Origin of the sequence: Pseudomonas lopnurensis, from assembly GCF_015070855.1 — a bacterium.
In the GTDB taxonomy this organism is placed as follows: domain Bacteria; phylum Pseudomonadota; class Gammaproteobacteria; order Pseudomonadales; family Pseudomonadaceae; genus Stutzerimonas; species Stutzerimonas lopnurensis.
In genome coordinates this window covers 88,459-145,787 of record NZ_JADDIX010000024.1, presented here as the reverse complement: position 1 = coordinate 145,787, position 57,329 = coordinate 88,459, and the positions used below count along the sequence as shown (strand labels likewise).

At 66.0% G+C, this 57,329-nt stretch carries 48 protein-coding genes and 2 pseudogenes (1 of these 50 running past the window's edge); 34 read left to right on the top strand and 16 right to left on the bottom strand.

Translation table 11 applies throughout. The annotated features are described in order from the left end of the window. On the top strand, positions 1-5,506 hold the 3' portion of the coding sequence (locus IN820_RS05515) for a DUF5801 repeats-in-toxin domain-containing protein (RefSeq protein ID WP_207793503.1). The gene continues 2,528 nt to the left of window position 1, outside the view; the window shows 5,506 of its 8,034 coding nt (coding positions 2,529-8,034); the start codon falls outside the window, past its left edge; it ends in the stop codon at positions 5,504-5,506. 160 nt (positions 5,507-5,666) lie between these two features. Here IN820_RS05515 and IN820_RS05510 read toward each other — a convergent pair whose 3' ends face one another. From IN820_RS05510 to oscA, 6 genes are all read right to left on the bottom strand, one after another. Continuing rightward, entirely contained in the window at positions 5,667-6,659 is a 993-nt protein-coding gene (locus IN820_RS05510; protein ID WP_193680006.1) for a 2-hydroxyacid dehydrogenase, read from the bottom strand. A gap of 322 nt (positions 6,660-6,981) precedes the next feature. Next, positions 6,982-7,962: a sulfate/molybdate ABC transporter ATP-binding protein gene (locus IN820_RS05505; RefSeq protein ID WP_193680005.1), complete on the bottom strand. Its 981-nt coding sequence runs from the start codon at positions 7,960-7,962 to the stop codon at positions 6,982-6,984. A gap of 3 nt (positions 7,963-7,965) precedes the next feature. Further along, positions 7,966-8,835 carry a sulfate ABC transporter permease subunit CysW gene (gene cysW, locus IN820_RS05500; protein ID WP_193680004.1) on the bottom strand — a complete coding sequence of 290 codons (870 nt, stop codon included), beginning with the start codon at positions 8,833-8,835 and terminating at the stop codon, positions 7,966-7,968. 10 nt (positions 8,836-8,845) lie between these two features. Then, positions 8,846-9,664, bottom strand: a complete 819-nt coding sequence (gene cysT / locus IN820_RS05495) for a sulfate ABC transporter permease subunit CysT (protein ID WP_193680003.1) — start codon at positions 9,662-9,664, stop codon at positions 8,846-8,848. A 98-nt stretch (positions 9,665-9,762) separates the two neighbouring features. Next, on the bottom strand, positions 9,763-10,761 hold the full coding sequence (locus tag IN820_RS05490; protein WP_193680002.1) for a sulfate ABC transporter substrate-binding protein: 999 nt from the start codon (positions 10,759-10,761) through the stop codon (positions 9,763-9,765). 173 nt (positions 10,762-10,934) lie between these two features. Further along, complete coding sequence (gene oscA, locus IN820_RS05485; RefSeq protein ID WP_193680001.1) at positions 10,935-11,114, bottom strand: sulfur starvation response protein OscA; 180 nt, start codon at positions 11,112-11,114, stop codon at positions 10,935-10,937. Between the two features lie 260 nt (positions 11,115-11,374). Between oscA and IN820_RS05480 the strand changes: the two genes are divergently transcribed. Next, a complete protein-coding gene (locus tag IN820_RS05480) occupies positions 11,375-11,956 on the top strand; it encodes an alpha/beta hydrolase (protein WP_193680000.1) in 582 nt (193 codons plus the stop codon). A 750-nt stretch (positions 11,957-12,706) separates the two neighbouring features. After that, the gene (gene epsC, locus IN820_RS05475) at positions 12,707-13,684 is read left to right on the top strand and encodes a serine O-acetyltransferase EpsC (protein WP_193679999.1); all 978 of its coding nucleotides are present in this window, start codon (positions 12,707-12,709) and stop codon (positions 13,682-13,684) included. A 6-nt stretch (positions 13,685-13,690) separates the two neighbouring features. Here epsC and IN820_RS05470 read toward each other — a convergent pair whose 3' ends face one another. The 4 genes from IN820_RS05470 to IN820_RS05455 are packed head-to-tail and all read right to left on the bottom strand — an operon-like array spanning position 13,691 to position 17,494. Continuing rightward, the gene (locus IN820_RS05470; protein ID WP_193679998.1) at positions 13,691-14,458 is read right to left on the bottom strand and encodes a heme ABC transporter ATP-binding protein; all 768 of its coding nucleotides are present in this window, start codon (positions 14,456-14,458) and stop codon (positions 13,691-13,693) included. Continuing rightward, the gene (locus IN820_RS05465) at positions 14,458-15,492 is read right to left on the bottom strand and encodes a FecCD family ABC transporter permease (protein WP_193679997.1); all 1,035 of its coding nucleotides are present in this window, start codon (positions 15,490-15,492) and stop codon (positions 14,458-14,460) included. The genes IN820_RS05470 and IN820_RS05465 overlap by 1 nt, the downstream gene beginning before the upstream one ends. Beyond that, positions 15,489-16,424: a heme/hemin ABC transporter substrate-binding protein gene (locus tag IN820_RS05460; protein WP_193679996.1), complete on the bottom strand. Its 936-nt coding sequence runs from the start codon at positions 16,422-16,424 to the stop codon at positions 15,489-15,491. Before IN820_RS05460 ends, IN820_RS05465 begins: the two co-directional genes overlap by 4 nt. Before the next feature lie 2 nt (positions 16,425-16,426). Further along, positions 16,427-17,494, bottom strand: coding sequence for a hemin-degrading factor (locus tag IN820_RS05455; protein WP_193679995.1), 1,068 nt, complete (start codon positions 17,492-17,494; stop codon positions 16,427-16,429). Positions 17,495-17,859: 365 nt separating this feature from the next. Between IN820_RS05455 and IN820_RS05450 the strand changes: the two genes are divergently transcribed. Genes IN820_RS05450 through argE form a run of 4 tightly spaced genes read left to right on the top strand, consistent with a single transcriptional unit; the run spans position 17,860 to position 21,529 of the window. Then, on the top strand, positions 17,860-19,209 hold the full coding sequence (locus IN820_RS05450; protein WP_193679994.1) for a flavin-containing monooxygenase: 1,350 nt from the start codon (positions 17,860-17,862) through the stop codon (positions 19,207-19,209). Continuing rightward, the gene (locus IN820_RS05445) at positions 19,209-19,643 is read left to right on the top strand and encodes a RidA family protein (RefSeq protein WP_193679993.1); all 435 of its coding nucleotides are present in this window, start codon (positions 19,209-19,211) and stop codon (positions 19,641-19,643) included. Before IN820_RS05450 ends, IN820_RS05445 begins: the two co-directional genes overlap by 1 nt. Beyond that, positions 19,640-20,314: a DUF1028 domain-containing protein gene (locus IN820_RS05440; protein ID WP_193679992.1), complete on the top strand. Its 675-nt coding sequence runs from the start codon at positions 19,640-19,642 to the stop codon at positions 20,312-20,314. The genes IN820_RS05445 and IN820_RS05440 overlap by 4 nt, the downstream gene beginning before the upstream one ends. Before the next feature lie 57 nt (positions 20,315-20,371). Next, positions 20,372-21,529 carry an acetylornithine deacetylase gene (argE, locus tag IN820_RS05435; protein ID WP_193679991.1) on the top strand — a complete coding sequence of 386 codons (1,158 nt, stop codon included), beginning with the start codon at positions 20,372-20,374 and terminating at the stop codon, positions 21,527-21,529. A 96-nt stretch (positions 21,530-21,625) separates the two neighbouring features. Here the strand turns inward: argE and IN820_RS05430 are convergent, their stop codons facing one another. Then, positions 21,626-22,543, bottom strand: a complete 918-nt coding sequence (locus IN820_RS05430) for a LysR family transcriptional regulator (RefSeq protein WP_193680017.1) — start codon at positions 22,541-22,543, stop codon at positions 21,626-21,628. Between the two features lie 547 nt (positions 22,544-23,090). On the opposite strand from IN820_RS05430, the gene IN820_RS05425 reads away from it, so the two are divergent. The 24 genes and pseudogenes from IN820_RS05425 to IN820_RS05310 all read left to right on the top strand — a co-directional run bounded on the left by IN820_RS05425 (position 23,091) and on the right by IN820_RS05310 (position 50,651). Next, a complete protein-coding gene (locus IN820_RS05425) occupies positions 23,091-24,581 on the top strand; it encodes an aldehyde dehydrogenase (RefSeq protein ID WP_193679990.1) in 1,491 nt (496 codons plus the stop codon). Between the two features lie 31 nt (positions 24,582-24,612). Then, positions 24,613-25,986, top strand: a complete 1,374-nt coding sequence (locus tag IN820_RS05420) for an aspartate aminotransferase family protein (RefSeq protein ID WP_193679989.1) — start codon at positions 24,613-24,615, stop codon at positions 25,984-25,986. A 139-nt stretch (positions 25,987-26,125) separates the two neighbouring features. Beyond that, positions 26,126-27,112 (top strand): ABC transporter substrate-binding protein, encoded by a 987-nt coding sequence (locus IN820_RS05415; RefSeq protein WP_193679988.1) that lies wholly within the window; start codon positions 26,126-26,128, stop codon positions 27,110-27,112. A gap of 152 nt (positions 27,113-27,264) precedes the next feature. Further along, positions 27,265-28,068 carry an ABC transporter permease gene (locus IN820_RS05410; protein ID WP_193679987.1) on the top strand — a complete coding sequence of 268 codons (804 nt, stop codon included), beginning with the start codon at positions 27,265-27,267 and terminating at the stop codon, positions 28,066-28,068. Continuing rightward, positions 28,056-28,889 (top strand): ABC transporter ATP-binding protein, encoded by an 834-nt coding sequence (locus IN820_RS05405; protein WP_193679986.1) that lies wholly within the window; start codon positions 28,056-28,058, stop codon positions 28,887-28,889. The genes IN820_RS05410 and IN820_RS05405 overlap by 13 nt, the downstream gene beginning before the upstream one ends. A 1-nt stretch (position 28,890) precedes the next feature. After that, positions 28,891-30,522 carry a GMC family oxidoreductase gene (locus IN820_RS05400; RefSeq protein WP_193679985.1) on the top strand — a complete coding sequence of 544 codons (1,632 nt, stop codon included), beginning with the start codon at positions 28,891-28,893 and terminating at the stop codon, positions 30,520-30,522. Positions 30,523-30,746: 224 nt separating this feature from the next. After that, the gene (locus IN820_RS05395) at positions 30,747-32,000 is read left to right on the top strand and encodes an MFS transporter (protein ID WP_193679984.1); all 1,254 of its coding nucleotides are present in this window, start codon (positions 30,747-30,749) and stop codon (positions 31,998-32,000) included. Positions 32,001-32,188: 188 nt separating this feature from the next. Next, positions 32,189-32,827 carry a peroxiredoxin gene (locus IN820_RS05390; protein WP_193679983.1) on the top strand — a complete coding sequence of 213 codons (639 nt, stop codon included), beginning with the start codon at positions 32,189-32,191 and terminating at the stop codon, positions 32,825-32,827. Between the two features lie 21 nt (positions 32,828-32,848). After that, a pseudogene (gene ssuE, locus IN820_RS05385) lies at positions 32,849-33,441 on the top strand (NADPH-dependent FMN reductase). 177 nt (positions 33,442-33,618) lie between these two features. Beyond that, positions 33,619-34,602, top strand: coding sequence for a sulfonate ABC transporter substrate-binding protein (locus IN820_RS05380; protein ID WP_193679982.1), 984 nt, complete (start codon positions 33,619-33,621; stop codon positions 34,600-34,602). A gap of 34 nt (positions 34,603-34,636) precedes the next feature. Continuing rightward, positions 34,637-35,785 (top strand): FMNH2-dependent alkanesulfonate monooxygenase, encoded by a 1,149-nt coding sequence (gene ssuD / locus IN820_RS05375; RefSeq protein ID WP_193679981.1) that lies wholly within the window; start codon positions 34,637-34,639, stop codon positions 35,783-35,785. 383 nt (positions 35,786-36,168) lie between these two features. After that, positions 36,169-36,963: an aliphatic sulfonate ABC transporter permease SsuC gene (gene ssuC / locus IN820_RS05370; protein ID WP_042921319.1), complete on the top strand. Its 795-nt coding sequence runs from the start codon at positions 36,169-36,171 to the stop codon at positions 36,961-36,963. Then, complete coding sequence (gene ssuB, locus IN820_RS05365) at positions 36,960-37,760, top strand: aliphatic sulfonates ABC transporter ATP-binding protein (RefSeq protein ID WP_193679980.1); 801 nt, start codon at positions 36,960-36,962, stop codon at positions 37,758-37,760. Before ssuC ends, ssuB begins: the two co-directional genes overlap by 4 nt. Positions 37,761-37,866: 106 nt before the next feature. Continuing rightward, positions 37,867-38,082 carry a TOBE domain-containing protein gene (locus IN820_RS05360; protein WP_042921314.1) on the top strand — a complete coding sequence of 72 codons (216 nt, stop codon included), beginning with the start codon at positions 37,867-37,869 and terminating at the stop codon, positions 38,080-38,082. A 286-nt stretch (positions 38,083-38,368) separates the two neighbouring features. After that, positions 38,369-39,181 carry an IclR family transcriptional regulator gene (locus tag IN820_RS05355; RefSeq protein ID WP_193679979.1) on the top strand — a complete coding sequence of 271 codons (813 nt, stop codon included), beginning with the start codon at positions 38,369-38,371 and terminating at the stop codon, positions 39,179-39,181. Positions 39,182-39,376: 195 nt separating this feature from the next. Continuing rightward, positions 39,377-41,050: an ABC transporter substrate-binding protein gene (locus tag IN820_RS05350; protein WP_235989076.1), complete on the top strand. Its 1,674-nt coding sequence runs from the start codon at positions 39,377-39,379 to the stop codon at positions 41,048-41,050. Between the two features lie 75 nt (positions 41,051-41,125). Then, positions 41,126-42,079 carry an ABC transporter permease gene (locus IN820_RS05345; protein WP_042921310.1) on the top strand — a complete coding sequence of 318 codons (954 nt, stop codon included), beginning with the start codon at positions 41,126-41,128 and terminating at the stop codon, positions 42,077-42,079. Positions 42,080-42,081: 2 nt separating this feature from the next. Further along, entirely contained in the window at positions 42,082-42,972 is an 891-nt protein-coding gene (locus IN820_RS05340; RefSeq protein ID WP_042921309.1) for an ABC transporter permease, read from the top strand. Further along, positions 42,969-44,039: an ABC transporter ATP-binding protein gene (locus tag IN820_RS05335; protein ID WP_193679978.1), complete on the top strand. Its 1,071-nt coding sequence runs from the start codon at positions 42,969-42,971 to the stop codon at positions 44,037-44,039. Before IN820_RS05340 ends, IN820_RS05335 begins: the two co-directional genes overlap by 4 nt. Further along, the gene (locus IN820_RS05330; RefSeq protein ID WP_235989075.1) at positions 44,032-45,069 is read left to right on the top strand and encodes an ABC transporter ATP-binding protein; all 1,038 of its coding nucleotides are present in this window, start codon (positions 44,032-44,034) and stop codon (positions 45,067-45,069) included. The genes IN820_RS05335 and IN820_RS05330 overlap by 8 nt, the downstream gene beginning before the upstream one ends. A 63-nt stretch (positions 45,070-45,132) precedes the next feature. After that, positions 45,133-46,305 carry an amidase gene (locus IN820_RS05325; RefSeq protein WP_042921304.1) on the top strand — a complete coding sequence of 391 codons (1,173 nt, stop codon included), beginning with the start codon at positions 45,133-45,135 and terminating at the stop codon, positions 46,303-46,305. 39 nt (positions 46,306-46,344) lie between these two features. Further along, positions 46,345-47,583: a Zn-dependent hydrolase gene (locus IN820_RS05320; RefSeq protein ID WP_193679977.1), complete on the top strand. Its 1,239-nt coding sequence runs from the start codon at positions 46,345-46,347 to the stop codon at positions 47,581-47,583. 318 nt (positions 47,584-47,901) lie between these two features. Further along, on the top strand, positions 47,902-49,017 hold the full coding sequence (locus IN820_RS05315; RefSeq protein ID WP_193679976.1) for a helix-turn-helix transcriptional regulator: 1,116 nt from the start codon (positions 47,902-47,904) through the stop codon (positions 49,015-49,017). Positions 49,018-49,133: 116 nt separating this feature from the next. Then, on the top strand, positions 49,134-50,651 hold the full coding sequence (locus IN820_RS05310) for a hypothetical protein (protein WP_193679975.1): 1,518 nt from the start codon (positions 49,134-49,136) through the stop codon (positions 50,649-50,651). Positions 50,652-50,757: 106 nt separating this feature from the next. Here IN820_RS05310 and IN820_RS05305 read toward each other — a convergent pair whose 3' ends face one another. Further along, a complete protein-coding gene (locus tag IN820_RS05305) occupies positions 50,758-50,922 on the bottom strand; it encodes a hypothetical protein (RefSeq protein WP_023445435.1) in 165 nt (54 codons plus the stop codon). A 164-nt stretch (positions 50,923-51,086) separates the two neighbouring features. Here IN820_RS05305 and IN820_RS05300 point away from each other — a divergent pair, with 164 nt between their 5' ends. Genes IN820_RS05300 through IN820_RS05290 form a run of 3 tightly spaced genes read left to right on the top strand, consistent with a single transcriptional unit; the run spans position 51,087 to position 54,183 of the window. After that, the gene (locus IN820_RS05300) at positions 51,087-51,794 is read left to right on the top strand and encodes a tetratricopeptide repeat protein (protein WP_193679974.1); all 708 of its coding nucleotides are present in this window, start codon (positions 51,087-51,089) and stop codon (positions 51,792-51,794) included. Continuing rightward, positions 51,791-53,632: an inositol monophosphatase family protein gene (locus IN820_RS22850; protein WP_193679973.1), complete on the top strand. Its 1,842-nt coding sequence runs from the start codon at positions 51,791-51,793 to the stop codon at positions 53,630-53,632. Before IN820_RS05300 ends, IN820_RS22850 begins: the two co-directional genes overlap by 4 nt. Then, positions 53,626-54,183 carry a hypothetical protein gene (locus IN820_RS05290; protein ID WP_193679972.1) on the top strand — a complete coding sequence of 186 codons (558 nt, stop codon included), beginning with the start codon at positions 53,626-53,628 and terminating at the stop codon, positions 54,181-54,183. Before IN820_RS22850 ends, IN820_RS05290 begins: the two co-directional genes overlap by 7 nt. A 220-nt stretch (positions 54,184-54,403) precedes the next feature. On the opposite strand, the gene IN820_RS05285 is transcribed toward IN820_RS05290, so the two are convergent. From IN820_RS05285 to tnpB, 4 genes and pseudogenes are all read right to left on the bottom strand, one after another. After that, positions 54,404-55,012, bottom strand: a complete 609-nt coding sequence (locus tag IN820_RS05285; protein ID WP_328822075.1) for a restriction endonuclease — start codon at positions 55,010-55,012, stop codon at positions 54,404-54,406. Positions 55,013-55,081: 69 nt separating this feature from the next. Next, positions 55,082-55,318, bottom strand: a pseudogene (locus IN820_RS22845) (winged helix-turn-helix domain-containing protein); the annotation flags it as partial. Further along, positions 55,319-56,866 (bottom strand): IS66 family transposase, encoded by a 1,548-nt coding sequence (tnpC, locus tag IN820_RS05280; RefSeq protein ID WP_193679788.1) that lies wholly within the window; start codon positions 56,864-56,866, stop codon positions 55,319-55,321. It lies immediately after the preceding pseudogene. Between the two features lie 19 nt (positions 56,867-56,885). Then, on the bottom strand, positions 56,886-57,245 hold the full coding sequence (gene tnpB / locus IN820_RS05275) for an IS66 family insertion sequence element accessory protein TnpB (RefSeq protein ID WP_049325434.1): 360 nt from the start codon (positions 57,243-57,245) through the stop codon (positions 56,886-56,888). Between the last annotated feature and the right edge of the window lie 84 nt (positions 57,246-57,329).

Sequence of the window (57,329 nt, the reverse complement as noted above, 5' to 3'; positions counted from 1 at the left end):
TACGGCAGTGACTCTGGGCCTGAAGGCGCCCATCGTGACCGACGCCTTCGACGGCAACGGCGCATCGGCGGGCGACGCTTCCGAAAAGCTGAGTCTGGTCACTCTCTCGGGCGTGCCTGCCGGAGCCAGGCTGCTGGCCGAGCTGGATGGGGCTTCGGCAGCGATCGATTTCACCGCCAGCGGAGGCGACATCGGCATCCTGCTGAGTGATGGCGACCACATGACCGGGCTGTCGGGGCAAACCCTGACGATGACCAGGGCCCAGTTCGAGCAGTTGCAACTGCTGCCGCCGACGGAGAGCCACCAGAACATCTCGCTGACCGTGCGGGTCACCAGCTACGAAGTGGACGATGCGGGCGCCCGCGCCCAGGTGGGCGGCGTCGACGTGCCGGGCGCCGAGGCTATCGCCACGCTTGCCGTGTACGTGCAGGCGGTGACGGATCCCATCGATCTGAGAATCCATGATGGCGTTGATTACGTGGATGCAGACACGTCGGGGAGCGCCGTGACCCTGCCGTCCTTCGAGGAAGACACCAGCATCGATCTGAAGGATTACCTGCAGATCACGCTCGATGAAGCAACGGACGGAAATACCGGCGCCGACGTGGATGGCAGCGAGGAGCGCTGGTTCGAAGTCACCGGCCTGCCGGTGGGCTGGGCCGTCAACGACATCACGATCACGGCGGAGGACCAGGTGGTCAGGGTCGATATCGCCAACGGCTACAACGGCGTGTCGCCGACCCTGCCGGATATCATCATCGAACCTCCGAAGGACTTCAGCGGCGACCTCGATGACGTCCGGGTCACGCTGCACGCGCAGGATCGCGACAGCGACGGCGTGGGTTCCGGTGCGACCACAGGAGCGCCGGTGTCGGATACGGTTCACCTCAACCTGCGCGTCGATCCGGTGGCGGGTGATGTGGAGGTCGAAGGTGCCAGCGGCCTTGAGGACACCGCCATTGCGTTCCTCGGTGGCATCGCGGTAACGGACACCAGCACCGGCGCCAGCGGTGAAATCATCACCGGGGTCAGCTTCCGCGTACCGGCGGGCTGGACGGTCAGCGCCGATGGCGCGAGCTGGACGCACGCCACGCTGGGCACCTGGACGGTGAGCGTTCCGGCGAATACGGCGGACTGGTCGCTCAGCGTGGATACGGCCACTGGCAGCTATACCCTCGCTGGTGCCGCCGGCTTCGACCTCAAGCCGATACTCGATGCGTTCACCGCCACACCACCGGCCCACAGCAGCCGTGACCTCACGCTGCAAGACGTGACCGTGACCACGGTGGACAGCAACACCGTCGGTGGTACATCTGTCACCAGTGTCCCTGCAACCACATCTCCTGTCACCTTGCTGATCGAAGTCACGCCAGTGGCCGAGCAGGAAGATGCGGATACCGCCGACCCGGGCGGCAACGACGTCACGCACAATGACGATCACACCTATATGGCGCCTGGCGAGGAAGACTCTTGGTTCGTCCTGGGACAGGAAGGTGTCTTCAACCTCAAGACAGGCTGGGCGAACGAGGATGGGGACGAGGAAACCTATGCTTTGTTGACGCCGAAGTTGATCTTTGGCGATAGCCTCGCCGAAGCCGGGGGTTCGCAATTCCGCTATTCCACCAACGGCGACACGACGGATGCGGGGGGCGAATGGACGACGCTCACCTACGACGGCAGCAACCCCGTCGAGATCCCGATGGAGTACCTGGATACCTTGCAGTTCAAGGCTGCCAATAACTTCTCCGGCAAGTTCGAGATCGATGTCCGGATCAGGACGGTCGACTACGACGATGACAACGAGGGCGACGGTACGCCTTCCGTATACACCAGTGACGACGTCGTCGCCACGCTGGACAATATCCTCATCCTGCCGGTTGCCGACCAGGTGACTCTGGCCGTTCACGGCCTCGCCAAGGGTGACGAGGATACGCGCATTCCATTGACGATCGAGCCGCGCAGCGACGATCCATCGGAAACCTATACCGTCGTCATCAAGGACATTCCGGCGGGTGCGAAGCTCTTTTATGGCGACGATCCCGACACGGCTCTCGAACTGACTATTGTGGGCGACACGGCCACCATCGAGAACTTCGACAGCGGCACCCTGCTGACGGTACGACCACCGGTCGATGGCAACACCGATTTCACCCTTACGGTGGAGGCCAGGTCGGTCGATACCATGCCCAATCTGGATAATCCGGCCGAACCTTACGTCCGGGAATCGCCGATCGAGACAAAAAACATCCAGGTTCAGGTCAAGGGCGTGGCCGACGGTTTCGATCTGCAAACGGAATCGAACAAGACCTACACCGAATCCGCAGTGGATGGCGCCATGAACAACCGGGTGCCATTGAGCGAGTTGATCACCGGCCATACGCCTCGCGATACGGACGGTTCGGAAACCCTCAACCTGAAGATCACCCTGCCGGCCGGCTTCTCGCTGGAGGGCGGCACCTGGCTTGGCGATGCCTGGCTGCTGGATGCTAGCCAACTGGCCACGGCCTCGATTCGTGTGCCCGAGCATTTCAGCGGGGAGGTCATCGTCGGCGTGGCCGTCATCAGCACGGAAATCGACGGCCACAGCATCAGTGAGCCGACCTCGGTGACCTTCACCATCACGCCCGAGGTCGAGAAGACCATGCAGGACTCCAGCGCGTTGCTGGAAGACACGCGCGGCCAGGTGCAGTTCGCAATTCCGGGGGGCGGCGATACCAAGGAGACGCTGACCTCGGTATGGGTCGATGTCGACGATGTTGCCAGCGGCAGCGCTGACTATACGCTGTACTACGGCAGCAGCGGCAGCATGACGCTGGCCGAGGCCGCGAACGATCCGGGCGTTGCGGATGTGGTCCTGGACGATGGCTGGTACAAGCTGAGTGGCAGCGCCATCGGTAATGTCTACGCGCAGGGCGCTGCCAACAGCACGGGCAGCCATGACTTCGGGGTGCAGTACACGATCATCAACACGGCCAGCGAAGGCCCGGCGACGGATACCAGTACCATTTCCGATACGCATACCCTGAATATCGCGCCGGCTACCGACCCGGCGACCCTGATCATCACGGGTATTACTTCCAGCAATGCCGACAACGCCGACATCAATGACACGGCTGTCGAGGTCACCGGCAACACCACCCTGACCATCGACTTCCAATTGACCAAAAATCCCGATGCCAACGCAGGTGGTGCGCGGGATCACGACGGCAGCGAGCGCCTGACGGGCCTGGTGATCGAGGGTGTGCCCCAGGGCGTCACCATCGTCGGCGCCAGTTACATCGGCAACGTGCCGGGAGGTGGCGCGGGCTCCGAGAATACCGGGCGCTGGCTGTTGCCGATCGATCAGGCCATTGACCAGGCTGCGGATGGCACGACGTTCTCCATCGAGTTCGAGCTGCTGGCCGCGGCCGACATTCTGGCCGGCCTGAACGATACCCTGACGGTAACCGCCATTACCCAAGATGGCAGTGCGGAGGAGGTGAGCGCTTCCGCCAGCTGGACGCTGACGACCCCAGCCGACACCTCCGACTTCGAGGATACGGATGTCTCCGCGACCGAGCCGGTCGAGATCGTCGGCTGGACGGTGGACAACATGGCCGCTCCCGGCGTCGAAGATGCCGGGTTCCAACTGGGGAGTGTCGTGCAGGGTTCGCTGGATGGCAGTGGTCCGTTCGCCATCACCATCACCGGCTTCACCGGAGGTTCGATCGAGGGCATGACCGAAACCATGGTCAATGGCGAGCCGACATGGACGCTGTACGGCAGTGGCGACAGCGCGGGTCTGCAGGCCCTGCTGGACAGCATTGGCATCACGCCGCCAGGCGACCGCAACGACAATGGTAGTACCCCCTGGAGCTTCGACGTCACCCTGACCACCTACGCCCCCAACGGCGAGCGTAACGTTGTGACGCAATCGGTGACGCCGCCGCTCGCGCCAGCCACCGATCCGGCAGCCGTGACGGTGACGACCAACGGCGTTACCGAGGGCGACGCGGTCACCTTCACCGTGAAGGTGGCGCCCGGAGTGGATGGCGAATTCAGCCGGGTGGTGGATGGCAAGTTGTACCTGCGATTGAACGAGGCGGGCGGACTGGCTTCGGGCAGCCTCACCGGGCCTGACGGTGAACTCGATTTGCAAGCGGTGGCTGGAGTCGATGGTCTGCCTGACGGTGATTACTACATCATTGAGGACGTCGGCTTTGGCGACGAGGTCATCCTGACTTATCAAGGGGGCGAGCATGCCGCCGGCCAGGTCAGCCTGACCGCAGGCTTTTTGACCCGGGAGGAAGGGGCTGATGTCAGTGACATCCGGCCTGGCTTTGGTAGTGTCACGGCTGTGGTAGCACCGGAGAACAGCGGTATCGACTTCACGGATGAGAATGGCGTTTCGATCGACGCGCTGGTGGCGACCGGCACCGAGGATCAGCGGGTGGAGCTGAGGGTATCCGGCGCCCTGAACGATCAGGATGGCTCGGAGGAGCTGCTGGCCGCCTTCCTGCGCCATGTCCCGACCGATTTCCTGGTCTTTGTCGGCAGTGATGCGGACAGTGCGAAGCTGGCCAATAACGCCGGCGGTGGCATCTGGTCCATTCCGCTTACGGGTGGAGCATTGCCGGCCTACATCGCCGTGCAACCCCCGCGTAACTGGAGCGGTACGGCATCGGATCTGGAGTTGGTGGTTCAGGCCAGTGACCAGGGGCTGGCGAGCGAGGACTTCACCTTGCCCGTCACCCTGGAGGTCGCGCCGGTGGCGGATGGCATAAGCATCTCCCCGACCCTGACCTTCGGCACCGAAGGCAACATCATTCCGATCAACCTCAATGCCGCCATGCCCGACAATGACGGTTCGGAGCTTGCCACCCTGGCATTTCAGGGGCTGGGAAAGTACGCGGCCTTCTATGCCGGAGCGACCCTGCTGGATGCCGACAGCGGTGTCACGGTCACCTATGTGGAGGCTACTGATACCCATACGGTTTCCGGCCTGACGCCGCAGCAGGTGAACACCCTGGGCTTCGTTCAGGCGGCGGGTAGCGTAGCCGGGACGGTGCAGGTCACGGCATACACCGTTGACGGAACCGACAGCACGGAGGGCGCCCCTTCCTCCGGCAGCTTCGAGGTGGCGATTGCAGCCAAACCGGCTACCGGCGGCCATGATGTACTGCTTTACGGCGGCGCTCCGATCGATGGCCTGGGCGGCGACGACACCATCCAACTGCGCTTCGGCGAAAGCCTGTCCGGCGATGAACTGGCTGGCAGTCTGTCGAATATCGAAATCATCGACATGTCTGGTGCCGGTCAGAACAGCATTGTCGGCCTCGGCATCGAGGATGTCCTGGGGATGACCGATAGCCGAAATACCCTGAGGATACTGGGCGACGAGAGCGACACGATCACCCTGGATGCCGGCTGGGGAACGGGCGTGGTGGACGGGGACTATGTCCTCTACAGCGTGACCCAGGGCGCCGAGACGATCAGGCTGGAGGTGGCAAGCGTTCTTGTCGACTGAGGGCGCGGGTGATCGCTGTGCGATGTAGGGCTTGGTAGGCGTCGCCTCCTGTCCCCCGCGCAGGAGCGGGCGGGGACGCCGAGTCCATGCCCGCGATGTGTTGCGTGGCCGGGGTTCGCGAGCATGGCTCGCTCCTACAGGCAACCTACTGTAGCGAGGGTCAACCCTCGCTGACCTGGTTGCGCATCGCACCGGCCCGCCAGGCGGCGACGTTGTCCAGCGTGGTGCTGGCGATCGCCGCCAGCGCTTCCTCGGTAAGGAAGGCCTGGTGCGCGGTGACGATCACGTTGGGGAACGACAGCAGGCGGGCCAGCACGTCGTCCTGCAGCGGCAGGCCGGAATGATCCTCGAAGAACAGCCCGGCCTCCTCCTCGTAGACGTCCAGGCCCAGGTAGCCGAGCTGGCCGCTCTTCAGCGCGCCGATCAGCGCCGGGGTGTCGATCAGGGCGCCGCGGCCGGTGTTGATCAGCATGGCGCCGCGCTTCATGCTGGCCAGGCTGCGCGGGTTGATCAGGTGCCGGGTCTGCGCGGTGAGCGGGCAGTGCAGGCTGACGATATCGCTGCTGGCCAGCAGCTCGTCGAGCGCCACGTAGCGCATGCCCAGCTGTTCCAGCACGGGGTTGGGGAAGGGATCGTACAGCTGCACCTGGCAGCCGAAGCCCTGCATGATGCGTGCGAACACCGCACCGATCTGCCCGCTGCCGACCACGCCGACGCGCTTGCCCATGAGGTCGAAGCCGGTCAGCCCCTGCAGCGAGAAATTGCCTTCGCGGGTGCGGTTGTAGGCGCGCGGCAGGCGCCGGTTGAGCGCCAGGATCAGCGCCACGGTGTGCTCGGCCACCGCGTGCGGCGAGTAGGCCGGCACCCGCACCACCGGCAGGCCGAGGCGCTGGGCGCAGGCCAGGTCGACATGGTTGTAGCCGGCCGAGCGCAGCGCGATCAGCCGCGTCGCGCCGGCCGCCAGCGTCTCCAGTACCGGCGCGGACAGCACGTCGTTGACGAAGGGGCAGACCACCTCGGCGTCGGCGGCCAACGCGGCGGTGTCCGGATCGAGGCGGGCGTCGAGAAAGTGCAGGTCGTAGCCATGCGCCTGGTTGGCGGCGAGAAAGCTGTCGCGATCGTAGGGTTTGCTGCTGAACAGGGTGATGCGCATGCGGAGCCTCTGTGGAAATGACTGGCCTGGACCGTTTTATCGCAAGCCATGCCGTTCACTTAAGCAGAAAAGCTTGCACGCATCGTCCCGGGCTCGGTACTCCACAGCACCGTAGGGTGGGCTTTAGCCCACCAAAACCTTCGTCGGTGGGCTGAAGCCCACCCTACCTCGCTGGCCTGGACCGTTTTATCGCAAGCCATGCCGTTCACTTAAGCAGAGAAGCTTGCACGCATCGTCCCGGGCTCGGTATTCCACCGCACCGTAGGGTGGGCTGAAGCTCACCCTGCCTCGCAGGGCGGGCGAATGGCTTCGCCGCTGCAGGTCAGGCCCGGGCTCCGGTGTTCGGCCTGAAGTACAGCGTCTCGCCGCGGATCAGGCCGGCGAGGCTGGCGTGGTCGTTGGTCACTTCGGCCTCGATCGGTTCGTCCTGGCTGGCCACCTTCAGCGTCACCCGGGTGATCGCGCCGAGCGGGCGGATGTCGCGCACTTCGCCGGCCTGGTAGTCGGCCGTGGCGACCCGGCTCAGCGAGACTTCGTGGGGGCGGAAGAGGATCTGCCGGTCCGCGTCGAGCTGCAGGCGGTTGGCGTCGCCGAGGAAGTGGTAGACGAAGTCGTTGGCCGGTTGCTGGTAGACCTCGGCGGGCGAGCCGATCTGCTCGACCACGCCCTTGTTCATCACCACGATGCGGTCGGCGACTTCCATGGCCTCTTCCTGGTCGTGGGTGACGAACACGCTGGTCAGGTGCACGTCCTCGTGCAGGCGCGCCAGCCAGCGGCGCAGTTCCTTGCGCACCTTGGCGTCGAGGGCGCCGAACGGCTCGTCGAGCAGCAGCACCTTGGGTTCCACCGCCAGGGCGCGGGCCAGGGCGATGCGCTGGCGCTGGCCGCCGGACAGCTGTTCCGGATAGCGGTCGGCGAGCCAGTCGAGTTGCACCAGGTCGAGCAGTTCTTGCACCTTCTGCCGGATGATCGTTTCGCTCGGCCGCTCGCCCCTGGGTTTCATGCGCAGGCCGAAGGCGACGTTGTCGAACACCGTCATGTGGCGGAACAGCGCGTAGTGCTGGAAGACGAAGCCGACCTTGCGATCGCGTACGTCGTGCCGGGAGACGTCCTCGCCGTGGAACACGATGCTGCCGCTGTCCGGGGTTTCCAGGCCGGCGATGATCCGCAGCAGGGTGGTCTTGCCGCAGCCGGACGGGCCGAGCAGGGCGACCAGTTCGCCGCTGTGGATGTTGAGGTCGATGGTGTCGAGCGCCTTGAAGGCGTTGAAGTGCTTGCTGACGTTGGTGACTTCGATGGACATGGCTCATTCCTCGCCGGCGCTGGCTTTCAGGCGGTTGATTCGGGATTCGCTCCACTGCTTGAGCAGCAGGATGAACAGGGCCATCAGCAACAGCAGGCTGGCGACGCTGAAGGCGGCGATGTGGTTGTACTCGTTGTGCAGGATTTCCACGTGCAGCGGCAGGGTGTTGGTGTAGCCGCGGATGTGCCCGGACACCACCGAGACCGCGCCGAACTCGCCCATGGCCCGCGCGGTGCAGAGCACCACGCCGTAGATCAGGCCCCACTTGATGTTGGGCAGGGTGATGTGCCAGAACATCTGCCAGCCGTTGGCGCCCAGCAGGCGCGCGGCTTCCTCCTCCGTGGTGCCCTGCTCCTGCATCAGCGGGATCAGTTCGCGGGCGACGAAGGGCACGGTGACGAACAGGGTGGCGAGGACGATGCCGGGCACGGCGAAGATGATCTGGATGTCGTGCTCGCGCAGCCAGGGGCCGAAGAAGCCCTGGGCGCCGAACAGCAGCACGTAGACCAGGCCGGCGATCACCGGGGAAACCGAGAACGGCAGGTCGATCAGCGTGACCAGGATGCTCTTGCCACGGAACTCGTACTTGCTCACGCACCAGGCGGCGGCCACGCCGAACACCAGGTTGAGCGGCACCGAGATGCCCACGGCGAGCAGCGTCAGGCGCAGCGCGGCCAGGGCGTCGGGCTCGACGATGGCGGCGAAGAAGGGCGCGAAGCCCTTCTGCAGCGCCTGGCTGACCACGATCAGCAGCGGCAGCAGGAGGAACAGGACGAACACCAGCCAGGCGCCGCCGATCAGCAGCCGCCGGCCCCAGGCGTTGCCGCGGCGGGCGGCGTTGCTGGCGGAGGCGGTTAACGTTGCGCTAGACATGACGGCCTCCTCAGGCGCGCGCGATGCGGCGTTGCAGCATGTTGATGAGCAGCAGCAGGATGAACGACACCACCAGCATCAGCACGCCGATGGCGGTGGCGCCGGCGTAGTTGTACTGGTCCAGCTGCACCATGATCAGCAGCGGCAGGATCTCGGTCTTCATCGGCATGTTGCCGGCGATGAAGATGACCGAGCCGTATTCGCCGACTCCCCGGGCGAAGGCCAGGGCGAAGCCGGTCAGCCAGGCGGGCAGCAGCGCCGGCAGCAGTACGTAGCGGAACACCTGCAGGGGCTTGGCGCCCAGGCAGGCGGCGGCCTCCTCGACTTCCCGCGGGATGTCGGCGAGCACCGGCTGCAGGGTGCGCACCACGAAGGGCAGGGTGACGAAGGTCAGCGCCAGGGTGATCCCCAGCGGGGTATAGGCGATCTTGAAGCCCAGTGCGGTGGCGAACTGGCCGATCGGGCCGGTGGGTGCGTACAGCGCGGTGAGCGCGATGCCGGCCACCGCAGTGGGCAGGGCGAAGGGCAGGTCGATCATCGCCTCGATGATCGTGCGCCCGGAGAAGGTGTAGCGCACCAGCGCCCAGGCCAGCAGGGTGCCGATCGCGCCGTTGAGCAGGGCGGCGAGCAAGGCGGTGCCGAAGCTGAGTTTCAGCGCGGCCAGAACCCGGGCGGAGGTGACGATCGCCCAGAATTCAGCCCAGGTGAGCTGCGTGGCATAGATGAACAGGGCACCCAGGGGGATCAGTACCAACAGGCTGAGGTACACCAGGGTGTAGCCCAGCGTCAGCCCGAAGCCGGGTATGACGGGGAAAGTACGGCGGGACATAGGACCTCGGCGGCAAGCTTCAAGCTGCAAGCGACAAGCAGGTGCCACAAGCGAGAGCCCGCTTGCAGCTTGGGGCTTGTCGCTCGTGGCTGCGCAGGTCAGTGCGCCTGGTAGATCTGGTCGAAGATGCCGCCGTCGTTGAAGAACCGCGGTTGGGCTTCTTTCCAGCCGTTGAAGTAACCATCGATGGTCACCAGTTCGATGTCGGAGAACTGCTCGCTGAACTCCTTGGCGATTTCCGGGTTGCGCGGACGGTAGAAGTGCTTGGCCGCCAGGCGTTGGCCTTCATCGCTGTACAGGTACTCGAGGTAGGCTTCGGCGACCTTGCGGGTGCCCTTGCGATCGACGTTGGCGTCGACCACGGTGACCGGCGGCTCGGCGAGGATCGACAGCGACGGCGCGACGATTTCCAGGGCATCGCCGCCTTCTTCCTTGAGCGCCAGGAAGGCCTCGTTCTCCCAGGCCAGCAGCACGTCGCCGATCTTGTTGTTGACGAAGGTGATGGTCGAGCCGCGGGCGCCGGTGTCCAGTACCGGCACGTTGCGGTAGAGCTTCTCGACGAAGTCCCTGGCCTGCGCTTCGCCGCCGTATTTCTTCTCGGCGTAGGCCCAGGCCGCGAGCAGGTTCCAGCGGGCGCCACCGGAGGTCTTCGGGTTGGGGGTGATGACTTCCACGCCCGGCTCGATCAGGTCGTCCCAGTCCTCGATGCCCTTCGGGTTGCCCTTGCGTACCAGGAACACGATGCTCGAGGTGTACGGCGTGCTGGCGTCCGGCAGGCGTTCCTGCCAGTTCTCGGGGATCAGCTTGCCGATCCGGTGCAGCTCGTCGATGTCACCGGCCAGGGCCAGGGTCACGACGTCGGCGCGCAGGCCGTCGATCACCGAGCGGGCCTGCTTGCCGGAGCCGCCATGCGATTGCTGGATGGCCACGGCTTCGTTGCCCTGGGCCTGCCAGTGCCTGGCGAAGGCCTGGTTGAATTCCACGTAGAGCTCGCGGGTCGGATCGTAGGACACGTTGAGCAGGGTCTGGGCGGCGCTGGCGGGACCGGCGACCAGGGCGCCAGCCAGGGCGGCGAGCGCAAAGAAACGAATGGACATGGATGCAGCTCCTGAAAATACGGGTTCGGCTGTTGGCTGTTTTTCTGCGGGGGCGTCGGGTCGTCAGCGCCGCATTCGCGGGCGACAGCTGCAGTACCGGTGCGTGTTCATGGTCTTGGCTCTTCTCATGTTCACGCCCTCCGGTTGTCCAGTCGGGCTGTGGGGATTTGGGGTCAGGCGTGCTTGCCGGTCGGCTGCAGGCGGAATTTTTCCTTGCGCTCGATCTGTACGACCTGGCCGTTGTGCACGGTGATCTCCACCGAGCCGAACTTGAGGCCGTTCAAGGCGCGCTGGATTTCGCGCAGGATGCTGGCTTCGTCCTGACCTTCAAGGTTGCGAAGGGTCGCGCTCATCGTTATCTCTCCGTGGCGAAGCCTCCGTGATGGCTGCTACAGCCGTAGCCAGGGAGGCGTGGAGCGGATAGTAGGCAAGCTCGAAATATTCTTAAAAATATTGTTTAAGAACATTTATATAAACAAATCGAATAAATGGTTTCGGCGTGCCGACTGGTCGAGTGAGCAAGATATGGAATAAGTAAAGAAATTCTTATTCTTTTATAGGCGAATACGAGTCTGCTTAGACTGGTGCCGACACTTCCCCAGGAGGCGCCGTGATGCGCAGTGAATCGATCCGCTATCTGATCGTGCCGGGCTGGCAGGGCTCGCCCGACGATCATTGGCAAAGCCATTGGCAGCAGGCGCTGCCCAACGGCGCGCGCGTGGAGCAGGCCGACTGGATGACGCCGCGTCGCGAAGACTGGGTCGCCGAACTGGAGCGCTGCATCGCCGGTAGCCCGCAGCCATCGATCCTGGTGGCGCACAGCCTGGGCTGCATCACCGTCGCGCACTGGGCGGCGCAGGCGCCGCTGGAACTGTTGCGGCGGGTGCGCGGGGCGTTGCTGGTGGCCCCGGCCGACGTGCAGCGCAACAACTGCCCCGAGGCGCTGCGCAATTTCGCACCGATTCCCCGGCAGCGGCTGCCCTTCGTCAGCCAACTGGTCGGCTCCGACAACGACAGCGCGGCCAGCGCCGAGCGTGCGATCGAGCTGGGACTCGACTGGGGCAGCGAAATCGCGATTCTCAGCGGCGCCGGGCACATCAATGTGAAGTCCGGCCATCACCGCTGGGAACAGGGTTTCGCCTACCTGTACCGCTTGCAGAACCGCATCGAGCAGCAGGCCCGCAGGACCGCCTGAGGGCAGCGCCGACGGGCCGGCTATGCACTATCCGACAGTAGGCGACCGCGTTGCGGTTCGCCTGGCGAAAGTCTTTTCATGAGCCACAGCCGTTCAGTTGCCGGTCGGATGCTGGATCGCCCGCAACGCCGATGATCGCCGGCAAGGACCCGGCGCCCCCCGGGCTCCTACGGGCGCGGTGTGCACAGGCGGCTTTCTCGGGGCTGCAGCCTGTTCGCTACGCGACAGCGTTGCGGCGAAGACGCGCAGGCGTCTCCTGCGATTCGGCCGTACAGTGGCATGAAGGATCGCCATCCGGAGACGGGCCGCAAGGGCGGCTGTTCGTCAACGCGAACGTCACCACGCACATCCTCGACATCCCGCCGACGAGAGGCGGCGAGGGGCTGGCCGTTGTCACGAACGAGCTATCATCCGTGGCTCTGTCCCAATTGCGTGTTGTTCGAATTGTCGAGGTGTTCTGAGCGTCCGTAGGAGCGGGCCGTGCCCGCGNAGCTTTGCGCGCTGGAATATTCGCGGGCATGGACTCGGCGTCCCCGCCCTCTCCTACAGGGGTACGTCTATCCGCAACAGCCAGCTCAGACATAGCCTTATCCATAGAGCGCCAGCGTGCGTGTCGAATGCCGGGGCCAGCCGTTGTTACACTGGCCACGACGCATGTGGCCGCCGCGGGTGCAGGACCGGAGCGGCTTTTCCCTTCATTTCCCTTCCGTTGCGCCCGAGTCCTGCCGACGGCGTTTTCAAGGAGTTCCCATGTCCGCCAAGCTCGACGGCCCTTCCGACGATCGCGATGAATGCTCGCAAGCGGCTCCCGCCCATGCGACGACCTGGCAACTGGAGCGGATCGTCGGCGAGCTGCGCGCCGCCCGTACCGAATGGCGCGTCAGCACCGGGCGCGCCCGTGAGCTGGGCAGCCGTGAGCTGCCGTCGCGCCAGGCGTTGGAATGCATTTTCTCCGACCTGCGCGGCGCGCTCTTTCCCATGCGCCTGGGGCCCAGCGATCTGCGCCTGGAAAGCGAGGATTTCTATGTCGGCCATACCCTGAACAACGCCCTGAACCGCCTGCTCGGCCAGGTGCGCCTGGAGCTGCGCTACGCCGCCCGCCAGCGCGGCGAGGCCGAGGAGGGCAGCGACGCCGGCGCGGTGCAGATCGTGCGCGACTTCGCCGCCGCCCTGCCGCAGATACGCCGCCTGCTCGACAGCGACGTCACCGCCGCCTACGCCGGTGACCCGGCGGCGCGTAGCGTCGATGAGGTGCTGCTGTGCTATCCGGGCATCCTCGCGGTGATCCACCACCGCCTGGCCCATCACCTGTACGCCGCCGGCCTGCCGCTGCTGGCACGTATCGGCGCGGAAATCGCCCATTCCGCCACCGGCATCGACATTCACCCCGGCGCGCAGATCGGCCATAGCTTCTTCATCGACCACGGCACCGGTGTGGTCATCGGCGAGACGGCGATCATCGGCAACCGGGTGCGCATCTACCAGGCCGTCACCCTCGGCGCCAAGCGCTTCACCGCCGACGAAACCGGCCAGTTGCACAAGGGCCGCCCCCGTCATCCCATCGTCGAGGACGACGTGGTGATCTACGCCGGCGCCACCATTCTCGGGCGCATCACCATCGGCCAGGGTTCCACCATCGGCGGCAACGTCTGGCTCACCCGCAGCGTGCCGGCGGGCAGCAACATCAGCCAGGCCAGTGCGCGGCAACAGCCGGGCAGCGTGGAGTGATCGCGTTCAACGCACCACGATCAGCGGATGGCCCTGTTCCGGATGGCGCTGGATCAGCACGTCGAGGCCGAACACCTGCTTCAGCGGTTCCGGGCGCAGGACCTCGTCCGGAGGCCCCAGCGCCTGGGGGCGGCCGTCCTGCAGCAGGAGCAGGCGATCGCAGTAGCGCGCCGCCAGGTTGAGGTCGTGGAGGATCACCAGAACCGCCGCGCCCTGGCTGGCGAAGGCGCGGGTGGCCTGCAGGATGCTGTGCTGGTGCAGCGGGTCGAGCATCGAGGTCGGCTCGTCGAGCAGCAGCGTCTGCCCCTCCGCGCCCGGCCACAGCTGGGCGAGCACACGCGCCAGGTGCACGCGCTGGCGCTCGCCGCCGGACAGCGCCAGGTAGCTGCGGCCATGCAGGTGCGCGGCATCCGCTGCCTGCAGCGCGGCCTCGACGATCTCGCGGTCGCGCAGCAGGCCGGTGGCATGCGGCAGGCGACCCATCGCCACCACGTCCTCGACGCGGAAGCCGAAACTCAGCGTCGAACTCTGCGGCAGCACCGCCAGGCAGCGTGCGCGCTCGCTGCCCGACCATTCGTCCAGCGGCTGCCCGTGCAGGCGGACATGACCTTGGGCCGGCGCCAGTTCGCCGCTGAGGGCGCCGAGCAGGGTGCTCTTGCCGGCGCCGTTGGGCCCGAGCACGCCGAGCACCCGGCCGGGCTGCAGGGCGAGGTCGACGCCTTCCAGCACCGTGCGGCCGCCACGGCGGATCGATAGCGCTTCGGCCTGCAGCATCAACGCCCCCGCATCAACAGGTAGAGGAAGAACGGCGCGCCGATCAGCGCCGTGACGATGCCGATGGGCAACTCCGCCGGTGCGAGGACCAGGCGTGCCGCCAGGTCGGCGAGCAGCAGCAGGCTGGCGCCGGCCAGCATCGAGGCCGGCAGCAGGATGCGATGATCGGGCCCGACCAGCAGGCGCACCAGATGCGGCACCACCAGGCCGATGAAGCCGATCATGCCGGCGGCGGCCACCGCGGCACCGACGCCGAGGGCGGTGCAGAACACCAGTTCGCGCTTGAGCCGCTCGACTTCGAAACCCAGGTGGCGCGCTTCGGACTCGCCCAGCAGCAGGGCGTTCAGCGCGCGGGCCCGGCGCGGCAGCCAGAACGCCACGGCGAAGGTGACCAGCAGCAGCGGCCAGAGCCGGGCATAGCTGGCGCCGTTGAGGCTGCCCAGGTTCCAGAACGTCAGGGTGCGCAGGGTGGCGTCGTCGGCCAGGTAGGTGAACAGGCCGATGCAGGCGAAGGCCAGCGCGTTGAGCGCGATCCCCGCCAGGAGCATGGTGACCACGCTGGTCTGGCCGTCGCGCCGGCCCAGGCGGTAGACCAGCGCGGTGACGCCGAGGCCGCCGACGAAGGCGCACAGCGACAGCAGGTAGGGCGCGATCGCTTCCGGAATGCCGCCGAACGCGGCACCGCCGACGATGGCGATGGCCGCACCCAGGGCCGCGCCGCTGGAGACGCCGATCAGGCCGGGGTCGGCCAGCGGATTGCGGAACAGCCCCTGCATCGCCACGCCGCACAGCGCCAGCACCGCGCCGACCGCCAGGCCGAGCAGGGTGCGCGGCATGCGGATCTGGCCGACGATCAGCTGCGCCTGGTTCAGCTCGCTGCCGCCCAGGGTCAGGCCGAGCAGGCGCAGGGCGGCCTGGAGGGTGTCGCCCAGCGGCAGGCTGACCGGGCCGAGGGCCAGCGATCCCCAGAGGGCGAGCGCGAGCAGCAGGCTCAGTGCGATGAACAGCGAGCGCGGACGTATGGCGGGATTCATCGGTCGGGCGTGGCTTCGGCGGGCAATGGCGAGCGGGCAGGATAGAAGGCCGCCGACAATGCCGCCAGCCCCTCGGGTATGCGCGGGCCGAGGCCGCCGACCAGCAGGGTCGGGTCCAGTGCGACCATGCGCCCCTCGCGGGCGGCGCGGGTCGACGCCAGGGCGGGGTTCTGCCGCATCAGCGCCTGCCGGGCCTCGTCGGCTTCCAGCAGGCGCCGGTCGGTGAAAATCACCACGTCCGGGTCCAGTGCCAGCAGCGCCTCGCTGGACAGCGCCTTGTAGCCGCTATGGCGGGTCAGGTTGCGCCCGCCGGCTTGCTCGATCAGCCAGGCGGCAGCCGTATCGCGGCCACCGGCCATGGCGCTGCCGCTGGGATGCCCGAGCAGCAGCACGACGCCGGGCGCCTCCTGGCTGCGTTGCGCCTCGGCGATCCAGGCCTGCTGCGACTCGATTCGGGAACGGAAAGCGGCCAGCGCCTGCCGTGCGCGTTGCGGCTCGCCGAGCAGGGCGCCGAGGCGGGTCAGGTTGTCCTCCAGGGTGGCGAGGTCGGCCTGGGCCGACAGGGTCTCGATGCGCACGCCGGCGGCGCGCAATTGCTGCAGCACCGGTGGCGGGCCCATCTCCTCGCTGCCCAGCAGCAGGTCCGGGCGCAGCGCGAGGATGCCCTCGGCGGCCAGCTGGCGCTGGTAGCCGATGCTCGGCAGGTCCTGCAGGAAGGTCGGGTGCAGACTGGTGGTGTCGACCCCGACCAGCCGGTCCGCGCCGCCCAGGGCCACCACCCATTCGCTGAGCGAGCCGCCAGCACTGACCCAGCGCTGCGGCAGGGCATCGTCCGCCGGTGCGCCCGGCAGCCAGGCGAGGGCGGCGAGCAGCGCCAGCGCCGCTCCGAGCCGGCGTTTACCGATCGAGACGCGCCCGTTCGTGACGCCCATGTTCAGCACCCCTGCGTCGGTACGCTTTCGGCCAGTGCGCGCCAGTCGCTGCGTTCCGGTGTGCCCGGCTTGCGTGCGCCGAACAGCTGCAGGATCAGCTCGCCGTCGGCGTCGAAGGCTTCCCAGCTGGTGACGATGCCATCGCTGCTCGGCTTGCGCACGCGCCAGAGCTCGCTCACCGCGGCCGCCTTCAGGTGCAGGTTGAATGCATCGTCGAGCACGTTGAACCACTCGCCGAATGTGCGCAGGTTATGTACCTCGCCGGTATGGATCTGGATGCAGTGGCGGTTGCCGACGAACACCATCAGCGGCACGCCGTCGGCGGCGGCCTGCTCGAACAGCTTCGCCAGTGCCCCGGGGGCCAGCGGCTCGGCCCATTCACGGCCGGCCAGGCGCAGCGCCTGGGTGCGCGCCGCGCCGTGCTGTTTCAGCAGGGCGAAGAAATGGTGGGTGTCCTTGAGCTCGGCCCAGCCGTGGCGCAGCGCGGCCACGTCGATGGCCGCATCGGGCCGTGGCGGCTCGCGCAGGACGAGCGGCTCCAGGTTCAGTTCGGCGCTCTGCGGATCGCTGCGAAAGCGCTCGATCAGCGGCGCCCAGGCCTCGGCCGTGCTGCACTCGGTCAAGTGGACCTTGTGCACCGCCACGCCCTGGCGGTCGAAGATCTGGATGCTGCGCTGGGTGCCTTCGGCGGTTTCCTGCTCGACGGCGAAGGCGCTGGCCCAGCCGCCGAGGAACAAGCGCAGGTCGATGTCCGGCGACACTACGAGCCCCATCTGCCCGCTGCCGCCGATCGTCACCTCGCGGTAGCGGCCCTTGCGCTCGTGCACGCAGTGCTCGTTGCGGGTCAGCGCCATGACGTAGCCGAGCTCGCCGAGCGCCGGCAGCAGCGCCTTCCAATCCGGGCGCAGGCGCACCGTGTCCACGCCCAGGCGGCTGGCGACCAGCTCCGCCTCGCTCACCGCCAGGCGCTCGGCGGCGTCGCGGGCCCGCAGGTGCGGTTCCTCGCGCAGCAGCACCTGCCACGCCAGGTAGAGATCGTTGCTTGTGGCAGTCGAGGTCTGGACGTTCATCGAGAGGCTCCTTGCTGGTGGATCGAGCGCCCGCCGGCGTGGCGCATTGACTGGTCCACAAGCATGCGCGGAAAGCGCGGATCAGGCAACAATGATCTAAATGATAATTATTTGTATGTGTGGCGGGTCGTCATCTGCCCGGGGCGATCCTGCCGCCGGATGGAGCTGAGGGGCATCCTCGGCCGTCGTCTGCGGCGGTCCCGCGCGGCTGCTGGCCAGCATGCAGGGCCTGCCGCACACACGGGCAGCTTTTCCCTTTCCAGCGACTACAAAAATCATAATTTCGCGAATCCCCGGCTCTGAACAGAATGCGGCAACGACCCGCCACGGCGGGCCAGCCATATTGGAATCAGAGCAGGCAAACCATGACCATCCTGAAGCAGAACGCCTTCCAGAAGCCCGCGGACAACGTGAGCGAAACCCTTGCAATCGATACGCTGGTCGTGGGCGGCGGCCAGGCCGGCATTGCCGTCAGCGAGCATCTGGGCAAGCTTGGCGTGCCGCACATCGTCCTTGAGAAGAACCGCATCGCCGAGGCATGGCGTACCGGCCGCTGGGATTCGCTGGTGGCCAACGGCCCGGCCTGGCACGACCGCTTCCCGGGCATGGAGTTTCCCATTGATCCTGACGCCTTCCCGCACAAGGAGATGGTCGCCGACTACTTCGAGGCCTACGCGCGGCAGATCGACGCGCCGATTAGCACCGGCGTGGAGGTCAAGCGCGTGGTGCGCAACGCCGACCGTCCCGGCTTCACCGTGGAGACCTCGGCGGGGGTGATCGAGGCCGCCCGCGTGGTGGCCGCTACCGGCCCGTTCCAGCGCCCGCTGATCCCGGCCATCGCCCTGCAGGATGCCGCAATCCAGCAGATCCACTCGGCCGACTACCGCAACCCGCAGCAACTGCCCCAGGGTGCGGTGCTAGTGGTCGGCGCCGGTTCCTCCGGTGTGCAGATCGCCGACGAGCTGAACCGCGCCGGGCGCCGCGTCTATCTTTCGGTCGGCGCCCATGACCGCCCGCCGCGCAGCTACCGCGGCCGCGACTTCGTCTGGTGGCTCGGTGTGCTCGGCCTGTGGGACATGGAGTCCATTCAGCCGGGCAAGGAGCACGTGACCATCGCCGTCAGTGGCGCCCACGGCGGACGCACCATCGATTTCCGTGAACTGGCTGCACAGGGTATCGCCCTGGTCGGTCTGACCGATGCCTTCGCCGGCGGTGTGGCGCGCTTCCGCGACGATCTGGCGGAGAACATCGCCCGTGGCGACGAGAACTATCTGAAGCTGCTCGACGCCGCCGATTCCTACATCGCCCGCAACGGCCTGGACCTGCCGGAGGAGCCGCAGGCACGCGTGTTCCCGCCGCTGCCCGACTGCGTGCGCGAGCCGATCCTCGAGCTGGACCTGGCCGCCGCCGGCGTCACTTCGATCATCTGGGCCACCGGCTACGCCCTGGACTTCTCCTGGTTGCAAGTGGAGGCCTTCGACGTGAGCGGCAAGCCCCGGCACCAGCGCGGCGTGTCCAGCGAGCCGGGCGTGTACTTCGTTGGTCTGCCGTGGTTGTCGCGGCGCGGCTCCACCTTCATCTGGGGTGTGTGGCACGACGCCAAGCACGTCGCCGACCACATCGCTACCCAGCGCAAGTACGCCGAATACCGCGACGCCGCGCAGCGCGCAGCGGGCGTCGCCCCACAGAAAATCAGCCTTCCGGGAGTTCGCTGATGCCCACGCATACCCGCATCCGCATGTTCAACACCAAGGACACCTACCCCAACCAGTCCCTGGACAACGACCTCTGCCAGGCCGTGCGTGCCGGTAACACCGTGTACGTGCGGGGCCAGGTCGGCACCGACTTCGCCGGCAACCTGGTCGGCCTGGGCGATCCGGCGGCCCAGGCCGACCAGGCGATGAGGAACGTCAAGCAACTGCTCGAAGAGGCCGGCAGCGACCTCTCGCACATCGTCAAGACCACCACCTATATCATCGACCCACGCTACCGCGAGCCGGTCTACCGCGAGGTCGGCAAGTGGCTCAAGGGCGTGTTCCCGATCTCCACCGGTCTGGTGGTCTCGGCGCTCGGTCAGCCGCAGTGGCTGATGGAGATCGACGTGATTGCCGTCATTCCGGATGGCTGGCAGCAGGAGGCGCGTCCATGACCTTCTCCATCGTCGGCCGCTGCCCCGAGACCGGCCAGATGGGCATCGCCATCAGCTCGTCGAGCATCGCCGTCGGTGCCCGCTGCCCCTGGCTGCGCGCCGGAGTCGGCGCGGTGTCCACGCAGAACATCACCCTGCCGGCGCTCGGCCCGCAGATCCTCGACCTACTGGAGGCCGGCGAAGCGCCTGCGGCGGCGCTGGACAAGGCGCTGGCACGCAACGGCTACGGCCAGTACCGCCAGGTGACGGTGCTCGACAGTCACGGCGCCAGCGCACTGTTCACCGGCAGCGAAGCGCTCGGCGTGCACCATGCGCGTGCCGGCGAGCAGTGCGTGGCTGCGGGCAACCTGCTTAGCACTCCGGCGGTGATCGACGCCATGATCGAGGTCTTCGAACAGGCCGACGGCGGCCTGCCGGACCGCCTGCTGGCGGCCATGCACGCCGCCATGGCGGCCGGCGGCGAGGCCGGGCCGGTGCACTCGGCGGCGCTCTCGGTGGTCGGCGACCTGGTCTGGCCGGTGATCGACCTGCGCGTCGACTGGGCCGAGCAGGACCCCATCGGCGAGCTGGACAATCTCTGGCGCGCCTATGAGCCGCAACTGCACGATTACATCACCCGCGCCCTCGACCCCACCGCCGCGCCGAGCTACGGCGTGCCGGGTGACGAATGAGCCAGATTCACGGTGCGCGACGGTTGTCGCCCACCGCGTACGACCCGGTAAATGCCCATGCCCAGCAGTAGCGCCATCCTCGCCGACCTGATCGCCTTCGACACCACAAGCCGCGAATCCAACCTGGCGTTGATCGACTACGCTCGTGCCTACCTCGCCGGCCTCGGCATCGACAGCCAGTTGCTGTTCAACGCCGAGCGGAGCAAGGCCAACCTTCACGCGCGCCTCGGCCCGGCGGGGGCAGGCGGGGTGATGCTCTCCGGGCACAGCGACGTGGTGCCGGTTGACGGCCAGTCGTGGAGCGTGCCTGCTTTCGAGATGACCGAGCGCGACGGCCGCCTCTATGGGCGCGGCACGGCGGACATGAAAGGCTTCCTCGCCTGCGTGCTGGCCAGCCTGCCGGCGTTTCTGGAAAAACCGCTGCGCCTGCCACTGCACATCGCCATCTCCTACGACGAGGAGGTTGGCTGCCTCGGTGTGCGCAGCCTGGTCGAGCAGCTGCATGCCAGCCCCGAGCGGCCGGACATCTGCCTGATCGGCGAGCCCACCGAGATGCGCCCGGTGCTCGGCCACAAGGGCAAGCTGGCGATGCGCTGCGAGGTGCACGGCGCCGCCTGCCACTCGGCCTACGCGCCGCAGGGTGTCAACGCCATCGAATATGCCGCGCGGCTGATCGGCAAACTGGGCGAGATCGGCTGCCGCCTGGCCGCCGTCGAACACCACGACAGCCGTTTCGACCCACCGTACTCCACCGTGCAGACCGGCGTCATCCAGGGCGGCCGCGCGCTGAACATCGTCCCCGCCGAATGCCGTTTCGACTTCGAGATGCGCGTCCTGCCGGCCGACGACCCGCAGACCGTCGCCGCCGAACTGCGCGATTACGCCGAGCGCGCACTGCTGCCGCGCATGCGTGCCGTCAGCGCTGCCAGCGACATCCGCTTCAGCGAACTGCCCAGCTACCCTGGCCTGCTCACCGATCCCGCCAGCCAGGCCGCCGAACTGCTCGCCCTTATCAGCGGCTCGCGGGACTTCTCTACCGTCGCCTTCGGCACCGAAGGCGGTCTGTTCGACCAGGCCGGCATCGCCACCGTCATCTGTGGTCCCGGCAGCATGGACCAGGGTCACAAGCCGGACGAGTTCGTTACGCTCGAACAGCTCGACAGCTGCGATGCGCTGCTGGTGCGGCTGGGGCAGTGGATGCAACGGCACAGCTGAACCCGGCTGCCTGGGGCGAGCCGCCGGGGGCCGGACCGGCGGCTGCACGCCATGGCCGGAGTGGTGCCCGGCGTGCCGGACGAGCTTCGTCGAAGGTCATACCGCGTTCTGTTGCCTGGCGAACTCCGCCTTGCAGTAATCCACGAACAACTGCGCCGGCTTGGTCAGTTGCGTGCGCTTCAGCCAGGCGGCGACCAAGCCGGAGCCGGTGACGGCCTCGGCGATGTTCACGCACGCCACCTGCTTGCCGTCGTAGGTGGTGTTGCAGTGCGGGCGGGTGACCAGGACGGAGAAGCCGAAACCCTGGCCGACCATGCCGCGCACCATCTCGATCGACGGCGAGCTGAAGACGATGTTCGGCGACAGGCCCAGTTCCTCGAATATGCTCACGAAGTAGTTCCGGCTCGGCAGCACGTCGAGCAGGATCATCGGGTCGAGCACCAGGTCGCGCAGCGACACCTGGGCCTGGGCGGCGAAGCGGTGGCCTTCGGGCAGCAACGCGTAGGGGCGTTGCGGCGGCATTAGCGGCTCGGTCTCGATAGTGCCGTCCAGGTCGTGTTCGTAGACTATTGCCAGGTCGAAACGGCCGGCGGTCAGGCCCTGTACCAATTCGTGCTGCTCACCATCGTGCAGACGGATTTCCACCCCGGGATAACGCTGGCGGAAGCCGGCGATCAACCGTGGCAGGTAGAGCGGGGCGACGGTCTCGAAACAGCCGATGTCGATCTGCCCTGCCACCACGTCGTTGTCGGCCAGGGCGTTCTGCTCGAACTCGTGGGCCATGCGCAGTAGCTCCTGCGCCTTGCGGTAGAAGCGTCCGCCGCCCGGGGTGAGCGATACGCCCTGGGCGTGGTGACGGATGAACAATTGCACACCGAAGCTTTCCTCCAGCCCCTTGATCGCGGTGGAGATGGACGGCTGGGCGATGTACAGCTTGCGCGACGCCTCGGCGACGCTGCCGCACTCGACGGTGGTAACGAAATACTTGAGTTGACGCAGGGTGTAGGCAGCCACGCACAGGACCTCGAAAAATCTTCTTTTGGTGCTCGCTTGGTGGTTGACGTGGCGCAGCAGGCGAGCCTTGTGCCCGGCAGCGACGAACTTCATGGCCGAAGGAGCATGCGCTGGACTTGCAAGAGCCGTACACGATCGGGCGAAGGTGCGTGGAATACCGGTTTGGCGCTCAGCCGGTCCCTGGGTCACCGCTCCTGGTCGTGGCGCTGCGGTTGCCGACGATCGCTGGCGTGTATCGTCTTTGATGGCCATCAGGTGTCGCAAACGGTTGTTCGGGTTGCTGGCGCTTGCGTTGAGTCCTTCTCCACACTGGCCGTGCGCTGAAAGAGTGCGTCAAGCGGCTGCATCGGACATCGCCGGATCCCGGCACTGCGCGGCTCCGCATGGACAGGGGCAGCAGGTGCACAATGAATTGGCGTCCTGCACCTTTCTGGTGCAGATGTGACCAGCTTTTTCGTATGTTCCGGCGACATTTTTAATATTTTTCCTATCCCCGGGCTTGCGCCACCATCACTGCGCAACCGCCAAACGGCAGAAGGGGATAGTGGTGTACGAACTCAGCGACTGGCAGCAACGCGCCCGGCAGCAAGTATTCATCGAACAGGCCATCATCGATGGTCGCCGCGTGGCGGCGCGGTCCGGCGCGACCTTTGCCGCCATCGACCCGGCCACCGGGAAGGTGCTGGGGCAGGTAGCCGCCTGTGGCGAGACAGAGGTCGATCAGGCCGTGCGCGCCGCCCGCCAGGCGTTCGAGGCCGGCGTCTGGTCGCTGCGTACGCCCGCCGAGCGTAAGCAGGTATTGCTGCGCCTGGCCGAGCTGATCCTGGCCAACCGTGACGAGCTGGCGCTGCTCGACTCGCTGAACATGGGCAAGCCGGTGATGGATGCCTGGAACATCGACGTGCCTGGCGCCGCTGGCGTGTTCCGCTGGTATGCCGAAAGCCTCGACAAGCTCTACGACGAAGTCGCTCCCACCGCTCCCTGCGTGCTGGCCACCGTCACCCGCGAAGCGCTGGGCGTGGTCGCCGCCGTGGTGCCATGGAATTTCCCGCTGGACATGGCGGCCTGGAAATTGGCCCCGGCCCTGGCCGCCGGCAACTCGGTGGTGCTCAAGCCAGCCGAGCAGTCGCCGTTCTCCGCCCTGCGCCTGGCCGAGCTGGCGCTGGAAGCCGGACTGCCGGATGGCGTACTGAACGTGGTGCCCGGCCTGGGCGAGCAGGCGGGCAAGGCCCTCGGCCTGCACATGGACGTCGACTGCCTGGCCTTCACCGGCTCCACCGAGGTGGGCAAATACTTCATGGGTTACTCGGCGCAGTCCAACCTCAAGCAGGTGTGGCTGGAGTGCGGCGGCAAAAGCGCCAACCTGGTGTTCGCCGACTGCCAGGACCTCGACCTGGCCGCCGAGAAGGCCGCCTTCGGTATCTTCTTCAACCAAGGCGAGGTGTGCTCGGCCAACTCGCGCCTGCTGGTGCAGCGCTCGATTCACGGAGAATTCGTCGAGCGCCTGCAGGCCAAGGCACGCGGCTGGCTGCCCGGCGACCCGCTCGACCCGGCCAGCCGCGCCGGCGCCATCGTCGAGGCGCGGCAGACCGCGCGGATCATGGAATTCATCCGTAGCGCCGAGGCCGAAGGTGCGCGCCTGGCCTGCGGTGGTCAGCAACTGATGTTGAATGGCTCGGACAATTTCATCGCGCCGACCATTTTCACCGGCGTGGCCCCCGACAGCCGCCTGGCTCGCGAGGAAGTGTTCGGCCCGGTGCTGGCGGTGCTGCCGTTCGACACCGAGGACGAGGCCGTGCAACTGGCCAACGACAGCGTCTACGGCCTAGCTGCCTCGCTGTGGAGCGACGACCTCAACCGCGCCCACCGCGTTGCCCGCCGCCTCAAGGCCGGCACCGTGTCGGTCAACACTGTGGACGCGCTGGACGTCAGCACGCCATTCGGTGGCGGCAAGCAATCGGGGTTCGGCCGCGACCTGTCGCTGCACTCGTTCGACAAGTACACCCAACTGAAAACGACATGGTTCCAGCTCCGCTGAGCTGATTACCGGATAACCCAGGAGCCTAGCGATGACTGCCTTGCCCCACACCACTTCGGAATACCAGGCACTGGATGCGGCGCACCACATCCATGCCTTCCTCGACCAGAAGGCGCTCAACGAGAAGGGCGCGCTGGTGATCGCCAGAGGCCAGGGCCTGAACCTGTGGGACAGCGACGGCAAGCGCTACCTGGACGGCATGTCCGGCCTATGGTGCACCGCGCTGGGCTATGGCCGCGCCGATCTCAATGCCGCCGCCGCGCGCCAGCTCGAACAGCTGCCGTACTACAACCTGTTCTTCCACACCACGCACCCGCGTGTGGTCGAGCTGTCCGAGCTGCTGTTCAGCCTGCTGCCCAAGCACTACAGCCACGCCATCTACACCAACTCCGGTTCCGAGGCCAACGAGGTGCTGATCCGCAGCGTGCGCCGCTACTGGCAGGTGGTCGGCAAACCGCAGAAGAAGATCATGATCGGCCGCTGGAACGGCTATCACGGCTCCACCCTGGGCAGCACCGCGCTCGGAGGCATGGGCTTCATGCACGAGATGGGCGGCATGCTGCCGGACTTCGCCCATATCGGCGAGCCGTACTGGTTCGCCGAAGGTGGCGATCTGTCTGAAGAGGAATTCGGCCTCAAGGCCGCCCGCGAACTGGAAGCGAAGATCCTCGAACTGGGTGCCGAGAACGTGGCCGCCTTCGTCGCCGAGCCATTCCAGGGCGCTGGCGGCATGATCTTCCCGCCGGCTGGCTACTGGGCCGAGGTGCAGCGAATCTGCCGCCAGTACGACGTGCTGCTGTGCGCCGACGAAGTGATCGGCGGCTTCGGCCGTACCGGCGAGTGGTTCGCCCACCAGCACTTCGGCTTCGAGCCGGACACCCTGACCATCGCCAAGGGTCTGACCTCCGGCTACATCCCCATGGGCAGCTTGGTGCTGTCCAGGCGCATCGCCGATGCGCTGGTGCAGGAGGGCGGCGTGTTCGCCCATGGCCTGACCTACGCAGGACACCCGGTGGCCGCTGCCGTGGCCATCGCCAACCTCACCGCGCTGCGCGACGAGAAGATCGTCGAGACGGTGAAGAACGACAGCGGCCCCTACCTGCAGAAACTGCTGCGCGAGACCTTCACGGATCATCCCTTGGTCGGCGATATCCAAGGCACCGGTCTGGTCGCCGCGCTGCAGTTTGCCGAGAACAAGGCCACGCGCAAGCGCTTTGCCAACGAGAACGACATCGCCTGGCACTGCCGCACTGTCGGTTTCGATGAGGGCCTGATCATTCGCTCCACCCTCGGCCGCATGATCATGGCGCCAGCGCTGGTGGCCAGCCATGCCGAGCTGGACGAACTGGTGGAGAAGACCCGGCGCGCAGTGGATCGCACTGGCCACGAGCTGAACCTGCTGTAACCCCAAACCGTTCCGCAGAGAACGGAGCAAGAACCAGATGCCGGCCCGATGAGGCCGGCCCGCAAAACATGCTTGGGCCTCTGGCCACTTTCTGCCCCACGCAAACCAATAGCGAGCCAACAGGCTGTGGGAGTGTTTCATGAAATCATCCTTGCGCCACCGTATCGTCCGTTCCTTCGCATGCACCGCACTGGCTGCCGGCATGGCCGCCACCGCCCAGGCCGGCACTCTGTCCATCGGCCACACCACCTGGGTTGGCTACGGCACCCTGTACCTGGCCCGTGACCTGGGTTACTTCAAGGACGCCGGCCTCGATCTGCAACTGACTACCATCGAGGAAGCCTCGATGTACATGGCCGCGCAGGCATCGGGCAAGCTGTCCGGTTCGGCCTCGACCATAGATGAAATCCTCAAGTACCGCTCCAAGGACTTCTGCTTCAAGGCCGTGGCCGCGCTGGACGAATCCCACGGTGGCGACGGCATCGTGGTGAGCAGCGACATCGCCAACATGCAGGGCCTGAAGGGCAAGGCGGTAGCGGTCAACGAAGGTTCGGTGTCGCAGTTCTGGCTGAGCTACCTGCTGAAGAAAGCCGGCATGAGCATGAGCGACATCGAAGTGCAGAACATGACCGCCGACGACGCCGCTTCGGCCTTCATCGCCGGCCACGTACCGGCGGCGGTGACCTGGGAGCCGAACCTGACCATGGTCAAGCAGAAGGGCAGCGGCAAGGTGCTGGTCGACAGCGACGAGACCCCCGGTGTGATCGTCGACGTGGTGGCGCTGGACTGCGACGTCATCGAGAAGCAGCCGGAAGACGTCAAGGCGCTGGTCGCTGGCCTGTACAAGGCGGTCGAGTTCACCAAGACCAACCCGGACAAGGCCTACGAAATCATGGCCAAGGGCGTTGGCGGCTACCTGTCCGATCCCAAGGACCTGGCCGAAGCAGCCAAGGGTGTGAAGTTCTACGACCAGGCCATGAGTGAGAAGCTGCTCGGCACGCCCGGCAAGGCCGGCGACATCGCCGAGATCATCAAGCTGGCCAACGAGACCTGGAGCAGCCTGCAGGGCAAGCCCTACGCGGTGAGCTACGAGGATCTGGTAGATACCTCGTTCGTCACGCAGTAAGTCGCGCTACCCGTCGGCTGCTCATTTGCACCGCTTTTCATAGGGGCCAGCTTGCTGGCGATGCCGTTAAGGCATTGATCGCCAGCAAGCCGGCTCTACAGAGCGAGAGCTTTCCCCGCGGGCCTCTTCAATATCCGCAACACGAGGTGGTCATGGCCACGCAAAAATCCTGGGTGCAGCGTTGCCTGACCCCGAAAGTCGACCTGCCGGGCCGCCTGGTGCTCAGCGTCAGTGGCCTGTGCTGGCTGCTGGTGCTTGGCCTGTGGGCCATCCTGTCCTACGGCGGCGTGGTGCCGTCGATGTTCCTGCCGACGCCGGGCGGCGTGATCGCCGCCGGCGTGCGCCTGGCCAGCGACGGGACTCTGAGCAAGCACGTGCTGGCCAGCCTGGAAGTGGTGCTGATCGGCTTCGCTATTTCCTCCTTGGTGTCGGTGCCGCTGGGGCTGCTGATGGGCAGCTTCCGTATCGTCCAGGCGTTCCTCGAGCCCCTGGTCAATTTCATCCGCTACCTGCCGGTGACCAGCTTCGTACCGCTGTTCATCCTGTGGATTGGCATCGGCCTGGAGCAGCGCGTGGCGGTGATCATCTTCGGCGTGTTCTTCCAGCAGCTGGTGATGATCGCCGACGTCTCCAAGGGTGTCTCCAAGGATCTGCTCAACGCCAGCTATACCCTCGGTGCCAGCCGCCGCGATGTAGTGCTGCATGTGCTCGGCCCGGCTTCGCTGCCCGGCATCCTCGATACCCTGCGCGTGACCATGGGTTGGGCCTGGACCTATCTGGTGGTGGCCGAACTGGTCGCCGCCAGCAGCGGCCTCGGTTACATCAGCCTCAAGGCCATGCGTGGCTTCCAGGTGGATGTGATCTTTCTCGCCATCGCCATCATAGGCCTGCTCGGGCTGATCACCGACCAACTGTTCCGTCTGCTTCGACTGAGGATTGCCGCATGGGCGCAGTAGCCAAGAAACCCTACATCATGCCGGCGCTTAGCCAGTACGCCGAGGTCGCCGCACGGCTCAAGGTGGACAATGTCAGCCTGCGCTATCAGTCGCCCAAGGGCGACACCTTCACCGCGCTGGACCGGGTGTCCTTCGAGGTGCCGGACCAGCAGTTCGCGGTGATTGTCGGCCCGTCCGGCTGTGGCAAGTCGAGCCTGCTCTATCTCACCGCTGGGCTCAACGAGCCGACCGAGGGCGAAATCTACGTCGGAGGGCGGAAGGTCGAGGGCCCCGGCGCCGACCGTGGCATGGTGTTCCAGGGCTACACCCTGTTCCCCTGGCTCAGCGTGCGGCAGAACATCGAGTTCGGCCTCAAGCGGCGCCGCCTGCCGCAAGACGAGATCCGCACCATCGTCGAGTTCTACCTCAATGAGGTGGGTCTGGCGAAATTCGCCGAGCATTATCCCAAGCAACTTTCCGGGGGCATGATGCAGCGCGTGGCCATCGCCCGCGCGCTGGCCAACGACCCGCAGATCCTGTTGATGGACGAACCCTTCGGCGCCCTCGACAGCCAGACCCGCCTGCAGATGCAGCAACTGCTGCTGCAGGTATGGGGCAACAGCAAGAAGACCGTGGTGTTCGTCACCCACGACATCGACGAGGCGATCCTGCTTGCCGATCGCATCTACGTGATGGGCGCGCGTCCCGGCCGCATCAAGGAAATCCTCGACGTGCCGATCGAACGCCCGCGCAATCTCGATGTGGTGATGGAGCCCGAGTTCATTCGTATGAAGCGGCACATCCTCGGTCTGCTGCACGATGACATGGAAGAGGTGCACTGAGATGAACGATACCTTCGACTACCTGATCGTCGGTGCCGGCTCGGCCGGCTGCGTGCTGGCCAACCGGCTGAGCGCCGACCCCTCCGTGCGCGTGTGCCTGATCGAGGCCGGTGGCGGCGACGCCAGCCCGCGTGTGCAGGTGCCGGCCGGCACTATCACCCTGTACAAGAGCCGCGTGTTCAGCTGGAACTACTTCTCCACGCCGCAGAAGAACCTCGCCGGGCGCCGCCTGCACACCCCGCGCGGCAAGGCCCTGGGCGGCTCCAGTTCGATGAACAGCATGATCTACATCCGCGGCGACGCCAGCGACTATGACCGCTGGGAGGCCGCCGGCTGCCCCGGCTGGGGCTGGAACGATGTGCTGCCGTACTTCAAGAAATCCGAAGGCAACCGCCTGGGCCAGTCGTTGCAGTACCACGGCACCCAGGGCGAACTGCTGGTGGACCGGCCGCGCGATCCCAACCCGCTGTCCGAGCGTTACATCCGCGCCGCCGGGCATATTGGCCTCAAGGGCAACGACGACTTCAACGGCGGCACGCTGGAGGGCGTCGGCATCTACAACGTCACCCAGAAGGACGCCAGGCGCCTGTCCAGCTACCGCGCCTTCGTCGCCCCGGTCCGCCAGCGCGACAACCTCACCGTGCTCACCGGCTGCGAAGTCGAGCGCCTGCTGCTCGACGGCGAGCGCGTCACCGGCCTGGAGCTGCGCGAGGACGGCCAGTGGCGCACCCTGCATTGCAGCCGCGAGACCATCCTCTGCGCCGGCGCGCTGGGTTCGCCGCACATCTTGCTCAAGTCCGGCATCGGCCCCAAGTCCGAGCTGGAAGCCGCTGGCGTGGCCTGCAGGGTCGCCCTGCTCGGCGTCGGCAAGAACCTGCAAGACCATATCGACGGGCTGGTCACCGTGCGCTCGAAGAGCCCGCTGTCGCTGGGCTTCTCCCTCGGCGCGCTGCCGAAGATCATCGCCTCGCCGCTCCAGTACCTGGCGCGCAAGATGGGCTGGCTGACCACCAACTACGTCGAGGCTGGCGGCTTCGCCCGCACGCCGCTGGCGGGCGACCTGCCCGACGTGCAGATGCACTTCGTGCCCGGCTACCGCAGCCACCGCGGGCGGCTGTTCGAATGGGGCCACGGCTACGCCATCCACACCTGCGTGCTGCGCCCAAAAAGCATCGGCGAAGTGCGTCTGGGCGAGGGCCGCAGCCTTTCCATCGACTTCAATTTCTTCAGCGACGAGGCCGACGCCCGGGTACTGGTGGAGGGGGTTAAGCTGGCGCGCAGCATCCTTGCCCAGCCGGAATTCGATGCCATCCGCGGCGAGGAAATGCTGCCGGGGCCGCAGGTGCAGAGCGACGAAGAATTGCTGGCGCATCTACGCGAATACGCCGCCACCGTATTCCACCCAGTGGGCACCTGCAGGATGGGCACGGACGAGGCGGCGGTGGTCACGCCGGATCTCAAGGTGCGCGGTGTGGCCAACCTGCGCGTGGCCGACGCCTCGATCATGCCGACGCTGATCAGCGGCAACACCAACGCGCCGTGCATCATGATCGGCGAAAAGGCGGCGGATCTTCTTGCCAGGCAAGATGCGCCGGGCTCCCTCTCGCCCGCTCCGGACGCGGCCGTGGCCTGAATTCCAGGGCCCGGCCATCACGCCGGTCGGCCGGGCACCGACGGCGCTACATCGCCTGTTGCCGTGGTGGGCCGGCAGGCCGCTGAGGCCCGACCGGGATGCACAGCTATTCCGGATTCTTCCGGTGTGCGGCCGGTTGCCGTTTGCCCTGTGCCGGCGCTTTACCGTAGATTTGCCGGCCCACCTCGACCGGAACTGGCCGGTCGTGCCTCGAGGCCCGCACCGTGTCCGCTGCCGCTCCTGCTTCCGTTTATCGCCTTCCCGGTTTCGCTTCCTTTCTCTTCGCACGCCTGCTGGCGGTCTTCGCCATGCAGATCCAGGCCGTGGTGGTGGCCTGGCAGGTCTACGACATCACCCGTGATCCGCTGGCCCTGGCCTATGTCGGCCTGGCGCAGTTCATTCCCATGCTGCTGTTGTTGCTGCCGGCGGGCGACCTGATCGACCGCTACGACCGCAAGCTGATCCTGGCGCTGAGCTGGCTGGTGGAGGCGCTGTGCGCCGCCGCGCTGCTCTGGCTGTCGCTGAGCGGGGCGGCGGTGACCTGGTACTACGCGGTGCTGGTGCTCTATGGCTGCGCGCGGGCGTTCACCGGGCCGGCGCTGTCCAGCCTGTTGCCGCAGATCGTGCCGCGCGAGCGCCTGGCCCCGGCGATCGCCGCCAACAGCATGATCATGCGTGGCGCCACCATCGCCGGCCCGGTGTTCGGCGGCGGTCTCTATGCCCTGGGCGGTGGCGGCCTGACCTATGGCGCGTGTCTGGTCGGCTTTCTGGTCGGCACGCTGCTGCTGACATTCGTCCCGGTGCGTTATGCGGAAAAGCGCCAGGTGCTCGAGACCAGCGCCTGGGCGCGCTTCACCGCCGGCATCGGCTTCATCCGCTCGCGGCCAATCATCCTCGGCACCATTTCCCTCGACCTGTTCGCCGTGCTGCTCGGTGGCGTGGTGGCGCTGTTGCCGATCTACGCCCAGGAGGTGCTGGAAGTCGGCCCCACCGGTCTCGGCCTGCTGCGCAGCGCCATGGCCATCGGCGAGGTAACGGTGGGGCTGTATCTCAGCCTGCGGCCGTTCAACCGCCATGTGGGGCTGGTGATGTTCGGTGCCGTGGCGCTGTTCGGCCTGGCCAACCTGGTGTTCGCCCTGTCCAGCCTGTTCTGGCTGTCCTTCGCCGCGCTGCTGGTGGCCGGCGGCGCAGACATGGTGAGCATGTACATCCGCTCCTCGCTGATCCAGTTCTCCACCCCGGACACCATGCGCGGCCGGGTCAACGCGGTGAACATGCTGTTCATCGGCTCGTCCAACGAGCTCGGCGAGTTCCGCGCCGGCACCAGCGCCGCCTGGTTCGGCGCGGTACCGGCGGCCCTGCTGGGATGCTTCTGCACCCTCTCGGTGACGGCCGGCTGGATGCTCGGCTTCAAGAGCCTGCGCCAGGTCGACCGCTTCGAGGATGCGGCGCCGGACAAGGCGCGCCGGTTGGACTGAGGCCTGATCGGCGGCCGTCCAACGGCGGTTTTCCCAAGCCGCCTGTTGGGCCGTCGCCCCTCGATGGCGCCTTTCCGGTGCGCGATCTATTATTCTTTTAAGAGATAAAGAAATCGTTATCTATTCTTTTTAATCTCAAAATTTTGCCCGCATAGTGGCGCCTCGGACAACCCCAAGGAGCCGCACACATGAGTATCCGCCTCGGCGACATCGCCCCCGATTTCGAACAGGATTCCAGCGCAGGCCGCATTCGTTTCCACGAATGGCTCGGCGACGGCTGGGGCGTGCTGTTCTCCCATCCGGCCGACTTCACCCCGGTGTGCACCACCGAGCTGGGCTTCACCGCCAAGCTGAAGGACGAGTTCGGCAAACGCAACGTCAAGGCCATCGCGCTCTCGGTGGACCCGGTCGAATCGCACGTCAAGTGGATCGACGACATCAACGAGACGCAGAACACCATCGTCAACTTCCCGATCATCGCCGATGCCGACCGCAAGGTCTCCGAGCTGTACGACCTGATCCACCCCAATGCCAGCGACACCCTGACCGTGCGTTCGCTGTTCGTCATCGACCCGAACAAGAAGGTGCGCCTGACCATCACCTACCCGGCCAGCACCGGGCGCAATTTCCACGAGATCCTGCGGGTGATCGACTCGCTGCAGCTGACCGACGAGCACAAGGTCGCCACCCCGGCCAACTGGCAGGACGGCGGCGAGGTGGTGATCGTGCCCTCGCTCAAGGACGAGGACGAGATCAGCCAGCGCTTCCCCAAGGGTTACCGTGCGGTCAAGCCGTACCTGCGCCTGACCCCGCAACCCAATCGTTGATCGAGTAGAAGGACGCCTTTCATGTTGGTCGTTTCCCTCGCCGGCAGCCCCAGCCAGCGCTCGCGCTCCGGCGTGCTGCTGATGTCGCCGGCGACTGGCTGCGCCGGCGCGGTATCGAGGTGGTGAGCTACGGCGTGCGCGATTTCGATGCGCAGGACCTGTTGCATGCCCGCTTCGACAGCCCGCGCGTGCGGCAGCTGATCGAGCACGTCACGTTGGCCGACGGCCTGCTGATCGCCACGCCCGTCTACAAGGCTTCGTTTTCCGGCGTTCTGAAGGCGCTGCTGGATCTGCTGCCGGAACGCGCATTGGCGCACAAGGTGGTGCTGCCGATCGCCTCCGGCGGCAGTGTCGCGCACATGCTGGCCGTGGATTACGCGCTCAAGCCGGTGCTCGCCGCGCTCAAGGCCGAGGAAATGCTGCACGGCGTGTACGCCGTCGACGCGCAGATCCGCTATGCCGAGGCGCAGCACCCGGCCAGCCTGGCGCCCGAGCTGCAGGAACGCCTCGAAGAGTCGCTGCAGCAACTGCATGCGGCGCTGGCCCGGCGGCCAGGCCCGCTCGATCCGGGCCTCCTGACGGACCGCCTGAACAACGCGCAGTGGAGTATCTAGAAAAGCAACTGCAAGCCTCAAGTATGTAGGGCGGGTGCAACCCGCCATTGCGGAGCCAGCTTGTAGTTGCCGCGCGGGTTTCACCCGCCCTACGAAGCTTGCCGCTAAAAAGCCTTACTCGCCCGCCAACGGGCAAGCAGGTCGTAAATCCAATTTCAGACTGTCAAGGAGAGTGCCATGCGCACCAACACCTTGCGTCGAGGACTGGTCGCCCTGCTAGGCGCGGCCATTTCCTTCGGCGCCATCACCCAGGCTCAGGCCCAATCGAAGCAGGAGAACGTCCTGCGCATCGGCTACCAGAAATACGGCACCCTGGTGCTGCTCAAGGCACGCGGCACGCTGGAGAAGCGCCTGGCCGACCAGGGCGTCGCCGTGCAGTGGACCGAATTCCCCGGCGGCCCGCAATTGCTCGAAGGCCTCAACGTCGGCTCGATCGATTTCGGCGTGACCGGCGAAACCCCGCCGGTGTTCGCCCAGGCCGCCGGCGCCGACCTGCTCTACGTGGCCCACGAGCCGCCGGCGCCGAGCGGCGAGGCGATCCTGGTGCCGAAGGATTCGCCGATCCACTCGCTGAGCGAGCTCGAGGGCAAGAAGATCGCCCTCAACAAGGGTTCCAACGTGCACTACCTGTTGGTGCGCGCGCTGGAGTCGGCCGGGCTGAAGTACGCCGACATCCAGCCGGTCTACCTGCCGCCGGCCGATGCGCGCGCCGCGTTCGAGCGCGGCAGCGTCGACGCCTGGGTGATCTGGGACCCCTTCCAGGCCGCCGCCGAGGAACAGTTGCAGGCACGCACGCTGCGCGATGGCCAGGGCCTGGTCAGCAACCACCAGTTCTATCTCGCCGCGCGGCCGTTCGCCGAACGCAACCCCGCGGTCATCACCACGCTGATCGGCGAGATCCGCGACATCGGCCACTGGGTCGAAGGCAACGTGGAAGAGGCGACCGCCCAGGTGGCGCCGCTGCTCGGCCTGTCCAGCGCGATCACCCGCAAGGCGGTCATCCGCCAGGGCTATGGCGCTCAGTCGATCGGCCCGGCCGTGGTGCGCGCGCAGCAGGACATCGCCGACACCTTCGCCGACCTCAAGCTGATCCCGAAAAAACTCGTCATCCAGGATGTGATCTGGACGGCGCCGAAGAGCATCGCGCAATACCCGGAATAAACCACGCATCCATCCTTTTCATGGAGCAACACCTATGAGCCTGAACATCTACTGGTTCCTGCCCACCCACGGGGACGGCAAGTATCTGGGCACCGCCAAAGGCGCCCGAGCCGTCGACCACGGTTACCTCACCCAAGTCGCCCAGGCCGCCGATCGCCTCGGCTATGGCGGCGTGCTGATCCCCACCGGGCGCTCCTGCGAGGACTCCTGGCTGGTGGCGGCGTCGCTGATTCCGGTGACGCAGAATCTCAAATTCCTCGTCGCCCTGCGGCCGGGGATCATCTCGCCGACCGTGGCCGCGCGCCAGGCGGCGACCCTGGACCGGCTGTCGGGCGGCCGCGCGCTGTTCAATCTGGTCACCGGCGGCGACCCGGACGAGCTGGCCGGCGATGGCCTGCACCTGTCGCATGCCGAGCGCTATGAGGCGTCGGTGGAGTTCACCCGCATCTGGCGCCGGGTGCTGGAGGGCGAGACCGTCGACTACGATGGCAAGCACATCCAGGTCAAGGGCGCCAAGCTGCTCTATCCGCCGATCCAGCAGCCACGTCCGCCGCTGTACTTCGGCGGCTCGTCCGAAGCGGCGCAGGACCTGGCTGCCGAGCAGGTCGAGCTGTACCTGACCTGGGGCGAGCCGCCGGCCGCGGTGGCCGAGAAGATCGCCGAGGTACGCGAGAAGGCCGCCAGGCTCGGACGCACGGTGCGTTTTGGCATTCGCCTGCACGTGATCGTGCGCGAGACCGACGAAGAAGCCTGGGCCGCCGCCGAGCGCCTGATCAGCCACCTCGACCAGGACACCATCGACCGCGCCCAGGCCTCCCTGGCGCGCTTCGATTCGGTCGGCCAGCAACGCATGGCTGCACTGCACGGCGGCAAGAAGGACAACCTCGAAGTCAGCCCCAATCTCTGGGCCGGGGTCGGCCTGGTGCGTGGCGGCGCGGGTACCGCCCTGGTCGGCGACGGTCCGACCGTGGCCGCGCGGGTCAGGGAATACGCCGATCTCGGCATCGATACCTTCGTCTTCTCCGGCTATCCGCACCTGGAAGAGAGCTACCGCGTCGCCGAACTGCTGTTCCCGCACCTGGACGTCGCCCAGCCGCAACGCCCGGAAAGCCGCGGTTATGTCAGCCCGTTCGGTGAAATGATCTCCAGCGACATCCTGCCCAAGGCGGCGTCGGCGAGTTGAGCGCAAACCGTAGGGTGGATGGCCGAAGCCATCCACGCGGGTGCGGAGCCGGGTCTGGCGCGCCTGCGTGGGAAGTGCTGCGTGTTTTCCACCCTGCGCACTGCGAGCAGTTGAGGACGACAAGTGTCCTGTAGGAGCCAGCCTGCGCGTCTTCGATGCAGCGCTGTCGGGCAGCAAACAGGGTGCAGCCCCGAGAAAGGCGCATGCGTAGGAGCCGGCTTGCCGGCGATCATCGGCGTTGCGGCCGRTCGCCCGCAAGCGGGCGCCTAGCGGTGGGGCAAAAGGATAATCCGCGTTCATATCCGGCAGACGCGTGGGCAAGGCTTCGCCGTTGCCCACCCTACGGAAAGGCACTCATGCATGACAATCCAACCGGAGGGCAAATGAGCTTCATATCCACACGACAACTCGCCTTGCGCCTGGCGCCCTGGGCACTGCCCGTCGCGCTGCTGGTGGCCTGGCAGGGGGCGGTGGTCTTCGGGCTGCTGTCCACGCGCATTCTGCCGGCACCCAGCGCCGTGCTCTCGGCCGGCTGGGAATTGCTGGCCAGCGGCGAGATCTGGACGCACCTGGCCATCAGCGGCTGGCGCGCCGGCGTCGGCTTCGCCATCGGCGGCGGCCTCGGCCTGCTGCTGGGCTTCATCACCGGCCTGTCGAAATGGGGCGAACGCTTCCTCGACAGCTCGGTACAGATGATCCGCAACGTGCCGCACCTGGCGCTGATCCCGCTGGTGATCCTCTGGTTCGGCATCGACGAGAGCGCGAAGATCTTCCTGGTCGCCCTCGGCACGCTGTTCCCGATCTACCTGAACACCTACCACGGCATCCGCAACGTCGACCCGGCGCTGGTGGAAATGGCGCGCAGCTACGGATTGTCCGGCTTCGCGCTGTTCCGCCAGGTGATCCTGCCCGGCGCGTTGCCGTCGATCCTCGTCGGCGTGCGTTTCGCCCTCGGCTTCATGTGGCTGACGCTGATCGTCGCCGAAACCATTTCCGCCAGCGCCGGCATCGGCTACCTGGCGATGAACGCCCGCGAATTCCTGCAGACCGACGTGGTGGTGCTGGCGATCCTGCTGTACGCCGTGCTCGGCAAGCTGGCCGACGTCGCCGCCCGTGGGCTGGAGCGCGTCTGGTTGCGCTGGCATCCGGCCTACCAGGCCAGGGGAGGTGCGCAATGACCGCGCTGCACAGCATTCGCCAGGGCATCCCGCTGGCGATCGAAGGCATCGCCAAGGCCTTCGGCGAGCGCGAAGTACTCCGGGGCATCGACCTGAACATCCCGGCCGGCCAGTTCGTCGCCGTGGTCGGCCGCAGTGGCTGCGGCAAGAGCACCCTGCTGCGCCTGCTGGCCGGCCTCGACCAGCCGAGCCGGGGCGCGTTGCTGGCCGGCAACGGTCCGCTGTCCGCCGCCCATGACGATACCCGGCTGATGTTCCAGGACGCCCGTCTGCTGCCCTGGAAGCGGGTGATCGACAACGTCGGCCTGGGGCTTTCCGGCGACTGGCGGCCCAGGGCGCGCGAGGCACTGGCCGCGGTCGGCCTGGCCGATCGCGCCGGCGAATGGCCGGCGGCGCTGTCCGGTGGGCAGAAGCAGCGCGTGGCCCTGGCCCGCGCGCTGATCCACCAGCCGCGCCTGCTGCTGCTCGACGAACCGCTCGGCGCCCTGGATGCGCTGACCCGCATCGAGATGCAGCAACTGATCGAGCGGCTCTGGCAGCAGCACGGCTTCACCGTGCTGCTGGTGACCCATGATGTGGCCGAGGCGGTGGCCGTGGCCGACCGGGTGATCCTCATCGAGGACGGCCGCATCGGCCTCGACCTGCCGGTCGACCTGGCGCGCCCGCGGCACCGCGGCTCGGCGCGCCTGGCCGCGCTGGAAGCCGAAGTGCTCGACCGCGTCCTGCAGCGCCCGGCATTGCCGGAACAACCCGATCCCGTATCCCCCTTGCCCACGCAATTGCGCTGGGCGCTTTAGAGCAGCGGCAAGCGGCAAGCCACAAGCTTCAAGCAAGAGCAGCGCGCTTCTACTTGGAGCTTGCAGCTCGAGGCTTGCAGCTAATTGCGACCCCAGGAGAAATACCATGACCATCAAGGCCATCAACGTACGCAACCAGTTCAAGGGCACCATCGAGGCCATCATCCTCGGCGACGTGCTGTCGGAAATCGACGTGCAGACCGCTGCCGGCATCGTCACGTCGGTGATCACCACGCGCTCGGTGAAAGAGCTGGAACTCGGTGTCGGCAGCGAAGTGATCGCCTTCGTCAAATCCACCGAGGTCTCGATCGCCAAGCTGTAGCATTTTTGTCCGATGGGTTCGCACCGCCGCTCGCAGCTGAGACCCGCGGTACCTGCCGGTGGATGCGAGCCATGACGCGCATGCCTGCTTCGGCGAGCGGGCGACCGCCTTGTCGTTTCAGCGGTGGCTGCTGCACAGGCGTTCGGCGACGTGATTCTATTCATGCACTAGCAGTGAGGCCGCAGACGCATCCTGGCGACATGCTGTCTTGAGGTCGGGGCGTTTCTCGACGCGTTTGTCGGTAACATGCGTGTCACGCTTACCGAGCTTTTATCGAGCAGTCGCTATGGCAACATCCGGAACGACCGGCACAATCGGCAAGGAACGCCCCGAGGCGACCGACCCCCTGTTCAATCAATCCCTGGAAAAGGGGCTTGCCGTGCTGCGGGCGTTCGATCCCGCGCATCGAACCCTGACCCTGGCGGACATCGCGCGCATCGCCGACATGAGCAAGGCGTCCGCGCAGCGTGCCGTGCACACCCTGACGGTGCTGGGCTACATCGGCCGCGACCCGTACAGCCGGCGCTTGCGCCTGCTGCCGAAGGTGATCGAACTCGGCTTCAACTACCTGGCATCCCACCCCCTGGTACGCCTGGCTCATCCGTATCTCGCCCAACTGGCCAGAACCAGCGGGGAAACCGCCAGCCTGACCGAGCCGGTGGATCAATACATGGTCTACATGTCGCAGATCATGACGACCCAGTCCATCCCGGTACTGACGCCGGTCGGCATGCGGATTCCCATGTATTGCACCAGTTCGGGGCGCGCCTATCTCAGTCGCCACACGGACCAGCAGGCCCGCGAACTGCTCGAGGCGTCGATCCGCGAGGCACGAACCCCGGCGACGCTCACGGACGTGGACGACATTCTGCAGACCATTCGCACCTGCCGGCAGGTGGGTTATGCGCTCAATTGCGAGGAGCTGTTCCTGGGCGACATGGGCATCGCGGCGCCGATCATCGATCGCTACGGCGAGGCAGTCGGCGCCGTGCACCTGGCGCCGCCGACCAGCCGCTGGAACATGGAGGAGGTGACCTCGCGCCTCGCTCCATTGGTAATCGAGTGTGCCCGGGGCATTTCCGAGTCGCTCGCGCACTGATGAGGGGCATGGGCGGGGCCTGACGAAGCGCCACTCGCGATCACCCCTTGGGTACGGCGGGGCGGTCCGCGTCGATTCGGCTCGGAAGGGCCGAATTCGCTCGTTTTTGGATCGATAATCGATAACTCGAAATCGATTGGCATATAGGTTGCTTCGGCAGATGTCGGTTAGGTTCCCTTTTGATGAGGTCTTCCGATGAGCATGAAGCTGCCGAAACAAACCCCGGCGACCGCGCTTTCCCGATTCGCACTGGCACTATCCCTGGCGATTGGTTGCACCACCGCTGCCGAGGCCGCGGAAAAGGTCCTTCGCATCGGCATGACGGCCGGCGACATCCCCCGCACCCTGGGCCAGCCGGACCAAGGCTACGAAGGTAACCGCTTCACCGGCATCACCCTGTACGATTCGCTGACCCAATGGGACCTGAGCTCCGGCGACAAGGCGAGCGTGCTGATCCCGGGGCTGGCCGAGTCCTGGTCGGTCGACCCGGCAGACCAGACCAAGTGGATCTTCAAGCTGCGTCCCGACGTGACCTTCCATGACGGCTCGCCGTTCAACGCCGACGCGGTGGTGTGGAACGTGGACAAGGTGCTGAACAAGGATGCGCCGCAATACGACCCTTCGCAGATCGGTGTCACCGCCTCGCGCATGCCGACGCTACGCTCGGCGCGCAAGGTCGATGAACTCACCGTCGAGCTCACCACCTCCGAGCCGGACTCCTTCCTGCCCTACAACCTGACCAACCTGTTCATGGCCTCGCCGAGCCACTGGCAGGCCAAGGCAGACGCACTGCCGGCCTCGGTCGCCGACCCGGCCGCACGCAGCCAGCAGGCCTGGGCGGCCTTCGCCGCCGACTCGTCCGGCACCGGGCCGTTCAAACAGGCCAGGTTCGTACCCCGCGAACGCCTGGAGATCGTGGCCAACACCGATTATTGGGACGCCAAGCGTCGGCCGCAGATCGACCGCGTCGTACTGCTGCCGCTTCCCGAGGCCAGCGCCCGCACTGCCGCACTGATGTCCGGCCAGGTCGACTGGATCGAGGCGCCCGCGCCGGATTCGATCGATGCGATCAAGGCGCGCGGCTACAAGCTTTATTCCAATCTCCAGCCACACCTGTGGCCCTGGCAATTCTCGCTGTTGCCCGAGTCGCCTTTCCATGACAAGCAGGTACGCCAGGCCGCCAATCTCTGCGTCAACCGGGAGGAGTTGAAGGCGCTGCTCAGCGGCCAGATGGAACCGGCCACCGGCGTCGTCGAACCGGGCGACCCCTGGCGCGGCAACCCGAGTTTCCAGGTTCGCTATGACGTCGCCGCCGGCCAGAAGCTGATGCAGGCCGCCGGCTATTCGGCGTCCAAACCGGCGAAGGTGAAGGTGCAGACCTCGGCCTCGGGTTCCGGCCAGATGCAGCCGCTGCCGATGAACGAGTACATCCAGCAGAACCTCAGGGACTGCTACTTCGATGTCGAATTCGACGTGCTGGAATGGAACACGCTGTACTCCAGCTGGCGTCTGGGTGCCAAGGACCCGGCCGCCCACGGTGCCGACGCCACCAATGTCAGCGCCGCGGTCATGGACCCATTCTTCGCCATGATCCGCTTCGTCAGCAGCAAGGCGCTGCCGCCGGTTTCCAACAACTGGGGGTATTACATCGACGAGAAGACCGACGCCCTGGTCGAGAAGGCCCGCACCACCTTCGACGAGCAGGCGCGCAACGAAGCCCTGGGTGAACTGCACGCGAACATCGTCGACGAGGCGCCGTTCCTGTTCGTTGCCCATGACGTCGGGCCGCGTGCGCTCTCGGCGAAGATCGGCAATGTGGTGCAGCCCAGGAGCTGGTTCATCGACATCGCCACCATGACCCTGGACTGATCGCCGCCAGGCGACGTCCAGTCCGCGCTGCGGCACAGGGAGCAGCCGCAGCGCCCCCATCGAGAGGCCCCCACGATGATTGGCTATCTTCTTCGCCGGCTGGGCTATGCGCTGCCCATCATGCTCGGCGTGTCCTTCCTGTGCTTCATGCTGGTCTATCTGGCACCGGGCGACCCGCTGGTTTCCATCCTGCCGGCCGATGCTTCCGCCGAGCTGCAGAAACAGATGATGCAGCTCTATGGTTTCGACAGGCCCCTGATCGAGCAATTCGTACGCTGGTTGTGGCGGGCGCTGCAGGGTGACCTGGGCCATTCGATCGCCACCAGCCGGCCGGTGGTCGACGAGGTGTTCAAGGCGGTGGGCAATACCCTGATGATCGCCGTGCTGGCGACTCTGATCGGCTTCACGCTGGGCGCGCTGTTCGGCTTCGTTGCCGGCTATTTCCGCAACTCCTGGGGCGATCGGCTGGCGTCGTTCGTCTCGGTGATCGGTGTCAGCCTGCCGAACTACTGGCTGGGCATGGTGCTGGTGATCGTGTTCTCCGCGCAGTTGATGTGGCTGCCGGCCACCGGTGCCGGGCCGGGCGGCTCGGGTAGCTGGACGTGGGACTGGGAACACGTCCAGTACCTGATCCTGCCGGCGCTGACCATGTCCTTCATTCCCATGGGCATCGTCGCCCGTACCGTCCGGGCGCTGGTCGCCGACATCCTGTCGCAGGAGTTCGTCGTCGGCCTGCGGGCCCGGGGGCTCGGCGAGTGGGGCGTGTTCAAGCACGTGGTGAAGAATTGCGCACCCACGGCCTTGGCGGTGATGGGCCTGCAGCTCGGCTATCTGCTGGGCGGCTCGATTCTCATCGAGACGGTGTTTTCCTGGCCGGGAACCGGCTTTCTGCTCAATCAGGCGATCTTCCAGCGCGACCTGCCGCTGTTGCAGGGGACCATCCTGGTCCTGGCGCTATTCTTCGTGGCGCTCAACCTGCTGGTGGACGTGCTGCAAACCATCTTCGATCCACGCATCGAGAGGGGCTGACCATGACCGCTGCCACGTTTACCGACACCCGCGGCAGAACGCCGGTGGTGCGCTCGCGCGGACACGGCGCCAACGTGCTGCGCCGCTTGCTGCGCAACCCCGTGGCGATGATCGCCGCCACCATCATCCTGCTTCTGGTGCTGATGGCGATCTTCGCGCCCTGGCTCATGCCGGCCGACCCTTACGCCACTTCCATGCTCAAGCGCCTGAAGCCGATCGGCACCGAGGGCCTGCCGCTCGGCTCCGATGAGCTGGGGCGCGACCTGCTGTCGCGGCTGATGCTCGGCGGCCGCCTGTCGCTGTTCATGGGCATTGCCCCGGTGGTCATGGCTTTCATCATCGGCGGCGGCATCGGCATCCTCGCCGGTTACGCTGGCGGCTGGCTCAACACGGCGATCATGCGCTGCATCGACGTGCTCTATGCCTTCCCTTCGGTGCTGCTGGCCATCGCCCTGTCCGGTGCGCTGGGCGCCGGCATCACCAACGCGTTGGTGTCGCTGACCGTCGTGTTCATCCCGCAGATCGCGCGGATCGCCGAAAGCGTCACCACGCAGGTGCGCCGCAGCGACTACGTCGATGCCGCACGCGCCTCTGGCGCATCGTCGCTGCTGATCATCCGCAAGCACGTGCTCGGCAACGTAATCGGCCCGATCTTCGTCTACGCCACCAGCCTGATCTCGGTCTCGATGATCCTCGCTTCGGGCCTGTCCTTCCTCGGCCTGGGGGTCAAGCCGCCACAACCGGAATGGGGACTGATGCTCAACACCCTGCGCACCGCCATCTATACCCAGCCCTGGGTCGCGGCGCTGCCGGGGCTGATGATCTTCATCACCTCGGTGTCCTTCAACATGCTGGCCGATGGCCTGCGCTCGGCGATGGAGGTCAAGCAATGAAGCCAACGCATTCGGCAAGGGACCCGCGAGACCTGGGCGGACCACGCCAACCGCTGCTCAGCGTGCGCGAACTGAAGAAACATTTCCCCCTGAAGAAGACCGGCCTCGGCCTGCGCGGCCCGCGCCTGGCGGTGCGTGCGGTGGATGGCATCAGCTTCGACATCCTCAAGGGCGAGACCCTCGGCGTGGTGGGCGAGTCGGGCTGCGGCAAATCCACCACCGCCCGGCTGCTGATGCAGTTGACCCCGCAGGATAGCGGCGAGCTGGTGTTCGACGGACTCAGCCTGGGCTCGCCGGGACTGTCGTTGCGCGATTACCGGCGGCAGACGCAGATGGTCTTCCAGGACAGCTATTCCTCGCTCAACCCGCGCATGACCGTCGAGGACTCCATCGCCTTCGGGCCGACGGTGCACGGCGTGTCGCAGCGTGAGGCCCTGTCCCGCGCCCATGACCTGCTGGCGCGGGTCGGGCTGGAGCCGGCGCGCTTCGCCGGCCGCTATCCCCACGAACTGTCCGGCGGCCAGCGCCAGCGGGTGAACATCGCCCGCGCCCTGGCGCTGGAGCCGCGCCTGATCATTCTCGACGAATCGGTGTCGGCGCTGGACAAGTCGGTCGAAGCCCAGGTGCTCAACCTGCTGCAGGACCTCAAACAGGCCTTCGGGTTGACCTACGTGTTCATCAGCCACGATCTGAACGTGGTGCGCTACATGTCCGACCGGGTGCTGGTGATGTACCTCGGCGAGGTGGTGGAAGTGGCGAGTGCCGACGCGCTGTTCGAACAGCCGCTGCACCCCTACACCGCTGCACTGTTGCGTTCGATGCCCACTACCGACCCGCTGCGGCGTACCGAACAGGCACCGCTGTCCGGCGATCCGCCGAACCCCATCGACCCGCCGTCCGGCTGCCGCTTCCATACCCGCTGCCCGGACGCCCAGGCGATCTGCCGTATGCGCGCGCCGGTGTTCGGCGAGGCCATGCCGGGGCGCAGTGTCGCCTGCCTGAAATACCAACCCGGCTCCGGTTACGCAGCCTCGACCATTGCGCTGAAGGAGGTGACCCATGCCTGACATGCAGACGGCACACAGCCCGATGATCCGCTTGCACGATCTGCAGGTGGAGTTTCGCGTGCCTGGCAAACGCGTCCAGGCGGTCAATGGGGTGAACCTCGAAGTCGGCCCGGGCGAGGTGGTTGCCCTGATCGGCGAATCCGGTTCCGGCAAGAGCGTGACCCTGCGCGCCCTGATGCGTCTGCATCCCGAGCGCACCACCCATTACGCCGGCACCCTGGAAGTCGCCGGCCGCGACGTGCTGAAAATGGGCAAGCGCGAGCTGGCGCAACTGCGCGGCAGCAGCGTCGCGATGATTTTCCAGGAGCCGTTGCTCGCCCTGGACCCGGTGTACACCCTGGGTCAGCAGATCACCGAGGCGATCCGACAGCATGCGCCGGTAAGCAGGGCGGAAGCCCGGGCACGCGCCCTGCGGCTGTTCGAGAAGGTCCGCATTCCGAGTCCCGAGCGGCGCCTCGATGCCTACCCCCACGAGATGTCCGGCGGCATGCGCCAGCGGGCGATGATCGCCCTGGCCCTGGCCTGCGAACCGCAGGTGCTGCTGGCGGACGAACCCACCACCGCGCTGGATGCCACGGTGCAGATCCAGATCCTGCTGCTGCTGCGCGAACTGCAGCGGGAGCTGGGGTTGTCCATCGTCTTCGTCACCCATGACATCGGTGCTGCGGCGGAGATCGCCGATCGCATGGCGGTGATGTATGCCGGGCGCATCATCGAGCAGGGGCCGGCCGCCGAACTCCTGACCCGGCCGCGCCACCCCTATACCCGCGCACTGCTGAAGAGCCGCAGCGAGGGCGCCATGCAGAAAGGTCGCCGGCTGGACACCATCCAGGGCGCGCCGCCGGACCTGTCCCGGCTGCCGGCCGGCTGCGCCTTCGCCGAACGCTGCGCCTTTGCCGCCGAGACCTGTCTGGGGGGCCAGCCCGAGGAGACCCGCGTCGGCCCCGAACACAGCGTGCGGTGCTGGCGGCTGGACGAGCTGCCCGCGCAGGGCGGTCCCGTCCAGCGGGCCGAACCGGTGAACGGATGATCCCTTCCGGCGGCCGGCAACGGCCGCTGCCCCTTTCCCTGACAGCCTGACGGTGCGACTGCCATGACGACCCCTGCACACTGCTACCTGCCTTACCCCGACGCGCCGGTCGCCTCCGGTGACGGTCCCCTGGCGGACCTGGAATTTTCCGTCAAGGACATCTTCGACCTGGCCGGCTACCCTACCGGCTGCGGCAACCCGCACGCGCTGGCGCGCTCCGGGATCAAGACCACCACCGCACCGACCGTGCAAAGGCTGCTCGACAGCGGCGCGCGCTTCACCGGCAAGACGCTGACCGATGAGCTGGCGTTCTCGATGAACGGCAAGAACGCCCATTTCGGCACCCCGCGCAATGGCGCGGCGCCGACCCGTATTCCTGGCGGCTCCAGCTCGGGCTCGGCCTCGGCGGTTTCCAACCGTCTCTGCGACTTCGCGATCGGCACCGATACCGGCGGCTCGGTGCGGGCGCCGGCCAGCCACTGCGGCCTGATCGGCCTGCGTCCGACCCATGCCCGCATCAGTCTCGAAGGCTGCATGCCGCTGGCGCCCAGCTTCGACACCTGCGGCTGGTTCGCCCGCGAGATCGACCTGTTCGCCCGTGTCGGCGAGGTGCTGCTCGGCGAGGACAGCATGCCGCTGCCCGCGTCACCGCGCCTGCTGCTCGCCGCCGACGTCATGGAGCAGGTCACGGTCAGCGCGCGGGCGACCACCGCCGAACTGCTGGGTCAGCTGGCGGCGGCCTTCGATACCGGGCTCGAGCCGGTCGCGAGCGCCTTGTTGCCGGCCAACGAGCTGTACTGGGCGTTCCGCCATATCCAGGGCATCGAGGCCTGGCAGAGCCAGGGCGAGTTCCTCTGTCGGCACGACGTGCAGCTCGGCCCGGGAGTGAAGGAGCGTTTCGCCTGGTCCAGCACGCTCGACGAGGAACAAGTGGCGCCGTATCGAACTATCCGCGCCGAATTCAGCCGCCGCTTCGATGAGCTGCTTGGCCACGATGGCGTACTGGTGATGCCGACCATGCCCGACGTGGCCCCGCTGCTGAGCAGCGACGAGGCCACGCTGGAGGACTATCGCAACCAATCCATCCGCATGCTCTGCCTGGCGGGACTCGCCGGCTGCCCGCAGATATCCCTGCCGCTGATGCAGCTGTCCGGTGCACCGCTGGGGCTGTCGCTGATCGGCCCGCGCGGCTCGGACCAATCCCTGATCGCTCTGGCCCGCCGCTTCACGGCCTGAGCGGCGCGCTTTTTTTGCCCTATCACCTGGAAGACTCCCATGACCCCGCACATCGATTCCAACCGTCTCTGGCAATCCCTCATGGACCTGGCGAAAATCGGCGCCACCGACAAAGGCGGTGTCTGCCGCCTGGCGCTGACCGAGCTCGACCGCCAGGGCCGCGAACTGTTCGTCGGCTGGTGCCGCGAGGCCGGCCTCTCTGTCCGGGTAGACGCCATCGGAAACATCTTCGCCCGGCGTGAAGGCACCGACCCGACACGGCGCGCCATCGCCATGGGCAGCCACATCGACACCCAGCCGACCGGCGGCAAGTTCGACGGCAATTTCGGTGTGCTCGCCGGCCTCGAGGTGCTGCGCACACTCAACGATCACTGTATCCAGACCGCGGCGCCGCTTGAGGTGGTGGTCTGGACCAACGAGGAAGGTTCGCGCTTCGTGCCGGTGATGATGGGCTCGGGCGTATTCACCGGCGCCTTCGGTCTCGAGCACGCGCTGGTGCAGAAGGACATCGACGGCGTGAGCGTAGCCGACGCACTGACGCGCATCGGCTACGCCGGCACGCAGATGCCCGGCGAGGTACCGGGCGGCATGTTCGCCGCCTATTTCGAGGCACACATCGAACAGGGCCCGGTGCTGGAGGCGCACGGCCTGCCCATCGGCGTGGTCCCCGGCGCGCTGGGCCAGCGCTGGTACGACGTTACCGTGACCGGCATGGAGGCGCATGCCGGTCCGACCCCGATGCAGCAGCGTCACGACGCCCTGCTGGCCAGTGCCCACCTGATCCAACGCATCAACCGGATTGCCCTGGAGCACGCCCCGCATGGCCGGGCCACGGTTGGTTTCATGCAGGTATCGCCCAACTCGCGTAACACCATCCCCGGTAGCGTGACCTTTTCGGTCGATTTCCGGGCGCTCGACGACGACGCCCTTTCCGCCATGGATGCCGAATTGCGCGATGCCTGCACGACCCTGGAAGCCAGTGATGAGCGCCTGACGATCCAGATCGAGCAGGTGGTGTACTTCCCACCCTGCCATTTCGACCCGGCGTGCATCGCCAGCGTGCGCGAAGCGGCCGAGGCGCTGGGGCTGGACAACATGGAAGTGGTCAGTGGCGCCGGCCACGACGCGGTCTATCTGGCCGACGTGACGCCCACCGCGATGATCTTCGTACCGTGCCGGGACGGTATCAGCCACAACGAGATCGAGCATGCCGAGCAGGCGCACATCGCCGCGGGTGCCGACGTGCTGCTCAACGCAGTGCTCAGGCACGCGCGCTAGGACCACTGTCCATTCCTCGGCACCACATCCGGCGCACCAGAAATCGACAAGCCCCGCACGAGGCGGGGCTTGTTGTCGCTTCCGGGTTCGCTCGGGACTGAGGAAGGCATGTGATTGGTGCGGTACTAGGAGCCGAACCCGGGACCTACTGAGTACAGACCAATTTTTCATGTTAAGAATCAGTAAGTTAATTTATGAATTTTTATGTGCAACCTGTTCTGAATTGCAAAGAGCATAGGTTTTGCGCGTGCTTTTTTACGCTACGTTTCCGCGGGTAGGTGGCATGATGCCATCCATCGTGCCGCCAGGGAGACGAGCATGCACAAAGACGAGGGGGTGCCGCGCCCCGCGCAGATAGCTCAACGCCGCGAGGCCATCGCCGAGTGGCTGCACCGTGCAGGAAAGAAAGGGCTGACCGCCCCGCAGATCCATGCCCGACTGCGCAATGAGTTGGGCGTCGACATGACGATCAAGACGGTGCAGCGCGACCTCAACTACCTGAAGGGTTGGGGGCGCATCCAGCCAACCGACGAGCCGGATAACGCTGCGCCACTGTGGCGTGTGGTACGCGGTGCGGCGGCCCCCACGCCTGCCGCCGCGACTGACACCAAGCTGTCCGGGCCGGATCTCAGGTCCGCACGAGTGGCGCTGGGTATCGTCACGTTGTACGAGCAGGCGAGCCATCTGCTGCACCAGGCAGCGCTGGATGATCTGCGCGAGCAATACGAAATATCCAAGGCCCTGCTTACCCGGCTCATGCCGCAGGAGGGCCGCTGGCTCGGCAAGCTGGTTACCGGCACCCAGCACATTCAACTGCTGCAGGCGGCCATCGACCCTCAGGTGCTCGCACAGGTCCAGCTTGCGTTGCTCGGCGGTTATCAACTGGCGGTGCGCTACTTCGCTTCCAACCAGCAACAGGAAAAGGACTACCAGCTGCATCCGCTGGGACTTTCCTACCAGGACTCGAGTATCTACCTGGTATGCCACAGCGGTGACCCCGACCGGATTCGCTGCCTGCCGCTGCATCGGTTTCGCCAGGTGCGACCGCTGGAAAGCCGCCTGGCCGAAGTGCCCCGCGACTTCGAGCTTCGCAACCACGTGCAGCGCATTTTGATCGAGCCCGAGCCGATTGTGCTCAAGCTGCGTATCAATGACCGGTTGCGCCAGCGGTTGGATGAACGCGAAACCCCACTGGCGCACGAGCAGGTATTCACCCCCCTGGGTAATGGCTGGCACCTGCTCGAGTGCAGCATCGCCTATAGCCAGGGGCTGCTGTGGTGGATTCTCAGCCATGGCGCCACGGTCGAGGTGCTGGAGCCGCCAAGCCTGCGGGCGCAGGTCCGCGAAACCGTGCGGACCCTGGCAGGCTTCTACCTCGACGATGCAGCCGGCTCCACCGAGCTTCCCGAGCTTGTACACGATGCCAGTCACTGAGCGACATGAGTTGTCGTGCGGATATGGACAATCATCTAGGCGCTCTGATGGCATAGTGGCATTGGTTGGAGCCACTCGCCTACAGCGCAGGCCAACCCTTTCACTAGAGGTTACTCATGGATAAGCGGCAATTTCTGGCGCAGCCCGACGTAGAAAATTTCATCGGTTGGTTGGTAGAAAGCCTCCCCCGGTTGCCTGTTCAACTCAGCTTCAGCCCCAGCCGTTTCGTCGTCGGTGGCCTTCAGCAGCACGTGAATGGTATTGAAGCGGTTCACAGGTTTTATCGGTGGAAAAGCAGCTGGTATGACGAGCAGACTTCTCAGCGAATTGTGTCGGACAATTTGGCCAGCACGGAAAGGTCGCTCCAACTGCTGAGAGACCGCTTGCTGGCAGCACTTGCAAGCGGTTGCGAGCACACGACATATCGTGCGTGCCTGGCTGTACTGGAGTGGGGTGGCGTCCGAGGAGCCATTCCGTTCCTGAACGGGTTGCGTCATCAGGGGCAGTTAGTCGAGTACCTAAACCGTTGCAAGCGCTTGTTCGACTTGGACGGAACCCAGAGCCTGTCTGACCTCAATAAGAACAGCATCCTGCGATTCGACGCTGGTCTGACCAAGATCCATGCGCTGATCGATGGTACGGGTTCGCCGATCTATGACAGTCGGGTAGGTGCAGCAATCGCGATGCTTTATTCCCTTTACCGTGAGAGCGCTACGGTCGACGCTGTGATGAGTTTTCCGACCGGGGCGGCTCGCGGCACACAAATCCGCGACCCGGGGCGCCTTGGATACAAGAGTGCACCGCAGTTTTTTACCCCTAGCGTGCCCGCTGAGCGCTGGGCTAAAAGCCAACTGGAGCTTGGCTGGATTCTTCAAGATACCGTTCGACGCTCATCCTTGTTCTCGGGCAGTTCAGTAGATCGATGCCGGGCATTCGAAGCAGCCTTGTTCATGATTGGTTATGACCTTCAATGCCTCGTTCCTGCTAGCGTTCCATCGATACCGGCTTCGTCTCCTGAACGAGTCAAGTCCGCTAGCGCACCGCGCGGTGGCACATGGGTACCTACCAGTGTTCCTTTCAGCCAAGTGCTTCGTGAATACGCTGAAACCAGTCAGCGTAGAGGCCAGGCCATGACGCTGCGAGAGTTCTGCCAATGGCAGCTTGAAGAGAAAGGCCGCACCACAAGCACAGCTATGGCTTATTGCGCGCCCTTGAAGGTTACAGAGTTCGATCTGGAAAATTACGAGTTGACTGAGCTTGAGCTGATTGCCAACGGAGGGCCGCTTGGCTTGCAGGCACTGCTTGCTGGCCAGCCAGGTTTCGTCGCTGGAGATGAGCGCGAGCAGGTCTATATGGTGGATGCATTCTTGTGCTGCCGGTCGGCACAGGTCGCCGCTGTGTATGGAGTGGCTCCTGACGATCTGCTCGTGACAGCCGGCTTTGCTGGGCGCGAGAGTTCTGCTCGTTTAATCCGTCGCGTAGGGCGAGACGTGGGGCAACACTTTGGACTTTTGGAGGGCGAAGAGCCGTCTCTGTTGTTCCAGAAGTTTTATGGCGAGGCTCTTTCGGATCTGGACGTTCAGCTTGATCTGGCCGCGCAAGCACTGACTGCCAGCAACTGTCGCGTATCCTGATTCTCGAGGCGCCTCTAAAACGAACTTCGTATCCTCTGTCACGTCCCGAATGACAGCCTGCCAGCGCCTGTTGGTGCTGGCAGGCTGTCGGCAGCTTAGCGATCCGCTAGCGAACCGGCACGGGCCCGTTCATGCACTGGTAGCCCGGATACTGCGCTTCGGCGGTGACCTTCGCCATCGCCGAACTCGTCGCCTGGACGGTCATGATGAAACTGGCACGCGGGCCTGCGGAGGCGACAACGCGGCGCATGGATACTTGGTAGGTCTTCATACGGAGCCCTCATCGGTGAAGTCCTGCTCACTGTGCAAGATCCCTGCGACGGGTTATGTCGCGATGTCCTGCGGCTGTGGCGGTCCCGCATACGGCGGGGTGCGACAGGAATTGTCGGCCGTCGCGGTGACAATCCGGCCATCAACTCGACGGCCGGAGGTTCCATGTTGCCGATCCTGTCGCTAGCCCTGGCCCATTGGCCCGGCCAAAGCGCAACGTCTGCCGAGCGGCAGCGTTATGCCGAATTGCACGAGCGCGCTGCTGCGCCTGACGCATCAGCCGAGGCGCTCAATGAACTGGGTTGTCTCTGGCTGGCAGGCCAGCGGGACGAGCGGCTGGCCCGCGGCCTGTTCATCGCAGCGGCGCGATACGGTTCGCTAGAAGCGCTGCTTAACCTTGGCTACATCCATTGGTATGGCAAGGGCGTGGCGGTGAACGAGCGCAAGGCGCTGGCTTACTACCAGCGGGCTGCAGAGAGCGGCTCGCTCGACGCCTGCTATGAGATGGGACAGGTTTACGTAGGCTCGGATGAGGAGTATTTGCCGGCACCGCGCAGGGTCGCCGCGGACCTGCAGCGCGCCTATCAGTGCTTTCGAACCGCTGCCGAAGGCGGTCATTGCGAAGCGATGTTCGCCCTCGGTGATCTTCTGCTGGGCACCGATTCCAGCACCCGGGACGAAGCCGGCGGCCTGTACTGGTTGATGTGTGCGGCCGGCCACGGCCAGCCCCTGGCTGCCGACCGGCTGGCGCGTTTCTACCTCGACGAGCCGCGCCTGGAAATGCCGGACCCCGGCAACCTCATGGGCGATTTCTGGCGCAACTATCGCATGCGTCGCGAGGGGCTGGTGACTGACGAAATGGAGAAAGAATGATGATGGATGCGATCGATATTGCCAGTCTGCTGCGGCCCGTACAGGTAGCGGTCGAGGCAGCGGGTGAACTAATCCTCCGCGAATGGGAGCGCGAGGGTGGGCCGCGTGGCAGTGGCGACAAGGCTGCGGTGGATGAGGAAATCGAACGGCTGCTTCATGAACAGCTGATCGGGCTGCTGGACGTCGACTTCTGGGGTGAGGAAACCTGCCAAAGGCTCACCGGCCAGCGATTTTGCTGGGTGGTGGACCCGCACGATGGGACCCGGGATTTCCTGCTCGGCTTGCCGGGCAGCGCCATCTCCGTGGCCCTGTTGCGCGACGGGCAGCCGGTGCTCGGAGTTGTCTACGCGCCAATCAGCCCAGATCGGGGCAGAGACTGCATAGCCTGGGCCGAGGGGCTGCCGCACCTACTGCGCAACGGCGCCGCGCATCCGGTTGATCTGTCCGGCTCACGACTCGAGGCGGGAGAGATCGTCTGGCTGAGTGCGGCTGCCGCCCGTAAACCGCACGCCAATATTCGCCTGTGCGCACCGGCCCGTTTCGTCGCCATGCCGAGCGTCGCCTATCGGCTGGCCCGAGCGGCTGCCGGCGATGGCGTTGCAGCGGTTTCGTTGACCAGCCTGTCGGCACATGACGTCGCTGCCGGGCATGCGCTGCTGATCGGCGCGGGTGGCGTGTTGCTCAACCAGGGCGGACGACCGCTGGGCTACCGAAACATGGACCTGGTGTGCATCCGCTGTTTCGGCGGCGCGGCGGCGGCATGCACGGTACTCGCAGGCCGGCCATGGAGCCAGGCCCTGGAAGAATGCAACGAGGCGCAGCGCAGCCTGCCGATGTCGCCGGTGTTTCCTCCAGTCCAGCGGCTTCAGCGCGCATTTGGCTGCCTGGCGACGATGCTCATCGGCGACAACCTGGGCGCGCAGGTCGAGTTCATGAGCGCAACCGAGATCGCCGAGCGTTGCGCGTCCGCACCCCTGACGATGCGCGACGGTGGTACCTGGAACATCCAGGCTGGGCAGCCCACCGATGATGGCGAACTGGCGCTGGCACTGGCGCGATCGCTGGTGGAGCTGGGCGGCTTCAGCGCGACGGACGTTGCGCAGCGCTATGTGGCCTGGCTGCGCTCCGAGCCCTTCGATGTCGGCAACACCACCCGCCAGGCCTTGCTTGGGCCGCTTCGCCAGCCGGCATTGGCGGTCGACGAGGCCTGTCGGGCGCATGCCTCTGTCCGCAGCCAGGCCAACGGTGCCTTGATGCGGGTCGCGCCGATCGGGATTGCCGCTCATGGTCGTCCGGCGCTGGCGGCGCGCTGGGCCAGGCAGGATGCACTGCTCACCCATCCGCATGGTGTTTGCCAGGAGGCGAGTGCGGCCTACGCCGCGGCCATCGCGGCGGCGGTAGCGGGTGCGGATCGCCAGGCGATGCTGGACGCTGCATTGGCGGTGCTCCTGCCGAGCGCCGACGGCGACGCCGTCAAACAGGTGCTGCTGGCTGCCGCAGCGGGCGAACGGCCCGACGATTATCAGCAACAGATGGGCTGGGTGCTGATCGCGTTGCAGAATGCCTTCTACCATCTGCTGGCCGGCAACACCGTCGGCCATGCGCTGAACGAAACGATCCGGCAAGGCGGTGACACCGATACCAACGCCTGCATCGCCGGGGCGCTGCTAGGCGCTGTCGACGGCATCGCTCGCCTCGACTGGGCGCAGCTAGGGCCGTTGCTGTCCTGCCGCGCGCATCCGCAGTCGCTACGGCCGCGGCCCATGGTCTGCTGGCCGGACGATGCGGGCGTGCTCGCTCAGCGGCTGCTGATGCTCGGCGCTGACAACGCATGCTGAAGGTCGTCGACCTGACCGGCAGCAGCCCGCGCATCACCACCCACTGCTTCGGGCCGGAACGCAGCGAGCATGCCGTGGCGGTCGAGCTGCGGCTCGAGCCCGATGCGCGAAGCGGCCTGCGGCTGCTGATGGAGATGTCGGCCCGACAGCCCTGGCCCGACGGCGAAAGGGCGTTCCGGCGGCTGCCTATCGTTGCAACCGATCACCTGGCTGCCGGCCAGCTTCTTGCGGCGCACCAACTGCTCGAAGCCAGCCTGGTCGGCAGCGGACCGGTGCCGCTGCTGGTCGATGATTACGTGCAGGTGTTCGACGGTGCGGCCGGTGGGCAACTGACGGTGGAGATACAGCCGCTTGGCTGGAGCGTTCGAAGCGCCTTGCCTTACAAGCGGCTGGTGGCGGTCGTCTTCGCCCCGGTCGAGCTGGCATATGACGAGTACCTGGCGGTTGCGCTTGGCTTGCAGGCTCGCCTGCCAGAGAAGGCACCCTTCAAGGCCGGCTTGATCCATCGGCCGTTACAGCAGCCGATGCTGCTTCTGCTCGGTCAGCTGTAGCCGCGTCGCGCCACCGTGAGGCTTGGTGCGGTGCCATCAGCGGGCAGATTCGGCCGAGTCGAGCTTTCCAGGGCAGGACGAGTGCGGAAGCCTCCATCCAATCAAAACAGCGCGTTTGGCAGTTTGCAGCAATCCCATGGGGCGATCCTTGCGACTGGAAATCTGGCGTCAGCTCGTTCAATGGAAAAACCACTGCGCAGTTCCACCCTATCTCACCGGCTTAGCCGAGTGATTCGTCGAAGTAATCGCTGTCGAGTCTTGGCACCTTGTAGAGCTGCGAGCTGACGCCGACCTCGTGGTCGAGCATCAGATTGACCAGGCGTTTGCCGTCGACCAGCACCAGCCCCTCGACCGAGCGCGCGAAATCGACCGCCTGGGCGGTGAAGCCGGAGGTGGTGATGAACACGCCGCGCCTGGCTTTCTGCCCGGCCAGCGCGCCATAGAAGGCCTGCAGTTCGGGGCGGCCGACGGTGCTCTGCCAGCGCTTGGCCTGCACGTAGACCTTTTCCAGCCCCAGCGCATCCAGCGAGATCACCCCATCGATGCCGCCATCGCCGCTGCCGCCCACCTGCTGCAGGGCCTGGCGATTCGCGCCGTAGCCCAGGCTGTGCAACACATCGAGCACGATATGCTCGAAGCGTGTCGGGCTGGCCTGCAGCAGGTTGTCCAGCAGATCGCCGGCGACGCTGGTGCGCAGCTCGAGGATGGCCTGGTCCAGGCGCTCCTGTGGGCTGCTGGTGGCGAGGTCGGCCTGGTTGATCGGGGGCGACGTGTCGTCTGTGTCGTCCAGTGAAGCGGCATCTGGCGCCGTTTTCAGCTTCACGCTCATGAAGTTCACGGCCAGGTATTCGACCTGCTCGGCGCTTAGCGGGGCCGGGTTGGCCTGGGCGAAGGCGAGGCCGGCGTCGGTCAGTTTCCAGTAGCCACGCTTGGCGCTGCTGGAATACCCGGCGCGCTTGAGGCGGTCGTGCGCCCAGCCGGAGCGGTTCTTGTACGTCGCCTGCCCGCTGGCGATGGTTTCCTGCCGCTGCGCCTCGCTCAGGCCGAGGGCCTGGGCGGCCGCTTCGTGGGCCTCTCCGGCCGTAGCTCCGTAACCGCTCCATAAACCCCGTCTTTTACTGACGAGCCTGGCCAGTCAGGATGAAGGCGTTGTCGAGCAGTTCCACGGCAGCAGCGTCTCGTAGTCTTCGACACTGCTTGCGGTCGGCAGGCGCTCAAGGATGTGGCGCAGCCAGGCATAGGGTTCCTGGCCGTTGGCCTTGGCGGTTTCGATCAGGCTGTAGACCTGCGCGCTGGCCGTGGCTCCCCTGGGCGTGTCGCTGAACAGCCAGTTCTTGCGCCCGATGACGAACGGGCGGATGGCATTCTCGGCGCGGTTGTTGTCGATCGGCAGGTGACCCGCTTCGATGTAACGCACCAGCCGGTTCCAGTTGCTGGCCAGGTAGTTCACCGCCTTGCCCAGGGCCGTCTGACCGGCGATGTGCGGCTGGGTCTTGTCCAGCCAGACTTTGAGCTGGGCCAGGATCGGCTGGCTGCGTTGCTGGCGAGCTTCATGGCGTTCGGCATCGCTGCTGGCCTTGAGCTCGCGCTCGATACCGTAGAGTTTGCCGATCAGGTTCAGCGCCATGTCAGCGCGACCGGTCTTGCCCTTGGGTTGGACTTTCTGTGCCTCGACGAACTTGCGCCGGGCATGCGCCCAGCAGCCCATACGTTCGATGCCGTCTTGCAGGGCCACGGCGTTGTAGCCGGCGTAGTCGTCGGTCATCAGGTAGCCGCGGTAGCCATCGAGCAGGCGCAGCGGTACGTCCTGCGCGCGGCTGGTGCTGTAGTCGAAAAGGGTCACCGGTTTGCCCGGTGGGCCACCGCTTTGCACCCACATCCAGGACTGGGCCGTGGGATCGCGCCCCGGCTCGTGCAGCACCTGCAGCCGGGTTTCGTCGCAGTGCAACACGGGGTAGTCGAGCAGCGTGTCGCGCATGAGGTTGAGCAGCGGTTGCAGGTGCTCAGCGCATTGGATCACCCAGCGCGCCAGGGTCTGGCGCGGTACGTCGACACCGTGGCGGCTGAGCATCTTCTCGAAGCGATACAGCGGTATGCCGTCGGCGTACTTGGCGGTCAGCAGCATCGCCAGCACGCTGGGGCTCGCCAGGCTCTTTTCGATCAACTGGGCCGGTTTGTCAGCGGTGACCGGGGCTGCTTCGCAGGCCTTACAGGCGTAGGTCTTGCGGATGTGACGGATCACCCGCACCTGCATCGGGATGATTTCCAGCTGCTCGCTGGTCTCTTCGCCGATGACCCGCTTGCGGCAACCGCATTCACAGGTCAGTTCATGCTCGGGCAGCTCGTGGATGATCTCGACGCGTGGCAGATTCGCCGGCAACGACTTGCGCCTGCCACGGCGCTTGGCCGGGGCGACGGTTTCTTCCTCGGTTTCTTCGGCAGCCGCTTCAGGCGCTGCTTCGACCAGTTCCTCGGCCTCGTTGAACATCGCCAGCTGCGGGGAGTCGTCGTCTTCGGGGCTGCGCTCGGACTTTGGCGAAAACAGCTTGCGCCGCAGCAGGGCGACCTGCTCCTGAAGTTGTGCAATGCGAGCATCTTTTGCCGCCGCCTGCTCATTGGCCAGCAGCAGTAACTGCTTGAGCAGGATAGGGTCGTCAGGGGGACTTTCGGGCACGGCAATCATGGCCGTGGATTATACCGGCTCAGGCCACGAAACGTGGCGTCAGTACCTGGTGCGGGCGGTTGCGCCAGAGGTCGATGCCGTCTAGCAGCCAGTTCAATTCATCGACCGTCAGCTCGATGGCCTCGTCCCCGGCCTCGGGCTTGGTCTTGAAGCGCTCGGCCTCCAGGCGCTTGAGCCACAGGCAGAAGCCGTTGCGCTCCCAGTAAAGGATCTTCACCTGGCTGCGGGTGCGGTTGAGAAACACGAACAGCACCGGGTTGAACACCTCTACCTTGATATCCAACTCGACCAGGGCAGCCAGACCGTTGATGGATTTACGGAAGTCGACGGGCTTGGGGTAGAGGTAGACCTTTTGTACCTTGGCGTCGGGACGCATCATGGCGATGGGCTCCAGTGGGAAACGGGAGCACAAGCATTCCCAACGCCAGGGATCATTTGTAGGTGGGGTTTATGGAGCGCTTAC

Bases quoted from the DNA above. Each gene is read 5' to 3' on its own strand.
- ssuD (WP_193679981.1), top strand. From the start codon at position 34,637: ATGAGCCTGAACATCTACTGGTTCCTGCCCACCCACGGGGACGGCAAG.
- cysW (WP_193680004.1), bottom strand. From the start codon at position 8,835: ATGTCTAGCGCAACGTTAACCGCCTCCGCCAGCAACGCCGCCCGCCGC.
- IN820_RS05345 (WP_042921310.1), top strand. From the start codon at position 41,126: ATGATTGGCTATCTTCTTCGCCGGCTGGGCTATGCGCTGCCCATCATG.
- epsC (WP_193679999.1), top strand. From the start codon at position 12,707: ATGTCCGCCAAGCTCGACGGCCCTTCCGACGATCGCGATGAATGCTCG.
- IN820_RS05470 (WP_193679998.1), bottom strand. From the start codon at position 14,458: ATGCTGCAGGCCGAAGCGCTATCGATCCGCCGTGGCGGCCGCACGGTG.
- IN820_RS05490 (WP_193680002.1), bottom strand. From the start codon at position 10,761: ATGTCCATTCGTTTCTTTGCGCTCGCCGCCCTGGCTGGCGCCCTGGTC.
- IN820_RS05405 (WP_193679986.1), top strand. From the start codon at position 28,056: ATGGGCGCAGTAGCCAAGAAACCCTACATCATGCCGGCGCTTAGCCAG.
- IN820_RS05305 (WP_023445435.1), bottom strand. From the start codon at position 50,922: ATGAAGACCTACCAAGTATCCATGCGCCGCGTTGTCGCCTCCGCAGGC.
- IN820_RS05420 (WP_193679989.1), top strand. From the start codon at position 24,613: ATGACTGCCTTGCCCCACACCACTTCGGAATACCAGGCACTGGATGCG.
- IN820_RS05410 (WP_193679987.1), top strand. From the start codon at position 27,265: ATGGCCACGCAAAAATCCTGGGTGCAGCGTTGCCTGACCCCGAAAGTC.
- argE (WP_193679991.1), top strand. From the start codon at position 20,372: ATGCCCAGCAGTAGCGCCATCCTCGCCGACCTGATCGCCTTCGACACC.
- IN820_RS05350 (WP_235989076.1), top strand. From the start codon at position 39,377: ATGAGCATGAAGCTGCCGAAACAAACCCCGGCGACCGCGCTTTCCCGA.
- IN820_RS05505 (WP_193680005.1), bottom strand. From the start codon at position 7,962: ATGTCCATCGAAGTCACCAACGTCAGCAAGCACTTCAACGCCTTCAAG.
- IN820_RS05390 (WP_193679983.1), top strand. From the start codon at position 32,189: ATGAGTATCCGCCTCGGCGACATCGCCCCCGATTTCGAACAGGATTCC.
- IN820_RS05450 (WP_193679994.1), top strand. From the start codon at position 17,860: ATGACCATCCTGAAGCAGAACGCCTTCCAGAAGCCCGCGGACAACGTG.
- tnpB (WP_049325434.1), bottom strand. From the start codon at position 57,245: ATGATGCGTCCCGACGCCAAGGTACAAAAGGTCTACCTCTACCCCAAG.
- IN820_RS22850 (WP_193679973.1), top strand. From the start codon at position 51,791: ATGATGATGGATGCGATCGATATTGCCAGTCTGCTGCGGCCCGTACAG.
- IN820_RS05460 (WP_193679996.1), bottom strand. From the start codon at position 16,424: ATGGGCGTCACGAACGGGCGCGTCTCGATCGGTAAACGCCGGCTCGGA.
- IN820_RS05415 (WP_193679988.1), top strand. From the start codon at position 26,126: ATGAAATCATCCTTGCGCCACCGTATCGTCCGTTCCTTCGCATGCACC.
- IN820_RS05360 (WP_042921314.1), top strand. From the start codon at position 37,867: ATGACCATCAAGGCCATCAACGTACGCAACCAGTTCAAGGGCACCATC.
- tnpC (WP_193679788.1), bottom strand. From the start codon at position 56,866: ATGATTGCCGTGCCCGAAAGTCCCCCTGACGACCCTATCCTGCTCAAG.
- IN820_RS05320 (WP_193679977.1), top strand. From the start codon at position 46,345: ATGACCCCGCACATCGATTCCAACCGTCTCTGGCAATCCCTCATGGAC.
- ssuB (WP_193679980.1), top strand. From the start codon at position 36,960: ATGACCGCGCTGCACAGCATTCGCCAGGGCATCCCGCTGGCGATCGAA.
- cysT (WP_193680003.1), bottom strand. From the start codon at position 9,664: ATGTCCCGCCGTACTTTCCCCGTCATACCCGGCTTCGGGCTGACGCTG.
- IN820_RS05300 (WP_193679974.1), top strand. From the start codon at position 51,087: ATGTTGCCGATCCTGTCGCTAGCCCTGGCCCATTGGCCCGGCCAAAGC.
- IN820_RS05480 (WP_193680000.1), top strand. From the start codon at position 11,375: ATGCGCAGTGAATCGATCCGCTATCTGATCGTGCCGGGCTGGCAGGGC.
- IN820_RS05340 (WP_042921309.1), top strand. From the start codon at position 42,082: ATGACCGCTGCCACGTTTACCGACACCCGCGGCAGAACGCCGGTGGTG.
- IN820_RS05400 (WP_193679985.1), top strand. From the start codon at position 28,891: ATGAACGATACCTTCGACTACCTGATCGTCGGTGCCGGCTCGGCCGGC.
- IN820_RS05510 (WP_193680006.1), bottom strand. From the start codon at position 6,659: ATGCGCATCACCCTGTTCAGCAGCAAACCCTACGATCGCGACAGCTTT.
- IN820_RS05285 (WP_328822075.1), bottom strand. From the start codon at position 55,012: ATGAGCGTGAAGCTGAAAACGGCGCCAGATGCCGCTTCACTGGACGAC.
- IN820_RS05355 (WP_193679979.1), top strand. From the start codon at position 38,369: ATGGCAACATCCGGAACGACCGGCACAATCGGCAAGGAACGCCCCGAG.
- IN820_RS05440 (WP_193679992.1), top strand. From the start codon at position 19,640: ATGACCTTCTCCATCGTCGGCCGCTGCCCCGAGACCGGCCAGATGGGC.
- IN820_RS05445 (WP_193679993.1), top strand. From the start codon at position 19,209: ATGCCCACGCATACCCGCATCCGCATGTTCAACACCAAGGACACCTAC.
- IN820_RS05330 (WP_235989075.1), top strand. From the start codon at position 44,032: ATGCCTGACATGCAGACGGCACACAGCCCGATGATCCGCTTGCACGAT.
- ssuC (WP_042921319.1), top strand. From the start codon at position 36,169: ATGAGCTTCATATCCACACGACAACTCGCCTTGCGCCTGGCGCCCTGG.
- IN820_RS05310 (WP_193679975.1), top strand. From the start codon at position 49,134: ATGGATAAGCGGCAATTTCTGGCGCAGCCCGACGTAGAAAATTTCATC.
- IN820_RS05290 (WP_193679972.1), top strand. From the start codon at position 53,626: ATGCTGAAGGTCGTCGACCTGACCGGCAGCAGCCCGCGCATCACCACC.
- oscA (WP_193680001.1), bottom strand. From the start codon at position 11,114: ATGAGCGCGACCCTTCGCAACCTTGAAGGTCAGGACGAAGCCAGCATC.
- IN820_RS05455 (WP_193679995.1), bottom strand. From the start codon at position 17,494: ATGAACGTCCAGACCTCGACTGCCACAAGCAACGATCTCTACCTGGCG.
- IN820_RS05315 (WP_193679976.1), top strand. From the start codon at position 47,902: ATGCACAAAGACGAGGGGGTGCCGCGCCCCGCGCAGATAGCTCAACGC.
- IN820_RS05325 (WP_042921304.1), top strand. From the start codon at position 45,133: ATGACGACCCCTGCACACTGCTACCTGCCTTACCCCGACGCGCCGGTC.
- IN820_RS05380 (WP_193679982.1), top strand. From the start codon at position 33,619: ATGCGCACCAACACCTTGCGTCGAGGACTGGTCGCCCTGCTAGGCGCG.
- IN820_RS05335 (WP_193679978.1), top strand. From the start codon at position 42,969: ATGAAGCCAACGCATTCGGCAAGGGACCCGCGAGACCTGGGCGGACCA.
- IN820_RS05465 (WP_193679997.1), bottom strand. From the start codon at position 15,492: ATGAATCCCGCCATACGTCCGCGCTCGCTGTTCATCGCACTGAGCCTG.